Genomic DNA, 57671 nt, shown 5'->3' with positions numbered 1-57671 from the left:
TCTGGAGCGACTTGTCGACACGACCACGGCCTGTGCCGTACACCTCGACGAGACGGGCCGGCTCACGCCTCGGCACGTCAGGCAACTACGCGACGCGCTGGGCGAGTTGAGGATACAGGGCGTCGAGGTGCCCCTCCCCGCCGCCGCATAGCCGTACGGTGGGCGCATGCCCATCTCTCCCGCCGACCTCGTCGTCACCGGCTGCACCGTGCTCGTCCATGACGAGGACGAAGAGATCGGGTTCCGCGAGGACGCGGCGATCGTCGTACGCGACGGGGTCATCGAGTCGGTGACCACCGCCGCGGCCGTACGGGACCTGCCCGCCGGGGAGCGGATCGAGGCGCACGGGCAGGTCGCCGTGCCGGGGCTGATCAACTGCCACACGCACGCCCCGATGGTGGCCCTGCGCGGACTCGCCGAGGACCTGCCGACCGAGGAGTGGTTCAACGACGTCGTATGGCCCGTCGAGTCCAACCTCACCGCCGCCGACGTGGCGTTGGGCGCCCGGCTCGCCTGCGCCGAGATGATCCGGGGCGGGGTGACCTGCTTCGCCGACCACTACTTCCACATGGACACGGTCGCCGCCGTCGTCGCCGAGTGCGGTCTGCGCGCCCACCTCGGCGAGGCCTACTTCTCCAGCCAGGGCCCCGAAGGGCGGGAGCGCTCGGCCGAGTTCGCCCTCCGGCACCGGGGTGGCGCGGGCGGCCGCATCACCACCGCCCTCGCCCCGCACGCCCCCTACACCGTCACCGGCGCCGACCTCGCCGCCACCGCCGAGCTCGCCCGCCGGCACGGCCTGCCCGTCCACATCCACGCCGCCGAGAACCGCGACCAGACCGACACCAGCCTCGCCCGGCACGGCCTCACCCCCATCGAGGTCCTCGACCGCGCCGGACTCCTCGACACCGACCTGCTCATCGCCCATGGCACCGGCATCCTGGAGCGGGACCTTCCGCTGCTGGCCCGCACCGGTGGCCGTACGGCCGTGGCGACCGCGCCCCGCGGCTACCTCAAGTTCGCCTGGCCGACCACCACACCGGTGCGGGCCCTGCGCGCGGCCGGCGTCCCCGTCGGGCTCGCCACGGACGGCGCCGCCTCCAACAACTCCCTCGACGTCTGGGAGTCGATGGCGCTGACCTCCCTGATCCAGAAGTCCACCGAGGGCGATCCACGCTGGCTGACATCCCGGCAGGCCCTGCACCACGCCACCGTGCAGAGCGCCCGGGCGGTCGGCCTCGGGGACAGCGTCGGCACCCTCGCACCCGGCCGGCGCGCCGACATCGTCCTCGTCGACCTCACCGGCCCGCACACCCAGCCCGTCCACGACCTCGCCGCCACCCTCGTGCACAGCGCGCGCTCCTCGGACGTCCGAACCACCGTCGTCGACGGCAGAGTCCTGATGCGCGACCGGCGTCTTCTCACCGTCGATGTGCCGTCTGTCGCAAGGGAGTTGGCGGCTCGGCTGCCGGCGCTGACCGACCGGGGACACGGGCGGCGCATCCAGGAGTACGACACCTGAGGCCGCGTAGTCTGACCGGCATGGATCTCGCGCACGGCCTCATCGAGCAGCCCTACGACGTCTACCGGCTCCTGCGCGACACCGCGCCCGTGCAGCGCATCACCGGTCCCGACGGCACCCCCGCCTGGCTGGTCACGCGGTACGAGGACGTGCGGGCCGCGCTCGCCGACCCCTGTCTCTCGCTCGACAAGCGGCACGCCGCCCCCGGCACGTACCAGGGCTTCCCACTGCCGCCCGCCCTCGACGCCAACCTCCTCAACATGGACCCGCCGGACCACACCCGGATCCGGCGCCTGGTCGGCCGCGCCTTCACACCGCGCCGGATCCAGCAGCTCCGCGAGCCCATCCGCCGTACCGCCGACCGCCTCCTGGACGCGCTCGGTCCGCACGGCAGCACCGACCTCATCGCCTCGTACGCCGCCCCGCTGCCGATCACCGTCATCTGTGACCTGCTCGGCGTGCCGGAGGAACACCGGCTGGACTTCCGGGTCTGGACCGACGCCCTGGTCGCTCCCGATCCCTCGCGCCCCGGGGCCGGACGGGAAGCGATGGTGGCGATGCTGGGCTACTTCACACGCCTCCTCGCCGCCAAGCGCGAACAGCCCGCCGAGGACCTCCTCTCCGACCTCATCGCCGTGCGCGACGAGGGCGACCGGCTCAGCGAGGACGAGCTGATGTCGCTGGCGTTCCTCATCCTCTTCGCCGGGTACGAGAACACGGTCCAGCTCATCGGCAACGCCGTGCTCGCCCTGCTCCGGCATCCGGACCAGCTCGCCGCCCTGCGCAAGGATCCGGCGCAACTTCCGTTGGCCGTTGAGGAGTTGAGTCGTTACGAGGGACCGGCGCTGTTCGGGATCCGGCGCTTCGCGGTGCAGGAGGTGACGATCTCCGGTGTGACCGTCCCCGCCGGGGAGACGGTCTGGGTCTCCCTGTCCGCCGCGAACCGTGACCCTGCCCGGTTCCCCGACCCCGACCGCCTCGACCTCTCCCGCGACGCCTCCGGTCATCTCGCCCTCGGCCACGGCATCCACTACTGCCTGGGCGCCCCGCTGGCCCGTGCCGAGACGGAGATCGCGCTCGCGGCCCTGCTCGAACGGCTCCCCGATCTCGCCCTCGGCGCGGGGGAGTTGCGGTGGCGGCCGTCGATGCGGGCGCGGGGGCTGGTGGCGCTGCCGGTGACCTACTGAGCCACTGACCCCCTGACAGAAAATCTTCGCGCCCGCCGATGAGTTCCGCCCCCGGCGACGGTCACCACCCCGAACCGGCCGTCGGACAGGAGGGCTCATGTCGCTTCCCGACATCGTCTCGCGCGAGCAGTGGCGCGCGGCGCGCGAGGAGTTGCTGCGCAAGGAAGAGGCGGTCAGGCGGGCCCGCGAGGTGCTCGGTCAGGCGCGGCGGCGGCTGCCCATGGTCGAGGTCGACGCGGAGTACGTCTTCGAGGGCGGCGACGGCAAGGCCACCCTCCTGGACCTCTTCGAGGGCCGGGCCCAGCTCGTCGTCCATCACTTCGTGTTCGCCCCGGAGTCGGAGTCCGGCTGCCCGTGCTGCTCGGCCTTCCTGGACCAGGTCGGCCACCTGGCCCACCTGCGGGCCCGGAACACCTCGTTCGCGGCCGTCTCCCGCGCGCCGTTCACCCGGATCCTGCCGTTCAAGGCGCGGATGGGCTGGATGGTGCCCTGGTACTCCTCGTCGTATGCCGCCTCCCACGGCGGCCACGACTTCAATCTCGACTTCAACCTCGACTTCGAGGCCACCGTGGAGTCGGACCGGGGTCTGGTCGACCGACCGGGCGTCAGCTGCTTCCTGCGCGACCACGACCGGGTCTTCCACACCTATTCGGTGTACGACGACGGGCTGGACGGACTCGGCACGCTCGCCGGCCTGCTCGACCTCACCGCGCTCGGCCGCAGTCCCGCCGGCAGTGACCGGCTGCGCCTTCACGACGAGTACGACTACTGACACGGAAGGTGCGGTTACTGACACACAAGGTGCGGTTCGCCTCGCAAAGTGAACGGCTTGTCACGCTGCGCGCCGAACGAGTGTAGGTAATGTCTCAGTCCCGTCACCGAGCGAGGCGTTTCCCTTCTCCAGGGCGTTAACTCCTACACGTACGACGCTTTCTGGAGGTGCGAGATGGTGAACGGGCGAACGGTGCTCGAGCGCTTTCCCGCCGGTGGTCCGCGGGGATCCTGGCCCGCGGAGGAGTTCGCGCACGCGCGGCGTCTGGAAGGCCTGCCCGCCGAGGTCGTCATGGACCTCGCGACGGACACGTTCCTGGTGATCGTGCGGGGCACCGAGACGACCGAATGAGCGGACCGTCGCCGTCCGTCCTGCCTCAGGCCGGCTTCGGTGCTGACAGAACCAGGTTCCCCAGTGCGCTGGAACTCGGTCCCCCGTGCGCGTCACGCCCTGGGTGAGGCCAGTGACCAGTCCGGAGTCGTCCCGGTCACCCGGCACAGGGCCAGGTACAGCGGGATCGGCGGGGTGTACGGGACCGTACCCTCCGGGCGGTGGATGAGCCGGGCGGTGCCGGTCACCAGGGCGCCGGGGGCGTAGTGGGCCGGGGAGGGCCAGGGCAGGGCGTAGTCGGAATCCGACGGAACGATCCACCACCAGCGGGCGCCGTCGGTGTACACACAGCCCAGCCGGGGCAGCCGGGGTACGACCAGGGGGCCGAGGCGGTCGGGCACGGCCACGGCGTCGCAGCCGAGCGGTGCGGTCATGCCGTCCGGCACCGCGAGCCGGCGGGGTGGGTCGGGGATGGACCTGAGCCGCTGCAGCCGTACCAGCGTGTCCAGACCGAGGGACCCCTCGGGGCCCCGGCCGACGGCAGCGGCGGCACGGGTGGCATGGGCGGTATAGGCCGTATGGGCCGTATGGGTGGCACGGGCGGCTTCGAAGGCACGGGGCGGGAAGGGGCTTGTGACCTCGCGCCGGTTGCCGCCGGTGTCGTACCCCGCGGAGTCGTATCTGCCGGTGCCGTGGTCTCTGCCGGTGCCGGTGCCGGTGCCGGTGCCGTGGTCGCCGGAGCCGTACCGTGCGGTCACGGGTGCTCCCCGGCGCGGTGCTGCTCGGGGATTCGGTGCGAAGGCTGGTGCGGGGGTCTGTCCAGGGGGCGGTGTCGGTGGAGCTCCGGTGCCCCGTGGCGGTGCCGGTGCTCGGGGGCGAGATGGTGGGGGTACCCGGCGGCCCCCTGCCGGCCCTCCGGCGTCTCGCCCTCACCGGAGTCGTCCGGGCGGCCCGGCTTGGGGCGGGCGCCCCAGCCCAGGTCGCCCCGCGGAGCAGTCGTCTCGTGGGCCAGCTCGGCCCAGACCAGCAGCCCGGGTCCGTCTTCCTGGGTACCCCAGGCCCGGCACAGCGCGTCGACGAGGAGCAATCCCCTCCCATGCTCCTCGTCGGGCCGCTGCGGGGACGGGTGCGGCTCTCCCGGAGCGCAGCCCTCGTCGCGTACCGCTATGCGCACGGTGTCGTCCTGCGTCTGCAGCTCGCACACCACACGACCGCTCGCGGTGTGCACGATCGCGTTCGTGACCAGCTCGGATATGACCAGGGTCGCGCTGTCGCAGGTGTCCTCGCACACCGACCAGCCGGTCAGCCGGGCGCGCGCCAGGTGTCTCGCCTGGGCGACGGAACCCGGATGTGCGGCCAGCTCGAAGCGGAACCGGCGCCCGGCAGCGCCCCCGTCGGGGGCTGCTGCCGTGGCAGCGCCGAGACCGGGACGGTCTGCGGCGGCGTCTGTTCCTAAGGGCGCGGACGGAATCACGCTTGCCACTATCTCCCCGCCGTGAACACTTGGCAAGTGTCACTCTGAAAAATGCAGAGTGCTGTGTGACTCGGTCAGAGACCGTGGCACACTGCTCGCAACAGCACGTCGAGCGGCGCCAATTGGGGTCATCGAAGGGCCGGCCCGGTCTTCGAATGCATCTTCGAGTGGCGCCGCAGGGCTGTCGGGAATCAGGCAAACGCCGGTCGGGGAACACCTGTCGGCAGATGTTCGGCGGAGACGACCGGTGGAGGTGAGAGCGTGAGCGAACCGCGGTCCGCGCCGACGGTAGGTCAGGTGGTCCTCGGCCGACGCCTGTTGGACCTGCGGGAACGCGCCGGACTGAAGCGCGAGGAGGCCGCCCGCGTGCTGCGCGTCGCGCCCGCCACCGTGCGCCGCATGGAGATGGCCGAGGTCTCCCTCAAGATCCCGTACCTGCAACTGCTGCTGAAGGCCTACGGCGTACCCGACGACGAGGCCGAACTCTTCGTCCAGCTGGCCGAGGAGGCCAACAGGCCCGGCTGGTGGCAGCGCTTCCACGACATCCTGCCCGGCTGGTTCTCGATGCACGTCAGCCTGGAGGGTGCGGCCAGCCTGATCCGCTCGTACGAGCCGCACTTCGTCCCCGGCCTGCTCCAGACCGAGGACTACGCGCGCGGTGTGCTCAGGTCCGGTGCCATCGGCCAGACCAGCCCGGACGACATCGAGCGGCACGTCGCCCTGCGCATGCAACGCCAGCAGCTGCTCACCCGTCCCGACGCCCCCCGCTTCTGGGCGGTGATGGACGAGACCGCCCTGCGCCGCCCGGTCGGCCCGCCGGAGGTGATGCGCGCGCAGATCGACAAGTTGCTCGAGGCCACGAAGCTGCCCCATGTGACGCTCCAGGTCGCCCCGTTCGCGAGCGGCCCGCACCCGGGGACGTACGGGCCCTTCGTGCTGTTCCGATTCGCCGTGCCGGAGCTGCCGGACATGGTCTACAGCGAGTACCTGACCGGCGCCGTCTATCTGGACGCGCGCACGGAGGTGGCGACCCACCTCGAGGTCATGGACCGCATGGCGGCGCAGGCCGCTACGGCACAACGCACGAAGGAGATCCTCCGGGATCTCCGCAAGGAGCTGTGAATGGATCGCATCACGCCGCGCGGACACGTCTACAACGGCATGCCCGCGCGGGAGCTGGGCAGCGAGGGCTGGCACAAGCCCTGGAGCGGCGGCAACGGCGGGAACTGCCTGGAGGCGATGAAGCTGGCCGACGGCCGGATCGCCGTACGCCAGTCCACCGACCCGGACGGTCCGGCGCTGATCTACACCGCGGCCGAGATGACCGCGTTCATCGAGGGCGCCAAGGCGGGGGAGGCCGACTTCTTGCTGTCCTGACCGCGACCGTGTGCTGCTTCTCGCTCAACTTCCATGTCGTGGTGTTCATTGATCGTGGTGTTTTTGATCGCGGTATTCATTGATCGTGGTGTTCATTGGCTGCGCGGCCGCTCGCTCGGCGCCGCCGAAGCCGCGAGCCTCGGCCACCGGTAGGCGAAGGTTTACGCCACCGCCGCCGACCCCGATCTCTGAACCGCGCTCCTCACCCGGGAGGCAGCACCCCGCACAGCGCCTCCAACGCCGCACCGTAGGCCTGCTCGGCGGCGGCCGCATAGCCCACGACCAGTCCGTCACCCACCGTCGCCGCCGCCTCCGGATGCCGGAACGCGGCGAGTCCGTCCAGGGCGATCCCCTGCCACGCGGCGGCCTTCACCGCCGACCGCTCGGTGCCCGGCGGCAGCCGCAGCACCGCGTGCAGCCCGGCCGCGATCCCCGTCACCTGGACGTGCGGCGCGTGCTCGGCGAGCGCGGCGACGAGCCGGTCACGCCGGTGCCGGTAGCGCTGCCGCATGCGCCGCACATGACGGTCGTACGACCCGGAGACGATGAACTCCGCCAGGGCCAGCTGGTCCAGCACGCTCGCCCAGCCCTCCCGCTCGCCCTTCGCGGCAAGCACGGGACCGACATACCGCTCCGGCAGCACCATCCAGCCCAGCCGCAGCGCCGGTGACAGGCTCTTGCTGACCGACCCGAGGTGGATCACCCGCTCCGGATCGAGGCCCTGGAGCGCGCCGACCGGCTTGCGGTCGTAGCGGAACTCGCCGTCGTAGTCGTCCTCCAGTACGACCGTCCCACGCGCGCGTGCCCAGTCGATCACGGCCGCCCGGCGCTCCGGATGCAGCGGGCCGCCGGTCGGGAACTGATGGGCCGGCGTGAGCAGCACGGCCCGCTCCCGCCCCAGTGCGTCCACCCGCGCGCCGTCCTCGTCCAGCGGCAGCGGCACGGTCCGCACCCCGGCCGTCGTGAGCAGGCCCCGGTGGAAGTCCAGCCCGTACGCCTCCACGCCCAGCGGACCGCGCAGCACCCCGCCCGCGCCCTGGCCGAACAGCAACCGCAGCGCGTGCGCGAAGCCCGAGCAGACCACGATCCGGTCCGGCTCGGTCCGCACGCCACGCGCGCGTGCCAGATATTCGGTCAGCGCCTCCCGCAGCTCCCGGCGCCCGGCGGGATCCCCCGGCCCGAAGGCCTCGGCCGGCGCCGCCTGGAGCGCCCGCCGATAGCAGGCCGACCAGGCCGTCCGCGGGAACGCCGACGCGTCCGGAGCGCCCTGCCGCAGCTCGTGCCGCGGGCCACGCGCGCGTGGAGGTGCCTTCACCGGCGTCCGTACGGCATGTCGCAGCGGCTTGGCCCTCCCCGACTGCCCGAAAGGCGTGAGCGGCACCCCCATGGCGACCCTGGTGCCCGAACCCTGGCGGGCCGTCAGCCAGCCCTCCGCGACCAGTTCCGCATACGCGTCGGCCACCGTGTTGCGGGCCACGCCCAGATCGGCGGCGAGCGACCGGTACGGCGGCAGCCGGGTGCCCGGCGCCAGCCGCCCGCTGCGCACGGCCTCCCGCAGCGCGCGGGTCAGCGCCGCCCGCCGCCCACCCGGACCCGCCAGCTCCAGATGCAGATCGACGCCGATCCGCTCCGCGGAATTGACCCACGATTCTGTCATGGAAATGCACCCTACAACCGGTCTATCGGGCCCGTAGGTTGAAGCCATGACGACGAACACGGACACCACTGCAGCCGGCAACACGGACATCACCGCAGGCGGCATCACCACCGCGATCGCCGAGGCCGAGGCCTCCCGGACCCGGCTGGACTTCGCGAAGTCCGCCCCGAAGGTCTTCCGCGCCGTCATCGGCTTCGACGCCGCCGCCCGCGCGGGCCTGGACCCGGCCCTGGTCGAACTGATCCAGATCCGCGCCTCGCACCTCAACCGCTGCGCCTACTGCCTGCACATGCACACCGGCGACGCCCGCAAGGCCGGCGAGAGCGAGGACCGGCTGCACATGGTCGCCGTCTGGCGCGAGGCCCGGCACTTCTTCACCCCGAAGGAACAGGCCGCCCTCGCGCTCACGGAAGCCCTGACCCTCGTCGCCGACGCGGGCGTCCCCGACTCCGTCTACGCCGAGGCCGCGGCCCACTTCGAGGAGGAGGAACTGGCCCATGTCATCGCCATGATCTGCACCATCAACACGTGGAACCGAGTGGCCCTGTCCACGGGGAAGGTGGCGGGGACGGACGAGCGCACCGGCTGACCGGGCCGGGAGGCGCAGACGGAGGCGGGAGGCGCAGGCGGAGGCCGGGAGGCGCAGGCGGACGCCGGGAGGCGCAGGCGCCGATCGCCTCGTCTCCTCCCGCCGCGATGGCAGCCACCACAACAGCGCAACCCGGCGGTGCCGGACCGGCCAGTCACCGCGGCCGAGGACAACCAGCGGCCGCACCGAAGCCGCCCGCCGACGCCTACACCCTCATCGGCCGATCCCTCGGAGAGACCGGTGCCGGCAACCGTGAACTCCCGGTCAGATAGCGGTCGACGGCCGCCGCCACCGCCCGCCCCTCCGCGATCGCCCAGACGATGAGCGACTGCCCGCGCGCCGCGTCCCCGGCGGCGAACACCCCGGGGACGTTGGTCGCGAAGCCGTCGTCCCGGGCGATCGTGCCGCGCGGCTGGAGCGCCAGCCCCAACTGACCGATCAGCCCGTCCTCCTGGTCCGGACCGGAGAACCCGAGGGCGAGCAGCACGAGATCGGCGGGCAGCGTCCGCCCGGAGTCCGGCACCGGCTGCCGCCGCTCGTCCACCTCCACCAGGTGCAGCGAGCGCACCCGCCCGCTGCCGTCCCCGGCGAAGCGGAGCGTGGAGGCGGCGAACAGCCGCGCGTCCGCGTCCGCCGCCGGTGCCGTACGCAGGTCCCGCGCCTCCTCGTGTGCGGCCGACAGCCGGTAGATCTTCGGGTACGTCGGCCACGGCTCGGCGTCCTCGTCGCGCTCGGCGCCCGGCTGCGCGTAGATGTCCAGCTGGGTCACGGACGCGGCCCCCTCGCGCACCGCGGTCCCCAGACAGTCCGCCCCGGTGTCCCCACCGCCCACGATCACCACGTGCTTGCCGACCGCCGACAGCGGCGACACCTCCAGATCCCCCTCACACACCCGATTGGCCAGCGGCAGATACTCCATCGCCTGGTGTATCCCGCTCAACTCCCGGCCCGGCACCGGGAGTTCCCGCCACGCCGTGGCCCCCGTGGCGATGACGACGGCGTCGTACCGCCCCCGCAGCTCCGCCGCCCCGACATCCCGCCCGACCGCCGTCGACGTACGGAACTTCGTCCCCTCGGCCCGCATCTGCTCGATCCGCCGCTCCAGATGCCGCTTCTCCATCTTGAACTCGGGGATCCCGTACCGCATCAGCCCGCCGATCCGGTCGTCCTTCTCGTACACGGCGACCGTGTGTCCGGCGCGGGTCAGCTGCTGTGCCGCGGCGAGCCCGGTCGGCCCGGAGCCGATGACGGCGACCGTCTTTCCGGACAGCCGCTCGGGCGGCCGCGCCTGGGTGAAACCTTCCTCCCAGGCCCGATCGGCGATCGCGCACTCCACGTTCTTGATGGTGACGGCCGGCTGGTTGATCGCGAGCACGCAGCCTGCCTCACAGGGCGCCGGGCACAACCGCCCGGTGAACTCGGGGAAGTTGTTGGTGGCGTGCAACCGGTCGCTGGCCGCCCGCCAGTCCTCCCGCGAGACGAGGTCGTTCCACTCCGGGATCAGATTGCCCAGCGGACAGGCGTCGTGGCAGAACGGGATGCCGCAGTCCATGCACCGGTCGGCCTGCTTGCTGATGATGGGCAGCAGCGCTCCCGGGACGTACACCTCGTCCCAGTCCCGCACCCGCTCCTCGACGGGCCGCCGCGCCCACTCCTGGCGCGGCGTGGTCATGAACCCCTTGGGATCGGCCATGATCGTCTTCCTCGCGTACGGACACCGCGCGGGTATCGGGTGTACGACCGGCCGTACGCCGTCAGGCGGCATCCTTCGGCGCTCTTCCGGGACTCTTTCGGCCACGATACGTCTACGCCGACCGCCGCGCAGAGCGATGGACGGCGCTTTCTGACGTCGTGCCCCCAGGCCGGTACCGGACCCCTTCCGTCTCCCTCAGCGGGGCCCCTCCGGCTGCCTGCCGAGGGGCCTCCAGGGCCACGACCAGCACGAAGAACGGCCCGCGCCATCTCCACGCCTGTCTCGCGTCGTTCCGACCGGCACGCGCCCCGCATACACCATCACCCTCAGTGAATGCCCGGGAGCGATCCCAGAGTGTGGCCGAGACACGCCACGATCCACCCGCAAGTGTCCCCCCGCCCTGCCTCGCTCAGCCTGCTTCCGCCCCAGCCCCCGCCCCGGTGTCCTGCCAGGCCCGCAGCACGCTCTCCACGGCCGGGGTGATCCGGCGCCGTGCCTCGTACCGTGGCACCCCGTTCATCAGCAGCTGGTCGTACGGCGTGTCCACATGCCGTACGGCCGCCACGACCGCCGAGACTACCGCTCCCTCCGACAGCGCCCGCCCGGCCGCGCTGCGCCCGACCCGCCCGCTGCCACGCATGGACGCGTGCGCCGCGATGGCCCGTGCGCGACCGGCCGGGCAGCCGGGAAAGAGCCGCAGGATCTCGGCCGCGAACGCTGCCGCGAACCGATCGTCCTCCGCCGTCCGGCGCCGTGCGTCCCGCGCCCGCCGCCTGCGCCGCGCCTCCGCGTCCGCCAGGCAGCGGGCCTCGGCCCGGGCCAGCGCCGCCTCCTCCACAAGCACGCCCTGCCGCTCGTAACGGCTCTTGCGCCGGTTGAACCGCACCACGACGACCGACAGCCCGCTCTCCTCCCTCGACCTGCGGGTCAGCGCGGTGTCCCCGCGCGGCAGGAACACCAGGTGGCCGAGGTCCGCGCAGCCGAGGCAGCGCGGTGCCCCTTCCTCCAGCACGAGCAGCGACAGCGGCCCCCGCCGACAGGTGGCGCACCGCTTGGGCTTCTGCGCCTGGATGACGACAAGCCGACCGGGGGAGTGGGGAGTTGAGGGAAGCGCCATAAGCGGTACTTTCCCCGCCGCCGCCCGCGCCTCCCACGCCGTGCCTACCCCTTCTTCTCGCTCTGCGCTGCCTCCCCCTCCCCCTCCCCCTCCCCCTCCCCCTCTCCTTCTCGGTTGCTTCTCCCGGGTGTGCCTCTCCTTCCGACGACGACCGACGGGTCTGGACCGATGACCGATGCGTCCCTGATCACGGTCGGCGCTTGCAGGCCGACGGCCGGACGGGTCCCGACCGGGGGCCGACGGGTCCCGCGATCTATGACCGGCGGGTCCCGATCCATGACCGACCTCCGACGATGACCGACGCGCCCTGCCGTTCGGCGAACTGCGGATCCCGCTGAAGGCCGTCACACCGAAGGTCCTCAGCGAGGCGAGACCCTGCGCGCGATGGAGCGCTACGGCCTGGTCGACCGCACCGCACCGCACCGCCTACGACGAGAACCCACCCCGCGTCGAGTACGCCCTCACCGCGCTAGGCCGCACGCTGATCCCTCTCCTCGCTGCGGCGCGCACCTGCAGCGAGTCCGATCTGCGACCCTGCTGGCGGCCCGTCGAGCGTCCGAACGCCGCCACTGATTCGCTGCTCCGCCACCGGCCGGCCTCGTCCCCGGCCTCAGCGCACAGCTCGCCCTGACAGGTGCCATCACCTCGTTCCCTCCGTCCGCCGACCGGGACCGCGCCCGGCTACCGTGCACCGCACCACCGCTGCACCGCTGACAGGCGCTGCTCCCTCGCCTCCCGACGGCCGAGACAGCGCCCGCCTCCGCTGTACCGTCCGTCGCACTGGCAGGAGCCGTAGCCTCGCCCTCTCCGCCGGCCGGGCCCGCCCCGGCAGCCGTTGTCACCTCGCCTTCCGCACCCGGCATCATGGCCCTGTGCGACTCGAAGCGATCACCTGGGACCGGCTCGCCGAGCTGCTCGCCGATAGGCTGGCCGGGCTGGAGCCGGCCGATGGGAGCGCCTGGCTGCGTGTGGGCTTCGACGGGGCCCCTGCCGCCCGGCCCGGCGACCTTGCCGAACGGGTCGGGGAGGCGCTGCGGGTGCGCGGCCGCCCTTCACTCGTGGTCGGCGCCGGGGGCTTCCTGCGGCCCGCGTCGCTCCGCCTGGAACACGGGCGGCGCGACGCGGAGTCGTACTACGGCGGATGGTTCGACACCAGCGCCCTGTGGCGCGAGGTCTTCGGCCCGCTCGACCCCGGCGGCAGCGGGCGCGTCCTGCCCGATCTGTGGGACCCTGTCACCGACCGGGCCACGCGCAGCCCCTATGTCCAACTCCCGCCCGGCGGCGTCCTGTTGCTCCACGGCCCCCTCCTGCTGCGGCACTGGTTCCCGTTCGACCTGACCGTGCACCTCCTCCTCTCCCCGGGCGCCCTGCGCCGTCGTACTCCCGAGGCCGAGCAGTGGACGCTCCCCGCCTTCGAGCGCTACGAGTCCGAGACCGACCCCGTCGGCACGGCGGACGTCCTGGTACGCGCCGACGACCCGCGCCATCCTGCCTGGAGCGGCTGAACCGGGCGGCCGGCAGTGGGCCCCCGCGGTTCAGAGCCAGCCGTTGCGCCGGAAGCCCCGGTACAGCCCCAGACACGCCGCCCCCATGACGGCCATGACCAGCGGATACCCGAACCGCCAGTGCAGCTCCGGCATATGGTCGAAGTTCATGCCGTACACACCGCACACCATCGTCGGCACGGCGATCACCGCGGCCCAGGCCGTGATCTTCCGCATGTCCTCGTTCTGCGCGACGGTCACCTGTGCGAGGTGGGCCTGCAGAATCGAGTTGAGCAGTTCGTCGAAGGCGGCGATCTGTTCCTTGGCCCGTATCAGGTGGTCGAGCACGTCGCGGAAGTAGGCCTGTATCTCCGGGGCGACGACCCGGATGGGCCGGGTGGCAAGGTCCTCCACCGGGCGGCCGAGCGGCACCACCGCCCGCTTCAGCTCGAGCAGTTCACGCTTCATCTGGTAGATGCGGCCGGGGTCGAGCCGTGCGCCGTTCTCCGAGAACACCTCCGTCTCGACCTGGTCGATGTCGGCCTGCACCGCGTCCGTGACGTGCAGATAGTCGTCCACGACATAGTCGGCGATCGCGTGCAGCACCGCCGCCGGCCCCTTGGCGAGCTGATGCGAATGCGCCTCCAACTCCTCGCGCAGCGGGCCCAGCGAGCCGTGCCGGCCGTGTCGCACCGTGATGACGAAGTCCTCACCGACGAACACCATGATCTCGCCGGTGTTGACCACCTCGCTGGTGGCCGTCAGTTGTTCGTGCTCCACATAGCAGACGGTCTTGAACACCGCGAACAGCGTGTTGCCGTAGTGCTCCAGCTTCGGACGCTGATGAGCCTCGACCGCGTCCTCCACCGCCAGGGGATGCAGATCGAACAGCTCGGCGATGCCCGCGAACTCACCATCGGTCGGCTCGTGCAGCCCGAGCCAGACGAAGCCCTCGCCCGTCTTGCGCACCATCCGCACGGCATCCACCAGGTCCGTGCACTGCGGCACGCGCACGCCGTCCTGGTACGTCACACAGTTGACCACCGACGAGCCCAGCGGTGACCGGGCGGGATGACTCAGGTCCACGCGCGGCCGTCGCCGGGCCAGCTGCGCCACCTTGCGCAGGCCGCCGACCCTGCCCAGCCCTGTGACCTTCCGCAGATTCCCCGCCATGGACATCTGGATCTCCTCGGTTGGATCTCCTCCTGCAACGCTTTCGCGCCTTGCCCGGCAAGTCTGCCAGCCGAGGGCAAAGCGCGGGTAAGCCTGTGGGAACTGGACGTTCCGCTTGGTTCCCGGCTGTGGACGATGGGGACTGGGATGATCGTGGCATGACCTCATCCGACGGGTACCTCCTGAGCAACCGGCAGAACGAGGCCGCACAGCGCTTCGACGCCTTCGCCGCGCTCTTCGATCCCACCACCTTCCGGCACATCGAGGCGCTCGGTATCGGGCCCGGCTGGCGCTGCTGGGAAGTCGGGGCCGGCGGCACCTCGGTCGTGTCCTGGCTCGCCAGGAAGGTGGGCCCCGCCGGACAGGTCGTCGCCACCGACATCGACACCTCTCGGATCACCGCCGTGGCCCACCCGCCGGTGGAGGTCCGCGTCCACGACGTGGGTGCCGAGGAACCGCCGGGTGAGGGCTTCGACCTGGTCCACGCCCGGCTCGTCCTCGTCCATGTGCCGGACCGGGAAAGGGCGTTGTGGTCCATGATCCAGGCTCTGCGGCCCGGTGGGCGGCTGCTGATCGAGGATGCCGACCCGGCCCTCCAGCCCCTGATCTGCCCCGACGAGTACGGCCCCGAGCAGCGGCTCGCCAACCGCCTGCGTCAGGGCTTCCGCAAGCTGCTCGCCGAACGTGGCGCCGATCTGTCGTACGGCCGCAGACTCCCGCGTCTGCTGCGTGAGGCCGGACTGAGCGGGGTGGAGGCCGATGCGTTCTTCCCGGTGACGTCACCCGCCTGCACCGCTCTGGAGGCCGCGACGGTCCGTCAGATCCGGAACCGGCTCGTCACCGCGGGGCTCGCCACCGACGAGGACATCGACCAGCACCTGGCCAACGTCGAGGCCGGCGGCATGGATCTCGCCACCGCGCCGATGATCTCGGCGTGGGGAAGGAAGGACTAGGCGTCCCGGCCCGGTTCGGCGCGGATCGCGCCCGACTGCGTCAGGGCATGGGAAGCACGGGTCGAGCCTTTCCTGCCGGTGTCCTCAGTCGCCGGACGGTGGCCGGTCGTCGCTTCCCGGACGTGGCGGTCTGGCGCCCACCCGTTCGACCGCCTCCGCCCCCGCCCGGCAGCCGCGTGCCGCCGCCTCGTGCGGGTCCGCCCCCGCGAGCAGGGCGGCGAGGAACGCGCCGGTGAAGGCGTCACCGGCACCCGTGGTGTCCCGAGGGACCGCCGGCGTGGCCGGGACTCTGGCCGGTGGGCTGCCGGAACGGGCCACCAGCGCGCCGTCCGCACCCGCCTTGGCGACCACCAGCGGGACGAGACGGCTCAACTTGGCCGCCGCGTCCGCCGGATCCGGCAGCCCCGTCAGCAGGCATGCCTCGTCCCGGCTGGGCAGCAACACGTCCAGCCCTTCCGCGAAGGCCAGGAAGCGGTCAAGCCCCAGCCGCACCAGGAAGCCGGCCGACGCCGGATCGAGGCTGACCGGCACGCCACGCGCGCGTGCCGCCGTAAGCGCGATGCGTGCGAGCTCCCGGCTCGGCTCCGTGAACAGCAGATAGCCCGACAGATGCAGTCGGCCGACACCGTCGAGCAAATCGTCCGACCAGGCGGCGGGGTCGAGTCGCAAGGACGCCCCGCTGTCCGTGAGGAACGTACGCTCTGCCGCCGCACCGGCATCGACGAGGCAGATCACCGTCCCGGTCGCAGCCGTCGGATCGACCACCAGCCGGGGCCGGACCCCGGCCGCGACCAGCTCACGCTCGTGCCACGCGGCCGAGTCCGCGCCCACCCGCCCGAGCAGCCGTACGTCAGCACAGCCCGTGTGTGCGGCCCAGCAGGCCACGTTCGCGCCCGCGCCGCCCGGCAGTGTGCGGATCGCCGCGGCGGTGTCGGTGCCGGCCGCGAGCGGCCCCCGGTGCCGGGCGACCACATCCGTGACCACGTCACCGACGACCAGCAGGGCGCCGTCCCGGCCCGCGGTCACCCCCTGGTCCACGCCGTGGCGATCCGCGCCGCCAGCCGTACGTTGCCGCGCACGGCCGCCAGATTGGCGCTCAGGGAGGCCCCGTCGGTGTGCCGGACCAGGTAGTCCAGCAGGAAGGGGGTCACCGCCTGACCGGAGACGCCCTGGTCCGCACAGGCGCGCAGGCCGTCCGCCAGCACGCGCGCGTGCAGTTCGGGATCGAGTTGTTCCGCCTCGGGGACGGGCTGGGCGACGATCAGTGCCGACGACGGCCCGTCGAGCGCGTCCTGGGCGCGCATGACGTCCGCGACCTGCTCCGGGGTGTCCAGCCTCCAGTCGACCGGATGCCCCGAGTCGGACAGATAGAAGCCGGGGAACCGGTCCGTGCCGTACCCGGCGACGGCCACGCCCAGCGTCTCCAGCCGCTGCAGGGTCGCCGGCACGTCCAGGATCGACTTCACGCCCGCGCAGACCACCGTGATCCGGGTGCGGGCCAGCAGCCCCAGGTCGGCCGACTCGTCCTGGGTCACCGTCCACTCCCGGTGCACCCCGCCGAGCCCGCCGGTGGCGAAGACCCTGAGGCCCGCGACCGCGGCCAGCTGTGCCGTCGCCGACACCGTGGTCGCCCCGCTCGTGCCGCTCGCCACGGCGAGCGGCAGGTCGCGGTGGCCGAGTTTGCGGATGCCGTCCTCGTTGGCGACCCGCTCCAGCTGCTCCTTGTCCAGGCCGACACACGGACGACCGTCGAGTACGGCGATGGTCGCCGGTACGGCGCCCTCCCGCCGCACCGCGTCCTCCAGTTCCAGCGCCACCTGCAGATTGCGCGGGCGGGGCAGACCGTGCGCGATGATCGTGGATTCCAGGGCGACCACCGGCCGCCGTGCGTCGATCGCTTCCCGGACTTCTTCCGACACCACCAGCACCACGCGCACCGCCTCCTGTCTGTCGGCCTTTCCTCATCTCTGGCGGGCGCCGGCCGTCGTTAAACGCTTATGGCCGGTGCGCTTGCGGACTGCGGGGGACGCCACCAGCCTGGGGCGCATGACCAGGAACAGCACGCGTCTCGATCACGTCGTCCTGTGGGTGGCCGATCCCGTGGCCGCGGCCGGCTTCTACCGGGAGGCCGTCGGTCTGGAGCCGATCAAGGTCGCCGAGTTCGCCGAGGGAGAGGTGGCCTTCCCCTCCGTGCGCGTCAACGAGGAGACCATCCTCGACCTCGCCCCGTTCACCATGGCCCCACGCATGAAGATGCTGCCGGGTGCGGCCGAGAGCGCGGGCCACCCCGTCAACCACGTCTGCCTGTCTCTGCCGGCCGACGACTTCGATGCCCTGCGCGCCCGCCTGGAGGCACACGGCGTCGCCATGTCGGGCATCGACCGCGACCTCTCCGGCGCCCGCGGGGACGCCACGCGCAGCTTCTACTTCCGCGACCCCGACGGCAACGTCTTCGAGGCCCGGCATTACGACGAGTAGGACGAGCAGCCGGGCCCGGTCGGACACGAGCAGCCGGGCCGGTCAGAGACGAGTGGCCGGGTCGGTCAGAACAGCGGCTCGGGCAGCACCCCCTCCAGGGCGAGCAGCTTCCGCTTGGTCTCCAGCCCGCCCCCGAAGCCGCCGATCCCGCCGTCGCTCTCCACCACCCGGTGACACGGAACGACGACCGGCAGCGGATTGGCACCCATGGCCGCGCCGACCGCCTGGGCCCCGCCGGGCTGCCCCACCCGCCCGGCGAGATCGCCGTACCCCACCACCGTGCCGTACGGCACACCCGTGGCCAGCTCGCGCAGCACCTGCCGGTTGAAGCCGGAGATCAGCGACCAGTCCAGCGGCAGGTCGAAGTCGTGCCGCGTGCCCGCGAAGTAGTCCCGCAGCTGGCGTATCGCCTCCGTCAGCAGCGGCGCGCCGGGATCCTCCACGGGAGCGCTGCCCAGCCGGGCCGCCAGCCGCTCCAGGGTGCGCTCACGCACCGTGTCCGTGGCGTGGAAGACCACGTTGACCAGGCCGTCACGGGTCGCCGCCAGCATCAGGGGCCCGATGTCGGTGCCCACCACCGTCCACACGACCTGCTGCTCATCCTGCCCATGGCTGTCCATGCGCCCACGGTACGACCCGCCACTGACAATGCCCGCCGTGTTCAGTCCGAGCCGAGCGCCGCCCGCACCACGTCGGGCTTGTTGGTGATGATCCCGTCCACGTCGTAGCCCGCGACCTTCCGCGCGGTGGCCGCGTCGTTGACCGTCCAGGCGAACACCCCGAGCGGCTTGCCGTGCGGCCCGTCGAAGGTGTGGACGGCCCCGACGTACCCCTTGGAGAGCGACCCGTACGAGGGATTGATGAGATCGGCGAAGCGCGCGTACCGGGGCAGTTGCGACACCGTGGGCGACCCGAGGAGGGCGGTGGTGATCGCGGGCTTCAGATCGTGCACGGTCCGGATGCTGTCGGCGCTGAAACTCTGCACGATCAACCGGTGCAGGTGCTTGCGGTCCAGCCAGCCCTCGTTGCCGAGGAGCTTCAGGGTCTGCTGCTCGATGCCCGGATACAGCTCGGGGTTCTTGATCTCCAGGAGCAGCTTCTCGTGGTTGTGCTCGATCCGGCGCATGTACTGCTTCAGCGTCGGCACGCGCGTGCCCGCGTAAGCGGGGGAGTACCAGCTGCCCGCGTCCAGCCGGGCGATCTCGGCCGCGGTGAAGTCCTTCACCTTCCACGGCGCGCGGCCGGGGAAGACCTGCTCGACGTTCGTGGTGCGCTGCAGGCTGTCGTCGTGGATGACGACCAGCTCGCCGTCCTTGGTGCGCTGGACGTCGTTCTCGACCCAGCAGAAGCCCAGCTGCGCGGCCTTGTCGATCGAGGCCAGCGTGTTCTCGGGAGCGTAGGCGGAGGCACCCCGGTGGGCGATCACCGTGGGCACGGCGAATTCGCCGGCCCGGGCATCGGTGCCGGGGCTCAGCAGGGCCGCCGCCCCCAGGACCGCGGCGGCCGTGGCGGCAACTACGCGCGCGTGCATGCAGACTCCTCGCGTCGAGTGAACACGGACAGCAACCACACTGTCAGCAGACAGTCAACGACGCCGGGCGCACGACGGCCACAGACGCGATGGATATGTCCCAAGTCCGCACACCGGTGCCGCACAACTGAGGCAAGGCCGTGTTTCTTTGCCGGAAAATCGTTCGACCATTCCGGTGGGGGTCATACTCTCTGCGACAACCCTGACCGCCCCGGCGGTCCTGGGCCGGGGGAACATTTCAAGGATTCCGGGACGCACGAGGGCGGAAGGGCAGCCGCGGATGCAAGGCACGGTCGACGGATTCAGCTATGGGGCCGTCACTCCATTGGTGGCCTATCTGATGGCCTGCCTCGGCGGCGCCCTCGGCCTGCGCTGCACCACCCGGTCCCTGCTGGTCACGCATTCCCGGAGGCCCGCCTGGCTGGCCCTCGGCTCGGCCGCGATCGGCTCCGGCATCTGGACCATGCACTTCGTCGCCATGATGGGCTTCGCCATCAAGGAGACGCCGATCCACTACGACAAGCCGATCACCTACGCGAGCCTCGCCCTCGCCATCGTCATGGTCGGCGTCGGGATCTTCATCGTCGGCTACCGGGGCGCCACCGGCACCGCGCTGTTCACCGGCGGCACCATCACCGGTCTGGGCGTCGCCTCGATGCACTACCTCGGCATGGCCGGCGTGCACTTCCACGGGCGGTTCACGTACAACACGTACACCGTCGCCGCCTCCGTCGTCATAGCGGTCGTCGCCGCCACCGCCGCGCTGTGGGCCGCCGGACGCGTCCGGGGCTTCATGTGGAGCGTGGGGGCGAGCCTCGTCATGGGGCTCGCGGTCAGCGGTATGCACTACACGGGCATGGCCGCCCTCGGCGTCCACCTCGACGGCACTTCGCACACTGGCGGAGGCGCGCCGGAACCGTCCGTGCTCGCGCCCATGCTGATCGGCCCGCTCGCCTTCCTGATCCTCGCGGGCGTCGTGGTGATCTTCGACCCGCTGATGATCATGGGTCGGCCCGTCCCCAGGCCCGTCGAGCACAAACCGGGGGTCCCGGCCTCCGCTGTCGCCTCCCACCTGCACCGGCGTCCCGCCCTCCACCACGGGCACCAGCCCGGGCATCCCGTCTCCCGGACCCCGCAGAACCGCTGATCCGGACCCGTTGTCAGTGCGGGGTCGTACGGTGGATGACATGCGGCCCGTTTCCCACATCGAACGCACGGTGGCGCCCTTCGAGGTCGTCAGCCCCTACCAGCCCAGCGGCGACCAGCCGACGGCCATCGCCGACCTGGCCAAGCGGATCGAGGCCGGTGAGAGGGATGTCGTCCTGCTGGGCGCCACCGGCACCGGCAAGTCCGCCACCACGGCGTGGATGATCGAGAAGCTCCAGCGTCCCACGCTCGTCATGGCGCCGAACAAGACGCTGGCCGCCCAGCTGGCCAACGAGTTCCGCGAGCTCCTGCCGAACAACGCGGTCGAATACTTCGTCTCCTACTACGACTACTACCAGCCCGAGGCCTACGTCCCGCAGTCGGACACCTACATCGAGAAGGACTCCTCGATCAACGAGGAGGTCGAGCGGCTGCGCCACTCGGCGACGAACTCGCTGCTCACCCGCCGCGACGTCGTCGTGGTCGCCTCGGTGTCCTGCATCTACGGCCTCGGTACCCCGCAGGAGTACGTGGACCGGATGGTCCCCCTCAGGGTCGGCGACGAGATCGACCGGGACGAGCTGCTGCGCCGCTTCGTCGACATCCAGTACACGCGCAACGACATGGCCTTCACCCGTGGCACCTTCCGGGTCCGCGGCGACACCATCGAGATCTTCCCGGTCTACGAGGAGCTGGCCGTCCGCATCGAGATGTTCGGCGACGAGATCGAGGCGCTGTCCACGCTGCACCCGCTCACCGGCGAGATCATCAGCGACGACCAGCAGCTGTACATCTTCCCCGCCTCCCACTACGTGGCCGGCCCCGAGCGCATGGAGCGGGCCGTCAACGACATCGAGAAGGAGCTGGGGGAGCGCCTGGCCGAGCTGGAGAAGCAGGGCAAGCTCCTGGAGGCCCAGCGCCTGCGGATGCGCACCACGTACGACATCGAGATGCTCCGCCAGATCGGCACCTGCTCCGGTGTGGAGAACTACTCGATGCACTTCGACGGTCGCTCGCCCGGTTCCCCGCCCAACACCCTGCTGGACTACTTCCCGGACGACTTCCTGCTCGTCATCGACGAGTCGCATGTCACCGTCCCGCAGATCGGCGCGATGTACGAGGGCGACGCCTCGCGCAAGCGCACCCTCGTGGAGCACGGTTTCCGCCTGCCCTCCGCCCTGGACAACCGCCCCTTGAAGTGGGAGGAGTTCCAGGAGCGCATCGGCCAGACCGTGTACCTCTCGGCGACCCCGGGCACCTACGAGATGTCGCGCTCCGACGGCGTCGTGGAGCAGATCATCCGCCCGACCGGCCTGGTCGACCCGGAGGTCGTGGTCAAGCCCACCGAGGGCCAGATCGACGACCTGGTGCACGAGATCCGCAAGCGCACCGAGAAGGACGAGCGCGTCCTCGTCACCACGCTCACCAAGAAGATGGCCGAGGACCTCACCGACTACTTCCTGGAGCTCGGCATCCAGGTGCGCTATCTGCACAGCGACGTCGACACCCTGCGCCGCGTCGAGCTGCTGCGCGAGCTGCGCTCCGGTGAGTACGACGTCCTGGTCGGCATCAACCTCCTGCGAGAGGGCCTCGACCTGCCCGAGGTGTCCCTGGTGGCGATCCTGGACGCCGACAAGGAGGGCTTCCTGCGTTCGGGCACCTCGCTGATCCAGACCATCGGCCGCGCGGCGCGCAACGTCTCCGGTCAGGTCCACATGTACGCCGACAAGATCACCCCGGCGATGGAGAAGGCCATCGAGGAGACCAACCGGCGCCGGGAGAAGCAGGTCGCCTACAACAAGGCCAACGGCATCGACCCGCAGCCGCTGCGCAAGAAGATCAACGACATCGTCGCGCAGATCGCCCGCGAGCAGGTCGACACCGAGCAGCTGCTCGGCACCGGCTACCGCAAGTCCAAGGACGGCAACGGCGCCAAGGCACCCGTCCCGGCCCTGGGCGACAAGGCGGCCAAGGGCGCGAAGGCCGGTAAGGCCGCCAAGGGCAAGGCGGCGGCCGTGGTTCCCACGGACCGCCCGGCGGCCGAACTCGCCGAGCAGATCGAGGAGATGACCGAGCGTATGCGCGCCGCCGCCGCGGAGCTGCAGTTCGAGATCGCGGCCCGGCTGCGTGACGAGGTCTCGGAGATGAAGAAGGAGCTGCGCCAGATGCGGGAGGCCGGTCTCGCCTGAGCCCCACCACCCTGCCGGACCTCGGTATATGCGCCAAGTGTTGCAACACCGACACAAAGCGCGGGCCGGGGTTCGGCACTGTCGGTGCCCCTGCGTAGGGTTCTGGACAACCGCGCACTGCGCGGCAACAGGGGACCTTCGAGAGGGGATTCAGCGGTGTCCGTCAACTTGAGCAAGGGTCAGGCCATCAGCCTGGAGAAGAAGGACGGGGGCACGCTGACCGCGGTCCGTATGGGGCTCGGCTGGCAGGCGGCGAAGCGGCGCGGTCTGTTCGGCTCCCGCACGCGCGAGATCGACCTGGACGCGTCGGCCGTTCTCTTCGCCGAGACCCAGCCGGTCGATGTCGTCTTCTTCCGCCACCTCGTGAGCGACGACGGTTCCGTCCGCCACACCGGTGACAACCTCGTCGGCGGCGCCGGACAGGGCGGTGACGACGAGGCCATCCTCGTGGACCTGCAGCGCGTTCCGGTTCACATCGACCAGATCGTCTTCACCGTGAACTCCTTCACGGGCCAGACCTTCCAGGAGGTGCAGAACGCGTTCTGCCGTCTCGTGGACGAGACCAACGGGCAGGAACTGGCCCGCTACACGCTGGACGGCGGTGGCGACTACACCGCCCAGATCATGGCGAAGGTGCACCGCGCGGGCCCGGGCTGGACGATGACCGCGCTGGGCACCCCGGCTTACGGCCGTACGTTCCAGGACCTGATGCCGGCGATCCAGCAGCACCTGTAGGACCGCCTGCCCGACCGGCGGGACGCACGACAGAACGACAACGACACAGGGGGACGACGGCGATGAAGGCCGAGCTGGTGCGGGGGCAGAACCACCCGCTGTCCCAGGTCCGGCTGACGATCCGGATCTCGGCCGGGGTGCCGGTTCTCGCCGGAGCCACGCTCGGCGACGAGAGCGGCACGGTGCACGGTCCGCACTGGGTGGCCCACCCCGGCGCGCCCGTCGTACCCGGTGTCGAGGTGCCCCGGCAGGCGGCCACCGAGCACCGGCTCGCCGTCGACCTGGGCGCCCTGCCCGAGGCCGTCCACCGCGTCGACGTCTTCCTCGCCCTGCCCACCGGGCCCGGGGCACCGCTCCGGTTCGGTGCCGTCGCCTCCCCGCACACGACGGTCGAGAGCCTCGACGGCACCGAACTCGCCTGTTACACCCTCACCGGCCTGGACAGCGAGACCGCCGTGCTCGCCCTGGAGCTGTACCGCAGACAGGGCGTCTGGAAGGTGCGTGCGGTGGGCCAGGGTTACGCGGCCGGACTCCCCGCACTCCTGACCGACCAGGGCCTTCGCGAGGCCGCCGCCCTCGCGGCAACCGCCCATGAGGCGGCGGCCTCCGGTGAGTCGGCCGACTCCGGCGAGGCGGCCGCCCCCGGCCCGTCCCGCACGCTGCAGGCGCCGCCCTCCGCACCGTCTGCGCACGAGACGTCGGCCCGCACGCCGCAGGGCACCTCCACGGCCCCACCGCACGACACGTCCGCCTCCGCCGCGCGCGTCACACCGGTCGCCGGGCCGTACGGCACCGACGCGCCCGAGCCCCGGGACACCGCCGCGTCCGGGACTGCTGAGCCGACTCCGTCCGGTACCCCGAGGCACTCGGAGCCGGCACCGCCGTATGACGCGCGGAACCCCCACGACACACAGGGACCCGGCGCAGCCTCGCGCGACCCCGGCACCCGGGTCGACTACAAGCACCCAGGCCGTCGCCAGAACGGCACACCGCCCCCGGCGGCTCCGACTGCCGACGACGGCGGGCCCGCGCAACCCGTCGCGGGCGACGCCGTGGGCTGGTCGATGGAGGAGCGGCTGTACAACCAGGTCTGGGGGATGTTCGAGGACCTGGCCCGCACGACCGCCGCGTACCGCAGCGCCGTCGACTTCGCCGACTCCCGCCTGGAGAAGGAGCTCGACCAGGTCCTCACCGACCCCCGCGGCAGGCTCGGCACCGCGGGCGACGTCGCGCGCGAGGCGGCCCATGCCCGCCGGACACAGCTGGTGGACCAGGCGCGTGCGGTCCTCGACCGTGACATCGCCCAGCTCACCGCGGAGTCCGAGGTGGTCGAGCCCGCGCTGCCGCCGGCCTACGCCCGCTGGGACAACCCCGTCTGGCACGGCTACCGCGTGCCCGCCGAGCCGCCGATGGCCCTGCGCCTCGGCGACCTCCATCTGCCCGAGAGCGAGCCGCTGCGCATCCCTCTGCTGGTCAGGCTGCCGCTGGAACGCGGCCTGTGGCTCGACAGCGGCCCGGCGGCGCCCAGCGGCTTCCCGGACTCCGCCGAACTGCGGCACCTGGCCATGGAGACGGCTGCGGCACTCGCGGCGCGGCTGCTCGCCGTGCATCCGGCGGCGGACTTCGCCGTGCAGGTCATCGACCCGGCCGGCACCGGGGCGGCGGCATTCGCCCCGCTCACGCGGACCGGGGTGCTCGCCGCGCCTCCCGCGACCGGCGCGGCAGGTGTGACGGAGGTGCTGGAGCGGCTCACCCGGAGGGTCGATCTGGTGCAGATGGCGGTGCGCGGCGGCGCGCCCGAGTCGCTGCCGGCCGATGTCGACACCGCCCGTCAGCTCCTGATCGTCAACGACTTCCCGCACGGCTTCGACGACCGGGCGGTGACCCGGCTGCGCTATCTCGCCGACGAGGGGCCCGATGTCGGTGTCCACCTCCTGCTGGTGGCGGACCGCGAGGACGCCGCCGCCTATGGCCCCCTGCTCGATCCGCTGTGGCGTTCGCTGATGCGACTCACCCCTGTGCCCGACGATCACTTCGCCGACCCCTGGGTGGGCCACGCCTGGACCTACGAACCGTCGCTGGTGCCGGCTGGCAGCCAGGTCGTGCACCAGGTGCTCACCGAAGTGGCGAGAGCCCTGACCAAGGGCCGGTAAAGGCTTTCCATCAGCGCATTTGGTCTTTATTTTACTTTTCCCTTTACCTTTCCTTGGTGATTGAGGTACTGTCTTCCGTACGGAGGGGAGTACTCCTGGCCGCGGCGCGCCCGTCAGTACGGACCGGTTCCGGTCCCGGGGCGCCGGCCCGACGCGGGTGGAAGAGACCTCCGGCAGCGACGACGCTGACGTGTTTGCCGTTACGTAATGCCGGAGGTGCAGTGGAAGTCTCCGTGGCCCTGTGGGTCCTGACCATCGTGGGCCTTGCCGCCCTGATCGCGGTCGATTTCCTCATCGGGCGCAAGCCCCACGAGGTGTCGATCAAGGAAGCCGGGATCTGGACCGTCGTCTGGATCGCCCTGGCCGGGCTGTTCGGCTTCGGCCTTCTCGTCTTCGGCGGCGGACAACCGGCCGGCGAGTTCTTCGCGGGATTCATCACCGAGAAGTCGCTGAGCGTCGACAATCTCTTCGTCTTCGTCCTGATCATGGCGAAGTTCGCGGTGCCCGCGCGGTACCAGCAGCGCGTCCTGCTCGTCGGCGTGCTCATAGCGCTGGTCCTGCGGGCCGTCTTCATTGCCGCGGGAGCCGCGATCATCGTCGGCTTCTCCTGGGTCTTCTACCTCTTCGGCGCCTTCCTGATCTGGACCGCCTGGAAGCTCATCAAGGAGGCCCGCGCTGACCAGGAGGACGAGGAGTACGAGGAGAACAAGCTGCTGAAGGCCGCGGAGCGCAGGTTCGGTGTCGCCGACCGGTACCACGGCACCAAGCTGTGGATACGGCAGAACGGCAAGCGGGTCATGACCCCGATGCTGGTCGTGATGCTCGCCATCGGTACCACGGACGTCCTGTTCGCCCTGGACTCGATCCCGGCGATCTTCGGTCTGACCCAGGACCCCTACATCGTCTTCACCGCCAACGCCTTTGCCCTCATGGGCCTGCGACAGCTGTACTTCCTCATCGGCGGCCTGCTGAAGAAGCTGGTCCACCTGTCGTACGGCCTGTCGATCATCCTGGGCTTCATCGGCGTGAAGCTGGTTCTGCACGCCCTGCACGAGTCCGGCGTTCACGTCCCCGAGATCAGCATCCCGGTCTCGCTCGGCGTGATCTGCGCGGTCCTGGTCGTCACGACCGTCACCAGCCTGATGGCCACCAGAAAGCGGGCCACCGTCGAGGCGGCGTACACCGACGGCGAAACCGCTCGGAAGGACAGCGTCGACGCCTGACGAAGCCTGCGGCAGGTATGGCCAGGTACCCGGCCCCACGGCGGAAGGACAAGCGGAAAGGAAAAGAAGTATCCGAAAAGAGCGGAATGCGAATCCTGTACCTCTCTGCGAACATCGCCGCATGATCACTCGGCGCCGGGCGCTCACCCGGCACTGGACGATCCTCGTGCCCGTCCTCGCGGTCGTCCTCCTGGTCCTCACCTGGGGCCGCAACCTGCCTGGCGCGGTCGTGGCCCTCGTGACCCTGGTGCTCGCCGGTTCCGTCCTGGCGGCCGTCCACCACGCCGAGGTCGTCGCCCACCGCGTCGGTGAGCCCTTCGGCTCCCTGGTGCTCGCCATCGCCGTCACGATCATCGAGGTGGCTCTGATCGTCACCCTCATGGCGGACGGCGGCAGTAAAAGTTCCACCCTGGCCAGGGACACCGTCTTCGCCGCCGTGATGATCACCTGCAACGGCATCGTCGGGCTGTGTCTGCTCGCCGCCTCCCTGCGGCACGGCACCGCCGTCTTCAACCCCGAGGGCACCGGGGCCGCCCTGGCGACCGTGGCGACGCTGGCCACCCTCAGCCTGGTGCTGCCGACCTTCACCACCAGCAAGCCCGGACCCGAGTTCTCCTCGGTGCAGCTGACCTTCGCCGCGCTGTCCTCACTGATTCTGTACGGACTGTTCGTGGCCACCCAGACCGTGCGCCACCGCGACTACTTCCTGCCGATCACCCGGCAGGGCGAGGTCATCACGGCCGACCACCACGCCCGGCCTCCGTCCGGGCGCACCGCCTGGATCAGCCTCGGTCTGCTCGGCCTGGCCCTGATCGGCGTGGTTGGCCTGGCCAAGGGGGTCTCGCCCACCATCGAGTCGGGCGTGGAAGCGGCCGGCCTGAACCAAGCAGTCGTGGGCGTGATCATCGCCCTGCTCGTGCTGCTGCCGGAGACGATCGCCGCGCTGCGCGCCGCACGCCGCGACCGGGTGCAGACCAGTCTCAACCTCGCACTCGGCTCGGCCATGGCCAGCATCGGCCTCACCATCCCGGCCGTCGCCCTCGCCTCCGTCTGGCTGTCCGGGCCGCTCGTCCTCGGCCTCGGCTCCACACACATGCTGCTGCTCGCGCTGACCATCGTCGTCAGCTCCCTGACAGTGGTGCCGGGACGGGCCACACCCCTGCAGGGTGGTGTCCACCTGGTCCTCTTCGCGGCCTACCTGGAGTTGGCCGTCAATCCGTAGTGCCCGCCCGTCCGGTCCGGCTGAGGGACGCTTGCAGTCGTCGGGTCGTCCCGGTGCCGGGCCGGTCAGCCCGTCGCCGGCTCCACCGCCGGTACGGGCACCGGCCGCGTCTCCGGAAGCAGCGCGAAGCACACCAGACTGATCAGCCCGATGCCCGTCAGATACACACCCACGGCCCAGGGCACACGCCCGCTCTGCTCCGCGAGCGCCGTGGCCACGATCGGGGTGAGCGCGCCGCCGAGGACCCCGCCGAGGTTGTAGCCCACTGCGGCGCCCGTGCAGCGCACCCGCGCCTCGTACAGTTCCGGCAGGTAGGCGGCGATGACCGCGAACATGGTGACGAAGGAGATCAGAGCGCCCAGGATGCCCAGGAACATCAGCAGCGGTCGGCCGGTGGCCAGCAGTGCCACCATCGGGAGCATCCACAGGACGCAGGCTGCGCACCCTGTCAGACACATCGGCCGCCGCCCGTAGCGGTCGCCGAGAAGCGCGACCAGGGGCGTGAGGGCGCCCTTCACGACCACCGCGGCCATGACGCAGGTCAGCATCACCGTCCGGCTGACCCCGAGCCGTTCCGTCGCATACGCCAGCGACCAGGTCGTCACCGCGTAGAACACCGCGTACCCGATGGCCAGCGCGCCGGCCGTCAGTAGCACCAGCCGCCCGTGATGCCGTACGACCTCGACGAGCGGCACGCGCGCGTGGTCGTCGATTTCCAGGAACCGGGGGCTCTCGGCGAGCGACGAGCGCAGCCACAGCCCGGCGAGCGCCGGCGCACCCGCGACCCAGAACGGCACGCGCCAGCCCCACCGCGCGAAGTCCGCGTCGGACAGTGCCGCCGACAGCGCCAGCATCACCCCGTTGGCGAGCACGAAGCCCACCGCGGGCCCCACTTGAGGAAAGCTCGACCACAGCGCACGTCGTGCGGGCGGCGCATGCTCCGCGGTCAGCAGCACCGCTCCGCCCCATTCCCCGCCGAGCCCGAGACCCTGCAGGAAGCGCAGCACGAGCAGCAACAGGGGTGCGGCGACGCCGATCGTCCCGTACGACGGCACACAGCCAACCGCGACCGTCGAAGCGCCAGTGACCAGCAGTGAGAGGACGAGCACCGGCCTGCGTCCGTGCCGGTCGCCGAGGTGCCCGAACACCACCGAGCCCAGCGGCCGGGCCACGAACCCCGCCCCGAACGTCACGAACGCCGCCAGCGTCCCCGCGACCGGCGAGAACGTCGGGAAGAACAGCGGCCCCAGGACCAGGGCCGCCGCGGTCCCGTAGACGAAGAAGTCGTAGAACTCGATCGCGGTCCCCGCCAGGGACGCGGCGGCGAGTCTCGTCATCGAAGGGGCGCTCACGGCACGCACAGGCTGCATGCCGCGTCAACCACGCGCCGTGATCAACAGTTACGGGGCGCGCGGAGGCGATCGGGCGACAGTGATGTGCGCCGAGGCCCCCGGTGCAGGCGGCCCGTCATGCGCTCCGGTCGGCGTGATAGACCGGGTGCGAGCGGCGGTCGTCGGCGTACCGCCCCGAACGGACCGGAGGAAACGTGCCCCGCACCCTGGCCAACGCCCCGATCATGATCCTCAACGGGCCCAATCTGAACCTGCTCGGTCAGCGCCAGCCCGAGATCTATGGCAGGGACACCCTGGCCGACGTCGAGGCGCTGTGTGCCAAGGCCGCGGCCGCGCACGGTGGCACGGTGGACTTCCGGCAGTCCAACCACGAGGGTGAGTTGGTCGACTGGATCCACGAGGCGCGCCTGAACCACTGCGGCATCGTCATCAACCCCGGCGCCTACTCCCACACGTCGGTCGCGATTCTGGACGCACTCAACACCTGCGACGGCATGCCGGTGCTGGAGGTGCACATCTCCAACATCCACCAGCGCGAATCGTTCCGGCACCACTCCTATGTCTCGCTGCGAGCCGACGGCGTGATCGCCGGATGCGGTGTGCAGGGCTACGTGTTCGGTGTGGAGCGGGTCGCCGCCCTGGTGGGCGCGGCCCAGGCCGAGGCGTAGACCGGGGGCTTCACAGCCTGCCCGCCTCCACGATCCGCCGCAGGAAGCGTCGCGTGCGCTCCTGCTGCGGGTCGCCGAAGACCTGCTCGGCGGTGCCGCGCTCCAACACGACTCCACCGTCCAGAAAACAAACCTGGTCGGCGACGTCCCGCGCGAAGCCCATCTCGTGCGTCGCCAGCACCATGGTCATGCCGTCGGCCTTCAGGTCCCGGACCACCTCCAGCACCTCACCCACGAGTTCGGGGTCGAGCGCCGCCGTGATCTCGTCCAGCAGCAACAGCCGCGGCCGTACGGCAAGCGCCCGTACGATCGCCACACGCTGCTGCTGACCGCCGCTGAGCCGGTCCGGATAGGCATCCGCCTTGGCGCTCAGTGCGAGGCGCTCCAGCAGCTCCCTGGCCCGTTCCTCGGCCTCGGCGCGGGGGACGCCGTGCACCCGGCGGGGCGCCAGCGTGATGTTGTCCAGCACCGTCATGTGCGGGAAGAGGTTGTACGCCTGGAACACCACGCCGATCCGGCGCCGGACCGCGTCCTGGTCGGCGCGTGGATCGGTGATCTCCTCGCCGTCCAGCCAGATCGCGCCGTCGTCGATCTCCTCCAGGAGGTTGGCGCAGCGCAGCAGCGTGGACTTGCCCGAACCGGAGGCGCCGATCAGCGCGGTCACCGTGTGCGGGGTGACCTCCAGACCGACGTCCCGCAGCACCACGGAGCCGCCGAAGGTCTTGCGGACGGACTCCATGCGCAGCACGGGCGTGACTGTGTCGCTCATAGCGATCCTCCCTGGGCCCGCTGCCGGTCCATGCGGGCCGTCACCCAGTCCGTGAAGCGGGTCATCGGAATGGTCAGGGCGACGAAGACCAGGCCCGCGACGATGTACGGGGTGTAGTTGAGGCTGCGCTGGGCGATGATGTCGGCCGCCCGAACGGCGTCGACCGCGCCGCCGATCGACACGAGCCCGGTGTCCTTCTGCAGGGACACGAGGTCGTTCAGCAGGGGAGGCACCTGACGGCGTACGGCCTGGGGGAGCACGACGAACCGCAGCGCCTGACGGTTGGTCAGACCCAGCGAACGGGCCGCGGCGCGCTGCGAGGGGTGCACGGACTCGATGCCGGCGCGGAACACCTCGGCGACGTAAGCCGAGTACGTCAGTGTCAGTGCCGTACCGCCGAGCAGCACAGGGTCGACGGTCACGCCCTGGAGGCGCAGCGCGGGCACCCCGAAGACGACGATCATCAGGTTGATGATCAGTGGCAGGCCGCGGAAGAAATCCGTGTACGCGGCCGCCAGCACACGCAGGGGAAAGAACACGGGCCCGGGCAGGGTGCGCGCGATGGCGATCAGCATGCCCAGAACGAGCACCAGCACGCCGCAGATCAGCAGCAGCCGGACGTTGAGCCACAGCCCTTCGAGGACCTTGGGAAAGGCCTCGCGCGCGTACTGCCCGTCGAAGAAGGTCTCCTTGGTGCGCGGCCAGCCGGGCGCGCTGACCACGACCAGGTAGAGGACGACGCCGGTGACCAGGGTCGACAGGGCGGCGATCGCCGTCGCGCGACGGGCACGCGCGCGTTTGTGACGCTCGCGCTCCAGCCGCCGCTCGGACGGGACGTACTCGTCGCGCAGGACGTCCTTGCCAAAGTCCTCCCCGGACTCCTCCTCCATGACCGTCACTTGAGCACCGGAGCGTCGACGGCGTCCGACAGCCACTGCTTCTCCAGCTTCGCCAGCGTGCCGTCCTTGCGCAGGGCGTCCACGGCCTGCGTCACGCACGACGAGAGGCCGCTGCCCTTGTCGAGGACGAGCCCGAACTGCTCCGGCGTGCCACCCTGGTTCTCGAACTGGCCGACGATCCTGGCGTCGGTCACCTGGGCCGAGGTGACGTAGAAGGCGGTCGGCAGATCGGTGACGATCGCGTCCACCTGGCCGTTCTTGAGCGCCGAGATGGCCTGGTCGTTCTTGGAGTACGCGGCCGCCTCCTGCGACGGCTTCACCACGTCACTGATGTAGTTGAGGCTCGTGGTGCCCACCTGGGCGCCCAGCTTGAGGCTCTTCAGGTCCGCGATGCTCCTCGCCTTGGCGGCCTTGCTGCTCTTCAGCGCGATGACGGCCTGGCGCACGTCGTAGTAGCCGGAGGAGAAGTCGACGGCCTTCCTGCGCTCGGTGCTGATCGACACCTGGTTGATGTCGAAGTCGAAGGTCTTCTCGCCGGGCGCGAACGCCTTGTTGAACGGCACGCTCTGCCAGACCACGGCGCTGTTGTCGTAGCCGAGCTGCTTCGCCACGGCGTACGCGACGGCCGATTCGAAGCCCTTGCCGTTGGCGGGCTTGTCGTCCTTGAACCAGGGCTCGTACGCCGGTTCGTCCGTCGCGATCGTCAGCTTTCCGGACGTCTTGGTGGCCAGCCTGCCCTTGGCGCAGCTCTTCGCTGCCGAGTCGGAGGAGGCGGCCGACGCCTTGTCGTCGGGCTGCGGGGCGCAGCCTACGGCTGTGGTGAGCAGGGCTACGGTGGCGGCGGCTGCCGCACGGCGCAGGACGCGAGGGGCTGGGTACATGGCGGGAGATTGGCAGCGAACCCCGCGTTTGTCCAGGTCACGACCATAACTGTCCGCATACTGGGAACGGGTGTTGCGGTCGTGTGAACACTCCTCACGGCGTGGGCCGTTGGCCTGGGCCGCCGGTCGAGGGCGTGGTTGGAGACCGGCGGCCCTGCCGCAGAGGAGCCGTCATCCTCTGCGGGGTTACCACCAGTCGACCGCGTGACAGCGCATACGGGGAGCGCGTACGCACCCCCGGCGCGTGCGAAACGTTCACACGGGGCGCGCGGCGAGAACGGGTGCGCAGCGCTCAGAAGAGGAAAGCGCCCGGCGCTCACCACCCGCGCGCGTGCCACTCCGGCAGATGCGGCCGCTCCGCGCCCAGGGTCGTGTCGTTGCCGTGCCCGGGATAGACCCAGGTCTCATCGGGCAGCACGTCGAAGATCTTCGTCTCCACGTCGTGGATCAGGCTGGCGAAGGCCTTCGGATCCTTGCGCGTGTTGCCGACGCCTCCCGGGAAGAGGCAGTCGCCGGTGAAGATGTGCGGATGGCCGTGCGGGTCGTCGTAGACCAGCGCGATCGAACCCGGGGTGTGCCCGACGAGGTGCCGTGCGGTGAGCTCCACCTGCCCCACCCTGATGACGTCGCCGTCGTTGACGAGGACATCGGTGGGCACGGGGATGCCGGGGGCGTCCTCGCGGCCGGCGTACGTACGCGCGCCCGTGGCCGCGACGACCTCGGCCAGCGCCTGCCAGTGGTCGCCGTGCTGGTGCGTGGTGACGACGGACGCGATGCCGTCGTCACCGATCATGCCGAGAAGTGTCTGCGCCTCGTTGGCGGCGTCGATCAGGAGCTGCTCGTCGGTGGCCCGGCAACGCAGCAGATAGGCGTTGTTGTCCATCGGGCCGACCGCGATCTTCGTGATCATCAGGTCTTTCAGCTCGTGCACATCCGCCGGTCCGCCGACCCTGACCTCTCCGGTGTACGTCATGGTGATCAGCCTATAGCGGGGACGGGCCCGCGGACCGTGCGCGACCTACAGCGGAGGCAGCTTCGGCAGCGCGCCGTCCGTGGTCAGCCCGGAGCCGTCACGCCGCCCGGCGAGCCAGCCCAGCAGGTCGGCGCCGGTGCCCTTCACCGCGACCGCTCCGCCCTCCGCGCCACCGCCCGTGGTCCAGATCCGGCCGTCGCTCGCAACCAGGCCGGTCGAGGGCACCTCCTTGTGCCCGGCGAAGCGCTCCGCGAGGAAGTCGATCTCCCGGTCCGTGAACTCGGCCGGAAGATCCTCCAGCTCGTACCCGATGCCGAGATCCACGTGGTGCAGCTCGACCTCGGCCCACCGCCGGAACGGCACCCGGGACGCGGAGTCGGTGACCCCGTTGCGCAGCTCCACCGTGCGCGACCAGTCCGCCGGGGCGTCCCCTGTCGCCTGGAAGCGGGCCGCGCTCTCGCGCAGGTCCGCGAGCTGGGCGTCGAGGGGACGCGGGGCGTCACGCTCGATGTCGGCGTCCCGCACCTCGGCGCTCGCGTACATGGGCCGGCCTTCGAGAACGTTCACGAGCGCGTCCGCGTTGCGGGCGAGGTGGGCGAGGACGTGCCCGCGGGTCCAGCCCGGAAGCCGTGACGGCTCGGCGAGCGACGCGTTGTCCAGTTCGGCGACCGCGCTGAGGAGCCGTTCGGTCGCGTCACGTACACATGCCAGGTCATGAGCGTGATCAATCATGGGCCTGACATTAGCCCCCACCACACCTTTGGGTGAAGGTGGTGAAGCTCGTCCGCAAATCGAAAGCACGTGCTATATCGTCGGAGGCGGCGTCGGGCATGCTGGATGGCCGGGGGTTGTTATGCAACCGGAGAATCCGACCGGCGTTGTCAGTGGCTCCCCCTAGTCTGAAGAAGCACGGGGGCCCCGCCCCTGTCACTTCTCTCAAGAAAGGTGCGGACCGGCGTGGCCGACCGTCTCATCGTCCGTGGCGCGCGCGAGCACAACCTGAAGAATGTCTCGCTCGACCTGCCGCGTGACTCGCTCATCGTCTTCACCGGCCTGTCCGGGTCGGGCAAGTCCTCCCTGGCCTTCGACACGATCTTCGCGGAGGGCCAGCGGCGCTACGTGGAGTCGCTGTCCTCGTACGCCCGCCAGTTCCTCGGCCAGATGGACAAGCCGGACGTCGACTTCATCGAGGGCCTGTCCCCGGCGGTCTCCATCGACCAGAAGTCGACCTCGCGCAACCCGCGCTCGACGGTCGGCACCATCACCGAGGTCTACGACTATCTGCGGCTGCTCTTCGCGCGCATCGGCAAGCCGCACTGCCCCGAGTGCGGCCGCCCCATCTCGCGCCAGTCGCCGCAGGCCATCGTCGACAAGGTCCTGGAGCTGCCGGAGGGGAGCCGCTTCCAGGTGCTGTCGCCGCTGGTGCGCGAGCGCAAGGGCGAGTTCGTCGACCTCTTCGCCGACCTGCAGACCAAGGGCTACTCCCGCGCGCGTGTGGACGGACAGACCATCCAGCTGTCCGACCCGCCGGCGCTGAAAAAGCAGGAGAAACACACCATCGAGGTGGTCGTCGACCGCCTCACGGTGAAGGAGTCCGCCAAGCGCCGCCTCACCGACTCCGTCGAGACCGCCCTCGGCCTGTCCGGCGGCATGGTCGTACTCGACTTCGTCGACCTCCCCGAGGACGACCCCGAGCGCGAGCGCATGTACTCCGAGCACCTGTACTGCCCGTACGACGACCTGTCCTTCGAGGAACTGGAGCCCCGCTCCTTCTCCTTCAACTCGCCCTTCGGCGCCTGCCCCGACTGCACGGGCATCGGCACGCGCATGGAGGTCGACCCCGAGCTGATCGTCCCGGACGAGGAAAAGACCCTGGACGAGGGCGCCATCCACCCGTGGTCGCACGGGCACACCAAGGACTACTTCGGCCGCCTGATCGGCGCCCTCGCCGACGCGCTCGGCTTCCGCACCGACATCCCGTTCGCGGGCCTGCCGCAGCGCGCGAAGAAGGCCCTGCTCCACGGCCACAAGACCCAGATCGAGGTCCGGTACCGCAACCGGTATGGCCGCGAGCGCGTGTACACCACGCCCTTCGAGGGCGCGGTGCCGTTCGTCAAGCGCCGGCACAGCGAGGCCGAGAGCGACGCCAGCCGCGAGCGCTTCGAGGGCTACATGCGCGAGGTGCCCTGCCCCTCCTGCGAGGGCACGCGCCTGAAGCCGATCGTCCTCGCGGTCACGATCATGGAGAAGTCGATCGCCGAGGTCTCCGCGATGTCGATCAGCGACTGCGCGGACTTCCTGGGCCGGCTGACGCTGAGCGCCCGTGACAAGAAGATCGCCGAGCGCGTGCTGAAGGAGGTCAACGAGCGACTGCGCTTCCTGGTCGACGTCGGTCTGGACTACCTCTCGCTCAACCGCGCGGCCGGCACGCTCTCCGGCGGCGAGGCCCAGCGCATCCGTCTGGCCACCCAGATCGGCTCCGGCCTGGTCGGCGTCCTGTACGTCCTGGACGAGCCGTCCATCGGCCTGCACCAGCGCGACAACCACCGGCTGATCGAGACCCTGGTCCGGTTGCGCGACATGGGCAACACGCTCATCGTCGTGGAGCACGACGAGGACACCATCAAGGTCGCCGACTGGGTCGTGGACATCGGCCCCGGCGCAGGCGAGCACGGCGGCAAGGTCGTGCACAGCGGCTCGCTGAAGGAGCTGCTCGCCAACACCGAGTCGCAGACCGGCGCGTACCTCTCCGGCCGCAAGGCGATCCCGGTGCCGGACATCCGGCGGCCGCGCGACCCGTCCCGGCAGCTCACCGTGCACGGTGCCCGTGAGAACAACCTGCAGGACATCGACGTGTCCTTCCCGCTGGGCGTGTTCACGGCCGTCACCGGCGTCTCCGGATCGGGCAAGTCGACGCTGGTCAACGACATCCTGTACACGCACCTGGCGCGCGAGCTGAACGGCGCGAGGAACGTCCCCGGACGGCACACGCGCGTGGACGGCGACGACCTGGTCGACAAGGTCGTGCACGTCGACCAGTCACCGATCGGCCGCACCCCGCGGTCCAACCCGGCGACGTACACCGGCGTCTTCGACCACATCCGCAAGCTGTTCGCCGAGACCACCGAGGCGAAGGTCCGCGGTTACCTGCCCGGTCGCTTCTCCTTCAACGTCAAGGGCGGCCGCTGCGAGAACTGCGCGGGCGACGGCACCATCAAGATCGAGATGAACTTCCTCCCGGACGTCTACGTCCCGTGCGAGGTCTGCCACGGTGCCCGGTACAACCGGGAGACCCTGGAGGTCCACTACAAGGGCAAGTCCATCGCCGACGTGCTGAACATGCCGATCGAGGAGGCCACCGACTTCTTCGAGGCCGTCCCGGCCATCTCCCGGCACCTGAGGACGCTGAAGGACGTCGGCCTCGGCTACGTCCGCCTCGGCCAGTCCGCCACCACCCTCTCCGGCGGTGAGGCCCAGCGCGTGAAGCTGGCCAGCGAGCTGCAGAAGCGATCCACCGGACGCACGGTCTACGTCCTGGACGAGCCCACCACCGGTCTGCACTTCGAGGACATCAGCAAGTTGCTGAAGGTTCTCGGCGGCCTGGTCGACAAGGGCAACACGGTCATCGTCATCGAGCACAACCTCGACGTGATCAAGACTGCCGACTGGATCGTCGACATGGGCCCGGAGGGCGGTGCCGGCGGTGGCCTCGTGGTCGCCGAGGGCACGCCCGAGGAGGTCGCCGGGGTCCCGGCCAGCCACACCGGCAAGTTCCTGCGGGAGATCCTCGGCGCCGATCGCATCAGCGACGCGGAACCGGTGAAGGCGCCGCGGTCGGGCACGGCCAAGAGGACGGCCGCCGCGAAGACGGCGGCGAAGAAGACGGTGACGGCCAAGGCCAACAACACGGCGACCAAGAAGGCCGATGCGGCCACGAAGAAGGTGGCGACCGCGAAGAAGACGACGCGCAAGGCCTGACAAACCATCAGAAAAAGCGGCGCCCCGCGGGAACTTCCCGCGGGGCGCCGCTCGTTCCACCATCAGCCACCCCGGCTCCGGGGTCCGAGGGGTCCCCGCATCACGGATCCGGCAGCACCTTGACAACAGCAGAGAGGAAAATAGCGGAGAGAAAACGGGGCGTTCACAGATCACCGAGCTCCGTCGCGAACGGCGGCTCAGCCCCCGCTCGCGAGCAGGTGATCGCAGCCGCGCGTGCCGCGAAGCGCAGCAGCCGCGTCCAGCCCTCTGTCCCGAGGGCGGCGAGCGCTTCCTCCGACAGCGCGTCCAGGGCGGAAAGCCCGTGCAGCAAGGCCGCGTTCACCGTGTCACCGGCGCCGATGGTGTCCACCACGGCGACCTTCTCACCCGGCACGACGTGCTCCGCACCGTCCCGGGTGAACGCAGTCAGACCCTCCCCGCCCCGGGTCACCACGACGGCCGCCGGTCCCGCGGCCAGCCACTCCCGCGGGGTGCCGCCCAGCCACTCGGCGTCCTCCGCGGACAGCTTCAGCAGCGTCACCGAGGGCAGCCAGCTCTTGAAACGCGCCCGGTAGGCGTCCGCGTCCGGAATCAGCCCCGCCCGGATGTTGGGGTCGAGCGCGGTGAACAGCCCCTGCCCGGCCGCCGTGCGCATCAGCTCCTCATAGGCGCTCGCCCCCGGCTCCAGGACGAGCGAGCAGGTGCCGAAGGACACCGCGCGCGTGTCGGCGGGCAGCACGGCGGGGGCGGTGAACAGGCGGTCGGCGGTGCCGTCCACATAGAAGGAATAGGCGGCAGAGCCGCTGCCGTCGATCGTGGCCACCGCGAGCGTCGTCGGCTCCGCCCCGCGCTGCACGCCCGACACGTCCACCCCCGCCCGCCGCAGCCCGTCCAGCAGGGCCTCGCCGAAGGCGTCGCGTGAGGTCCGGGAGCAGAACGCGGTGCGTGACCCGAGCCGGCCAAGGGCCAGCGCGGTGTTGTACGGGCCGCCGCCGAGCGCCGGCTTCAGGCCTGCAAGGGCGCCGGAGCCCTGCGGTACCAGGTCTATCAGTGCCTCACCGGCGACGACGATCACGAGGCGGTTCCCTTCTCCGACGGCGTGGATGACGCGATGTGCCCGGGCTTCTCGGAGCTGCCCGGCTCCTCCGGGCACCCGCAGGACGTGCGATGGACGAACGCGCACGGCAGCCGCACTGTCCGGCTCGCCCGGCGCGGCTCGGCGAGACGGTCCAGGAGCACCTGGACGGCCAGCGTGCCCAACTCCCTGCTGGGCTGCGCGATGGCGGTGAGCCGGGGGGAGAAGAGGTCGGCCCAGGCGAAGTCGTCGAAGCAGCACAGGGCGATGTCGTCCGGGACGGACAGGCCGTGCCGGCGCAGGGCGCGCAGGGCGCCGATGGTCATGGCGTTGTTGGCGGTGACGAGTGCCGTGGGTGGTTCGGGGAGGGCGAGCAGGGCGGCCGTGGCCTGCTCGGCACCCGAGGACTCGGAGTTGCCGGACACGAGGAGCCGTTCGTCGAAGTCCAGCCCGGCGGCGCTGAGGCCGTCCCGGTAGCCGGAGACACGCTCACTGGTGGTGCTGAGCCCGGGCAGGCCCGCGACCAGGCCGATTCTGTGATGGCCTCGCCCGGCGAGATGGGTGACCAGACGGGCGGTCGGCTCGGCGCTGTCGGCGCAGACCTGGTCGTACCAGGGCGCGTCCTCGTCGCAGGCCGCGCCGGCTCCAGCACCTGTCGCAAGGCCCTCCATCGCGCCCGCATCGACCCCTGGTCCGGGAACGCCCGCATCGATCACCCGGTCCAGGAACACGGTCGGCACGGAGTGCCGGCGGAGATAGCCGACCAGTTCGTCAGGACGCGCGGAGGGAGCGACGATCACGCCGTCCACCCGGCGTTCATGGAGGAGCTGCACGACCTTGCGTTCGTGCCCGGGGTCGTCGTGCGGGTCCGTGATGAGCAGGCTGTAGCCCGCCGCCAGGGCGGCGGTCTCGACGCCCTGGAGGATCTCCGTGAAGTACGGGTTGCTGATCGCCGACACCGCCAGCCCGATGGAGCGGGTGCGGGAGGTCACCAGGGACCGCGCCAGGGTGTTCGGGGTGTAGCCGAGGGCGTCGATCGCGTCGAGCACGGCCTGGCGGGTGTGGGGCAGCACGGGGCGGGTGCCGTTCAGCACGTGCGAGACGGTCGCGACGGAGACTCCGGCGTTCCGCGCGACGTCCGCCATCGTGGGCATCGTGTCTCCTTGCCGACCGACCGAGCGCAGTCCTTCCGGCTGGGACCGTATCCCATCGACCGCCTCCGCGTAAACGCTTGCGCAAGCGATTACGCCCTTCCCTCCTTGTGCGCGCATGCGCCGCAACCCCGCTCCGGGCGCCGCTTCCCGCAGGCACCGCCCCCGCCCCGAGGCCGGCCCCTGCGCCCGGGTATCGTCGCCCTGCACACCCCTTGAGCAGTGGAGTCCCAGATGCCCGCCCGACCGTCCGCGAGCCGTCGTACCGTCCTCCGAGGGGCCGCCGTGGCCCCCGTCGCCGGGCTCGGCCTGGCAGCGTGCTCGGTTCCGGGTGAGAGTGGCTCGGTCACGGCCACTCCGACCGCGCCGGTGGACCTCGGCGCCGAGAACGAGGTCTCGAAGGGTGGCGCCAAGCTCTACCGGGACCACAACGTGGTCGTCAGCCGGGACGGGAACGGCGCGCTGAAGGCCTACAGCACGATCTGCACGCACGCCGGGTGCCCCATCAACAAGCTCCAGGGGACGACCCTGATCTGCCCCTGTCACGGCAGCCAGTTCGACGCCGTGACCGGCAAGGTGGTCCAGTCACCGGCCACCGAGCCCCTGACCGAGCTGCCCGTGAAAGCGACGAACGGCAGGATCATCGCCGGCCCGGCCGCCTGACCGGGGCGTACGGCCGCACAACACCGCCGGCGCAGTCGCGTGCGCCGTCATGCCCGGGTGCAGCAGTGCCGCCACGCCGCTGCGCCGGGCGCCGCGTCACCGCCGCTGCCGCCCCGCGTCCCACCCGCCGCCACGGCGCCGTCACGCTCGGAGACCCGTACGCCGCGCACCCGCACCCGCCACCCCGCGAGCCCTGGCTCATCGCTCGAGCGGCCGGTCCGAAACGCCCCAACACCCTTACACCCGAGGCGACTTCACTCGACGAATTCACCCGGCTCTTTCAATCCCATTCCCACGCGATGCCGACGATGCCGGGTCGGATCCGTGGTTCGACCACGTGGACGCAGTGGTGGGGGCCGGTGAGCGGCAGTTCGTGGCGGGCGCTGCGGGGGGCCGCCGCCGAGTGCTGGGTGAAGCGATGACAGCGGACCGGCAGCGCGGCCGCGTCGAACCGTACCTGGAGGGCGTACTGCCCGCCGGGGAAGCCGAAGCGGTGGAGGTACTCGCGGCAGGGTCCGGCCGTGCCGTCCTCGATGCCGTACCGGAACAGGAAGGTGTCGCCGGCGCGCAGCCGGATGTCGAAGAGCAGCTCCGCGGCCAGCACGCCGGTGTCCTGGTCCCAGCGGACACGTCCGGTGCGGCAGTTCTCCAGCGCTCGCACTCTGGTGTCGTGCGGGCGGCAGCCGGGGTCGCCATGGTGCACGGCGACGAAACGGTCGACGCCGTCGCGGTGGGCGCGCACGATGTGGTGAGCCTCGCGGCCGGCCAGCTCGCGCCGGGCGCCGATGCGGACGCATTCGTGGTGGCCCAGGGTGTGCAGCCCGCCGTCGAGGGACCAGCCGAGCTCGGCCCGGAGCCGGTCCAGGACGTCCGAGGCCTCGAGCAGGGAGCGGTAGGAGCGCCCCGCCGGCCGTCCGCCCGCTGTGCGCGCGTCGGCCTCGGCGAGCAGCCGGATCAGTGACTCGTCCGGCAGCTGGAGGATCTCCTCCAGCGCCCGTACGGCCCGTAGCGACTCCGGGCGCTGCGGGCGGCGGGCACCCTGCTGCCAGTAACTGAGGCTGGTGACCCCGACCTTGACCCCGTGGCGGGACAGATGGTGCTGGACGCGCTGGAGCGGCAGCCCGCGTGCGGCGATCGCGGCGCGCAGCGCCACATGGAAGGGGCCGCCCCGCAGGGCCGTGTCCAGTTCCGCGGTGGGGAGGTGCGCGTGCTCTGTGGCATGCCGCATGCCGGGGCGCCTTTCTGTGAGGTGTCGCTACGGCTGGTCAGGCCGCCTGCGCTGGTGTGCGGGGCCACCCCCGTGGGCGCGGTGGACGCCCCTGGCTGCGCACGCCGCACCTGTTCGAGCGCGTGCACGGCCCCGAGTTCCCCCGCATTGAAGCGTGTTGACCAGACCCCGACAACACCTCGAACCCGCCACGGCCGCCCCTGGCCGGGCCGCGGCTCCGCGCCGGGGCTTTCTGCCACGAGGGTCACGCCCGCCCCAGTCGCCCGATGGGAAGATCGACACGTGACCGGAACCTGGACCTTCGACGGCGATGCCGTGACCGGCGATCGCACGGCCCGTGACCGGTGATGGCACGCCGTGACGGAGGCGGAGGCGGTCACCGTGCCGCGGCGGCGGATCGCCGAGGGCCGGCTCGAAACCTGGCTGACCGGCCCCGTAGGGCGCCTACTGTCCGCGGTGTGCAACACCGGCAGCGTGAGACGTACCCCGACGAGGCCTCCGTGCCGCTCGACGAGGCGTTCCGGATCGTCCGGCACGTGATCGACACGGGCCTGCCGCACGGCGGACACGGGATGGGCTGTGGACAGGTGAACGGCACGGGCGTGGGCGTTGTCCACAGGCCCGACGCGGTGTCGGTGCTCGCCAGTAGGGTGTGAGACATGGCCGATCCCTCCAGCTACCGCCCCAGGCCGGGTGAGATCCCGGACTCCCCCGGGGTGTACAGGTTCCGTGACGAGCACCGCCGGGTGATCTACGTCGGAAAGGCGAAAAGCCTGCGCCAGCGCCTGGCGAACTACTTCCAGGACCTGGCGAACCTGCACCCGCGCACCCGGACGATGGTGACCACCGCCGCGTCCGTGGAATGGACCGTGGTGTCCACGGAGGTGGAGGCCCTCCAGCTGGAGTACTCCTGGATCAAGGAGTTCGACCCCCGGTTCAACGTCAAGTACCGCGACGACAAGAGCTACCCGTACCTCGCGGTGACGATGAACGAGGAGTTCCCGCGCGTGCAGGTGATGCGTGGTCACAAGAAGAAGGGCGTTCGGTACTTCGGGCCGTACGCGCACGCGTGGGCCATCCGGGACACCGTCGACCTGCTGCTGCGCGTGTTCCCGGTGCGCACCTGCTCGGCCGGCGTGTTCAAGAACGCCGCCCGCACCGGCCGCCCGTGCCTGCTCGGGTACATCGGCAAGTGCTCCGCCCCCTGCGTCGGCCGGATCAGCCCCGAGGACCACCGGGACCTGGCCGAGGAGTTCTGCGACTTCATGGCCGGCCGCACCGGCACCTACCTCCGCCGTCTGGAGAAGCAGATGACGGAGGCGGCCGAGGAGATGGAGTACGAGCGGGCGGCGCGGCTGCGCGACGACATCGAGGCCCTTCGAAAGGCCATGGAGAAGAACGCCGTCGTACTCGCCGACGCGACGGACGCCGATCTCATCGCCGTCGCCGAGGACGAGCTGGAGGCGGCCGTCCAGATCTTCCATGTGCGCGGCGGCCGGGTGCGCGGCCAGCGCGGCTGGGTGACCGACAAGGTCGAGGAGATCACCACCGGCGCCCTGGTCGAGCACGCCCTGCAGCAGCTCTACGGCGAGGAGACCGGGGACTCCGTCCCCAAGGAGGTCCTGGTCCCGGCGCTGCCCGAGCCCGTCGAACCGGTCCAGGAGTGGCTGACCGGGCGCCGCGGAGCGAACGTCTCGCTGCGCATCCCGCAGCGCGGTGACAAGAAGGCGCTCATGGAGACCGTGCAGCGCAACGCCCAGCAAGCGCTCGCGCTGCACAAGACCAAGCGCGCCTCCGACCTGACCACGCGCTCACGCGCCCTGGAGGAGATCGCCGAGGCCCTCGACCTGGACAGCGCCCCGCTGCGCATGGAGTGCTACGACATCTCCCACCTCCAGGGCGACGACGTGGTCGCCTCCATGGTGGTCTTCGAGGACGGCCTGCAGCGCAAGAGCGAGTACCGCCGCTTCCAGATCAAGGGCTTCGCGGGCCAGGACGACGTCCGCTCCATGCACGAGGTGATCACCCGCCGCTTCAGGCGGTACCTCGCCGAGAAGGAGAAGACGGGGGAGTGGGCCGACGGCTCCTGCACCGAGGACGCCCTCAGCGACGGCGACGGCACCCTCACCGGCCCGGACGAGATCACCAACTTCCTCAAGGACGACGACGGCCGTCCGAAGAAGTTCGCCTATCCGCCCCAGCTCGTCGTGGTCGACGGCGGGCAGCCCCAGGTCGCCGCGGCCCGGCGCGCCCTGGACGAGCTGGGCATCGACGACATCGCCGTCTGCGGCCTCGCCAAGCGCCTGGAGGAGGTCTGGCTGCCCGGCGACGACGACCCGGTGGTCCTGCCCCGCACCAGCGAGGGCCTCTATCTGCTCCAGCGCGTTCGTGACGAGGCCCACCGGTTCGCGATCACATACCAGCGCACCAAGCGCGCCAAGCGCTTCCGGGCCGGTCCCCTGGACGACGTCCCCGGCCTCGGCGAGACCCGCAAACAGGCGCTCATCAAGCATTTCGGCTCGGTGAAGAAGCTGCGGTCCGCCACAATCGAGGAGATCCAGGAGGTGCCCGGGATAGGCCGGAAGACGGCCGAGACCATCGCCGCGGCCCTCGCCCAGGCGGCTCCGGCCGCACCCGCCGTGAACACGGCGACCGGAGAGATCATGGATGACGGGGAACCCGATACGACGGCGGGTTCCCCGGGGGAGCCCGTAACCGCGGGCCTCCCGGACGAACGACGGGGGCAGGAGAGATGACCGAGCACGACGAACAGCCCACAGCAGAGCGAGATCGGGCCCACACGGAAGCGGGGCAGGATCAGCCGCACCCCGCGGCCGGCGAGCAGCCCGCGGCCCAGGAAAACGGAGCACAGGTGAGCACGGACGGTACGCCGGCCGCAGGCCCGGAGGCGGCCATCCCCGAGCTGGTGATCATCTCCGGCATGTCCGGAGCCGGACGGTCGACGGCGGCGAAGTGTCTGGAGGACCTCGGCTGGTTCGTCGTGGACAACCTCCCGCCCGCCCTCATCCCCACCATGGTGGAGCTGGGCGCCCGCTCACAGGGCAATGTGGCGCGGATCGCGGTCGTGGTGGATGTACGCGGCCGGCGCTTCTTCGACAACCTGCGCGAATCCCTCGCCGACCTCGACACCCGGGGCGTCACCCGGCGGATCGTCTTCCTCGAGTCCTCCGACGAGGCCTTGGTGCGCCGCTTCGAGTCGGTGCGCCGCCCGCACCCGCTGCAGGGCGACGGCCGCATCGTGGACGGCATCGCCGCCGAACGCGAGCTGCTGCGCGAGCTGCGCGGCGACGCCGACCTGGTGATCGACACCTCCAGCCTGAACGTGCACGAGCTGCGCGCCAAGATGGACGCCCAGTTCGCCGGCGAGGAGGAGCCCGAGCTGCGGGCCACCGTGATGTCCTTCGGCTTCAAGTACGGCCTCCCGGTCGACGCCGACCTGGTCGCGGACATGCGGTTCCTGCCCAACCCGCACTGGGTCCCGGAGCTGCGCCCCTTCACCGGTCTCAACGAGGAGGTCGCCGCCTATGTCTTCAACCAGCCGGGCGCGAAGGACTTCCTCGACCGGTACGCGGAACTGCTGCGCCTGATCGCGGCGGGCTACCGGCGCGAGGGCAAGCGGTATGTGACGATCGCCATCGGCTGTACCGGCGGCAAGCACCGCTCGGTCGCGATGTCGGAGAAGCTCGCCGCGCGTCTCGCGGCCGAGGGCGTGGAGACGGTGGTCGTACACCGGGACATGGGACGGGAATGACGGAACGTACACGGCGGCTCGGCAGGCTGCGCCGGATGGTGCCGGAGGGGCGCGCCAGCCGTGCCACGACCGAGGGAGCGGCCCGCCCCGCCGAAGCCCGCGGCGGCCGGCCCCGCCGCCGGGGCGCCCAGCCGAAGGTGGTCGCGCTCGGCGGCGGCATGGGTCTGTCCGCCTCGCTCGCCGCGCTGCGCCGGATCACCGGTGATCTCACCGCCGTCGTCACCGTGGCCGACGACGGTGGCTCCAGCGGCCGGCTGCGCGACGAGCTGGGCGTGCTGCCGCCCGGCGACCTGCGCAAGGCGCTGGCCGCACTGTGCGGCGACGACGAGTGGGGCCAGACCTGGGCCCGGGTCATCCAGCACCGCTTCCAGTCCCAGGGCGATCTGCACGAGCACGCGGTCGGCAACCTGCTGATCGTCGCCCTGTGGGAGCAGCTCGGCGACCATGTGCAGGCCCTGGACCTGGTCGGCAAACTGCTCGGCGCGCACGGCCGGGTGCTGCCCATGTCCGCCGTACCGCTGGAGCTGCAGGCCCTGGTCAAGGGGCACGACCCCAAGCGCCCGGACGAGGTGGACACCGTGCGCGGGCAGGCGAATGTCGCCCTCACGACCGGCGAGGTCCAGTCGGTGCACCTGGTGCCGCACGACCCGCCGGCCGTGCCCGAGGCCGTTGCGGCGGTCCTGGACGCCGACTGGGTGGTGCTCGGCCCCGGCTCCTGGTTCTCCTCGGTGATCCCGCACCTGCTCGTCCCCGAGCTGCTGGACGCCCTCACCGAGACCAAGGCACGCAAGGTGCTGTCGTTGAACCTCGCCCCGCAGCCGGGAGAAACCGAGGGCTTCTCCCCGCAGCGTCATTTGGAGGTTTTGGGCCGACACGCCCCTAAACTCGCCCTGGACGTGGTGCTGGCCGACGAGGCCGCCGTGCCCGATCGCGACTCGCTCACCGAGGCCGCCAAGCGGCTGGGAGCCGCGGTCGAGCTGGCGCCGGTGGCCCGGACCGACGGAACACCCCGGCACGACCCGGAGCTGTTGGCCGCCGCGTACGACCGTATTTTTCGGATGCATGGAAGGATCGGCCCATGGCGATGACGGCAGCGGTGAAGGACGAGATCTCCCGGCTACCCGTCACCCGGACCTGCTGCAGGAAGGCGGAGGTCTCCGCCATCCTGCGGTTCGCCGGCGGCCTTCACCTGGTGAGCGGGCGCATCGTGATCGAGGCGGAGCTGGACACCGCGATGGCGGCCCGCCGTCTCAAGCGGGACATCCTGGAGATCTTCGGCCACAGCTCCGAGCTGATCGTGATGGCGCCCGGCGGGCTGCGCCGCGGCTCGCGCTATGTCGTACGTGTCGTCGCGGGCGGCGACCAGCTGGCCCGTCAGACGGGGCTGGTGGACGGCCGGGGCCGTCCGATCCGCGGCCTGCCCCCGCAGGTGGTCTCCGGGGCCACCTGTGACGCGGAGGCGGCCTGGCGCGGCGCCTTCCTGGCGCACGGCTCGCTGACCGAGCCCGGTCGTTCCTCCTCCCTGGAGGTGACCTGCCCGGGCCCGGAGGCCGCGCTCGCGCTGGTCGGCGCCGCCCGCCGGCTGTCGATCGCCGCGAAGGCCCGTGAGGTGCGGGGCGTGGACCGGGTGGTCGTCCGCGACGGCGACGCGATCGGCGCGCTGCTGACCCGGCTCGGCGCGCACGAGTCGGTGCTGGCCTGGGAGGAGCGCCGGATGCGCCGCGAGGTGCGGGCGACGGCCAACCGGCTCGCCAACTTCGACGACGCCAACCTGCGCCGTTCGGCCCGGGCCGCCGTGGCCGCCGGTGCGCGGGTGCAGCGGGCGCTGGAGATCCTGGGCGAGGAGGTCCCCGAGCACCTCGCCGCCGCCGGACGCCTGCGCATGGAGCACAAGCAGGCCTCGCTGGAGGAGCTGGGCGCGCTCGCCGACCCGCCGCTGACGAAGGACGCGGTCGCGGGCCGTATCCGCCGCCTGCTGGCCATGGCCGACAAGCGCGCCGCCGACCTGGGCATCCCGGGCACGGAGGCGAACCTCAGTGAGGAGCTGGCGGACAACCTGGCCGGCTGAGCCGGCGGGGCCAACGGGCCGGTGCCGAGGGCCAGTTGAGGCCTGGGCACCGGCCTTCGCGTACCCGGCGAACCGTCAGGTGCGTGGCCGTTAGGCGCTCTTGACTCGATCTTTGACTGACATGAGCCTGGCAACCTGTTCGCCGCTGTGGCGGACCACCGCTAGGGGGGTTCATGAGACACAGAGCGAGATCGATCCTCGCTGTCGGCGCGCTCCTGATCGGCGGAGCGAGCCTCGCACCCGTAGCCCAGGCACGGAGCGGAAGCCCGGCGCGGTCCGACCCGGACGCGGTCAAGGTCTTCCGTGCCGAGGTCACCAAGCAGCAGATACCCCTGCTTCTCAAGGCCGGTCAGGACGGTGACGAACTCGCCGAGCAGGCCGCCGGGGGCGGAAAGGCCGGGAAATCCGAGGTCGAGGTCTACCTCACCGACCAGCAGGCCGCGAAACTCCGCGAACAGGGCGTCGACCTCACCGAGCACACCGTGCCGGCCAAGGCACGGGCGCTCATCGAGAAGGCCTCCCAGGGCGTGTTCCGCCCCTACGGCGGAAGCGGCGGACTCAAGCAGGAGATCCTCCGCACCGCCCAGGCCAACCCGGGTCTGACCAAGGTCGAGTCCATCGGAAAGACGGTCGACGGCCAGGACATCCTCGCCCTCAAATTGACCAGGGGAGCCAGGAAGACGAAGGACGGCTCCAAGCCGTCCGTGCTGTATCTGTCCAACCAGCACGCCCGTGAGTGGATCACTCCGGAGATGACCCGGCGCCTGATGCACTACTACCTGGACCGCTACAGGACCGACCAGCGCATCCGGAGGATCGTCGACTCCACCGAGCTGTGGTTCGTCATCTCGGCCAACCCCGACGGCTACGACTACACGTTCAAGAACTCCACGACCCGCCTGTGGCGCAAGAACCTGCGGGACGTCAACGGCGACGGTGTCATCGGCACGGGTGACGGCGTCGACCTCAACCGCAACTTCCCCTACAAGTGGGACTACGACGACGAGGGTTCGTCCCCCGACCCCACCAGCGAGACCTACCGCGGCGCGAGCCCCGAGTCCGAGCCCGAGACGAAGGCGCTGGACGGCTTCGAGAAACGCGTCGGGTTCCGGTACGCCGTCAACTACCACTCCGCCGCCGAACTCCTCCTCTACGGCGTCGGCTGGCAGGTCGCCACCCCCACCCCGGACGACGTCCTCTACAAGGCACTCGCCGGCACCCCGGACAACCCGGCCATCCCCGGCTACCGTTCGCAGGTCTCCTCGGAGCTGTACACCACCAACGGCGAGGCGGACGGGCACGCGTCGAACGTCAACGGCATCGCCATGTTCACCCCCGAGATGTCGACCTGCCAGACCGCGTCGGCCATCGACCCGAACGACGCCTGGAAGCCCGAGGACTGCCAGTCGGTCTTCAACTTCCCCGACGACGAGAAGCTGATCCAGCAGGAGTTCGCCAAGAACATCCCGTTCGCGCTCTCCGTCGCCGAGACCGCCGTGCACCCGGACAGCCCCGTCTCCTCGGTCGGGCTGAGCGCCGCCGACTTCACCCCGGCCACGTTCCCCACGTCGTACGCGCGGGGTGCGGACCAGGAGGTCTCCGTCGTCGTCCGCAAGGCGATCCGCGACAAGGAGCTGAAGTACCGCGTCAACGGTGGCCGTACCCACGACCGGGCCCTGCGGCGCTGGAAGGGCGGCCGGACCTACGGCGGCCACGACGACCTGTACTTCGACGAGTACCGGGCCAGGGTGCAGGGCGGCAAGCCGGGCGACACGGTGGAGGTCTGGTTCACCGGCGAGACGAAGGACGGCAGGAAGGTCGCCGGCTCGCACTTCACGTACACCGTCGCCGAGCGGCCGAAGGCCGACACGCTCGTCGTCGCCGAGGAGGGCGCGGCCGCGACCCAGGCGCAGAAGTACGTGGACGCCGTCAGGGCGGCCGGACACACGGCGATGGTGTGGGACGTCGCCACCCAGGGAGCCCCCCACGCGCTCGGCGTACTGAAGCACTTCAAGACGGTCGTGCACTACTCGGGCGCCGCCGGCCCCGGCAACGCCACCCAGCTCCAGCTGCGCGCCTACCTCAACGAGGGCGGCCGGCTGATCGAGGCCGGTGAACAGGCCGGCGGCAGCGTCGACCTCGGCGACGGCACCCTCTCGGACGACTTCAGCCAGTACTACTTGGGCGCCTACAGCCGTACGACGACCAAGGGAGCCACCGGCTTCACCGGCACCGGCGCCCTGGACGGCTACTCCGGTGCCCTCGGCGACGCACCGGGCAACCCGCTGGAGGCGGCCGGCACCTACGGCGTCACCTCGGACGAGCTTCCGGTGTCCGCGTACCCGCAGTTCAAGAGCGCGGGCGCGGGCCGGTTCGCCGGGACGGCCGACCCCTACGGGCCGTATGCCGGGTCGTACATGGCCGCCGCCGTGCACACCGACAACGCCTACAAGCGCCTCACCCGCACCTTCGACCTCACCGGTGTCAGCGCCGCCGACAAGCCGGCCCTGCGCACCCGGCTGCTGTGGGACACCGAGCCGGGCTACGACCACGCGGTGATCGAGGCGCACACCGTCGGCGCCGACGACTGGACCACGCTGCCGGAGAGCGGGGGCGCCACGAGGACGGCCGTGCCGGCGGACTGCGGGCAGGGGTTCCTGATCGCCGAGCATCCGTGGCTGAAGCACTACCTGACACTGGCGAACAACGCCTGCACCGCGAGTGGTACGACCGGCTCCTGGAACAGCCTCACCGGCAGCTCCGGCGGCTGGCAGCAGGTCAGCTTCGACCTGAGCGCCTACGCCGGGAAGTCCGTCGAGGTCTCGATCAGCTACATCACCGACTCGGGCACCGGCGGACACGGCGTGCTCGCGGACGACGCCTCGCTCGTCGTCGGCGGAACGGTGAAGGAGACCGAGGGATTCGAGTCGTCCCTGGGCGCCTGGCACGTGGCCGGACCGCCCGCGGGCAGCCCGCCGGCGGTGAAGGACTGGGTGCGCTCCGGGGCGCTGTTCCAGACCTACGGAGCGGTCACCACGGACCACACCGTGCTGCTCGGTTTCGGCCTGGAACGGGTGTCGTCGGCGGCCGACCGGGCAGCCCTGGTGAGGAAGGCGATGGCGGCGCTCAGCGAGTGAGGGGCGCCACGTCCGACGAGTGAGGGGCGCCACGTTGACAGATCCCGCTCGCCTTGTTCCAACAGGTGAGCGGGAGCCCTCTCAACGGTGCGCGGAAGGGGTCCTGATCAAGTGAGCCGACCCGCTCACGAACGAGTGAAGAGGGCGCAAAAACCGCCCGGCATTCCGTACTAAATACGAGTGAATCCACTGCCGATCCGGGGCGGTCCGTACCTCTACTGGCGGGTACGGAATGCCTGCCCGTGTATGGGCCATCTCGATGTCACTCCGGGGCCCTCCGGGAGGTAGGGTCGGTGGTGGTCGGGGACATCCCAAACAGAGCTCGCCGGCACCGCATGGCCGGCGTACCAACGAGGAGATCGGTTCGTGACGATCCGCGTAGGCATCAACGGCTTCGGCCGCATCGGGCGTAACTACTTCCGCGCGCTGCTGGAGCAGGGGGCGGACATCGAGGTTGTGGCTGTCAACGACCTGGGTGACACCGCGACCACCGCTCACCTGCTCAAGTACGACACGATCCTGGGTCGCCTCAAGCAGGAGGTCTCCCACACGGCCGACACCATCACCGTGGACGGCCACACCATCAAGGTGCTCTCCGAGCGCAACCCGGCCGACATCCCCTGGGGCGAGCTGGGCGTCGACATCGTCATCGAGTCGACCGGCATCTTCACCAAGAAGGAAGACGCCGCCAAGCACATCGCCGGCGGCGCGAAGAAGGTCCTCATCTCGGCCCCGGCCAAGGACGAGGACATCACCATCGTGATGGGCGTCAACCAGGACAAGTACGACCCGGCGAACCATCACGTCATCTCCAACGCCTCCTGCACCACCAACTGTGTGGCCCCGATGGCGAAGGTCCTCGACGAGAACTTCGGCATCGTCAAGGGTCTGATGACCACGGTGCACGCGTACACGAACGACCAGCGCATCCTGGACTTCCCGCACAAGGACCTGCGCCGCGCCCGCGCCGCCGCCGAGAACATCATCCCGACCACCACCGGTGCCGCGAAGGCCACCGCCCTGGTCCTGCCGCAGCTCAAGGGCAAGCTGGACGGCATCGCCATGCGCGTCCCGGTCCCGACCGGCTCGGTCACCGACCTGGTCGTGGAGCTCGGCCGCGAGGTCACCAAGGAAGAGGTCAACGCCGCCTTCCAGAAGGCCGCCGAGGGCGAGCTCAAGGGCCTCCTCGACTACACCGAGGACCCGATCGTCTCCTCCGACATCGTCAACGCCCCGGCCTCCTGCACCTTCGACTCCTCCCTGACCATGGTCCAGGAGGGCAAGAACGTGAAGGTCATCGGCTGGTACGACAACGAGTGGGGCTACTCCAACCGCCTCGTGGACCTCACGGTCTTCGTCGGCAACCAGCTCTGATCGCCGCAGATCGCAGCAGCAGGACCGTGAAGTGAGAGCAGGGCTCGGGCAGCGCACCGCCGCGCTGTCCGGGCCCTGTCTCGCGTACGGACCACGTCCTTTTACGATCAGGTGCACCACGAGCCCTCCTTTGGAGTCCACTCAATGAAGACGATCGACGAACTTCTCGCCGCCGGCGTGAGCGGCAAGCGGGTCTTCGTCCGCGCCGACCTCAACGTGCCGCTGGAAAACGGCACCATCACCGACGACGGCCGGATCCGCGCCGTGCTGCCCACCGTCAAGGCCCTCGCGGACGCGGGCGCCAAGGTGGTCGTCGCCTCGCACCTGGGCCGTCCCAAGGGCGCCCCGGACCCCGCTTTCTCCCTCGCTCCGGCCGCCTCCCGCCTGGGTGAACTCCTCGGCTCCGCCGTGGCCTTCGCGACCGACACCGTCGGCCCCTCCGCCCAGGACACGGTCGCGGGCCTCGCCGACGGCCAGGTGGCCGTCCTGGAGAACCTGCGCTTCAACCCCGGCGAGACCTCCAAGGACGACGCCGAGCGCGCCGCCTTCGCCGACCAGCTCGCCGCTCTCGCCGACGTCTACGTCGGTGACGGCTTCGGTGCCGTGCACCGGGGGCACGCCTCGGTCTACGACCTGGCGAAGAAGCTGCCGCACTACGCCGGCTACCTCATCGCCACCGAGGTCGGCGTCCTGAAGCAGCTCACCGAGGACGTCAAGCGCCCCTACGTCGTCGCGCTCGGCGGCGCCAAGGTCTCCGACAAGCTCGCCGTCATCGACCAGCTGCTCGGCAAGGCCGACCGTCTGCTCATCGGCGGCGGTATGGCCTACACCTTCCTCAAAGCCAAGGGCTACGAGGTCGGGATCTCCCTCCTGCAGGAGGACCAGATCCCGGCCGTCACGGAGTACATGGAGCGTGCCGAGAAGCAGGGCGTCGAGCTGGTGCTCCCCGTCGACGTCCTGGTCTCCCGGGAGTTCCCGGACCTGAAGACCAAGGCGCCGTCCGAGTACACCGTGGTCGACGCGGACAAGATCCCCGCCGACCAGGAGGGCCTGGACATCGGCCCGAAGACCCGGGAGCTGTACGCCTCGAAGCTCGCCGACGCCGCGACCGTCTTCTGGAACGGTCCCATGGGCGTCTTCGAGCACCCCGACTACGCCCAGGGCACCTCCGCGGTCGCCCGGGCCCTCGTCGACTCGGACGGCTTCACCGTCGTCGGCGGCGGTGACTCCGCCGCGGCCGTGCGTACGCTCGGCTTCGACGAGAACGCATTCGGCCACATCTCGACCGGCGGCGGCGCGTCCCTCGAATACCTCGAGGGCAAGACGCTCCCCGGCCTCGCCGCACTGGAGGACTGACCCCGCATGACCACCCGCACGCCGCTGATGGCGGGCAACTGGAAGATGAACCTCAACCACCTCGAGGCCATCGCACACGTCCAGAAGCTCGCCTTCGCCCTGTCCGACAAGGACTACGAGGCCGTCGAGGTCGCCGTCCTGCCGCCCTTCACCGACCTGCGCACGGTGCAGACCCTGGTCGAGGGCGACAAGCTCAGGCTGAAGTACGGCGCCCAGGACATCTCCCAGCACGAGGTCGGCGCCTACACCGGCGAGATCTCCGGCCCGATGCTGGCCAAGCTGAGGTGCACCTACGTGGTCGTCGGCCACTCCGAGCGCCGGCAGTACCACAACGAGACCGACGAGCTGGTCAACGCCAAGGTCAAGGCCGCCTACAAGCACGGCCTCACCCCGATCCTGTGCGTCGGCGAGGAGCTGGACGTCCGCGAGGCGGGCAACCACGTCACCCACACCCTCGCCCAGGTCGAGGGCGGTCTGAAGGACCTCCCGGCCGAGCAGGCCGAGACCGTCGTGATCGCCTACGAGCCCGTGTGGGCCATCGGCACCGGCAAGGTCTGCGGCGCCGACGACGCCCAGGAGGTCTGCGCGGCCATCCGCGCCAAGATCGCCGAGCTGTACTCCCAGGACGTGGCCGACAAGGTCCGCATCCAGTACGGCGGCTCCGTGAAGGCCGGCAACGTCGCCGAGATCATGGCCAAGGCCGACATCGACGGCGCCCTGGTCGGCGGCGCCTCGCTGGACGCCGACGAGTTCGTCAAGATCGTGCGTTTCCGCGATCAGTGACGCACGCTGTGAGTAGGCGCTAGCGGCGATACGTCGTACTCTTGCGGGGGCACCGCCGACGTGCTGTGCCCCCGTCGTCCATCCGAATCCGAGGAAGTTGGTCCAGCCGTGGTTTTGGGGTTCTCGATCGCCCTGATCGTCTTCAGCCTGCTGCTGATGCTGCTGGTGCTGATGCACAAGGGGAAGGGCGGCGGCCTCTCCGACATGTTCGGTGGTGGCATGGCGTCGTCCGTCGGCGGCTCCTCGGTCGCCGAGCGCAACCTCGACCGGATCACCATCGTGGTCGGCCTGCTGTGGTTCGCGTGCATCATTGTCCTCGGCATCCTCATGAAGACGAACAGCTGAGGACGAACAGCCGGCGACACCCGCGCAGCACACACATCACGCATATTCGGTACGTAAGGCCCCATGTTCGGTACGCGCTCCTGGGCGCGGCCTATCATGGGGCTTGCGTCTGGGAGCGGGGCCCTTGTAACTCCAATCACTGGACGCGCGTTGGGCCTTACGTAGACTGAGGCGCTCGCAGCGAAGCGAAACGCCGACTCGCTTCGCGGCACCATCACGCAGGGAGTTACACCGTGGCAAGTGGCAACGCGATCCGAGGAAGCCGGGTCGGGGCGGGGCCGATGGGCGAGGCCGAGCGCGGCGAGTCCGCGCCGCGTCTGCGCATCTCCTTCTGGTGCTCCAACGGGCACGAGACGCAGCCCAGCTTCGCCAGCGACGCGCAGGTGCCCGAGACCTGGGACTGCCCGCGCTGCGGCTTCCCGGCCGGACAGGACCGGGACAACCCGCCGGACCCGCCGCGCACCGAGCCGTACAAGACGCACCTTGCGTACGTACGGGAGCGGCGCAGCGACGCGGACGGCGAGGCGATCCTCGCCGAGGCGCTCGCCAAACTGCGCGGCGAGATCTAGCACTTGACACCGGCCGGGCGCCTTGAGGTGCCTGGCCGGAGCCGTATCCGCCCCCATCGGCCGGTCGATTGTCAGTGGCTCCCTCTACCTTGTGTCCATGGGCGCCTTGTGTCCATGGGCGCCATGTGTCCATGGGCGCTTTGTGAGGGGGGAGCTGTGGCGACGGTCGAGGAAGGGCGCATGCGGGCGCCCGTGTGGCGCGGGGGATTCGGGCGGCTGTGGACGGCTGCCGTGGTCTCCCGGTTCGGGGACGCGTTACGGACCTCCGCGCTGCCCCTGCTCGCGGTGCGGCTCAGCGACGAACCCCTGGTCATCGCCTCGGTGACGGCCTGTGGGTATGTGCCGTGGCTGCTGTTCGGGCTGCTCGGCGGGGCCATGGCCGACCGGGTCGACGGGCGGCGGGCGATGTGGGCCGTGGACACGGTCCGCGGCCTGCTGGTGGCCGCATTCGCCGTGGCCGTGGGACTGGGCCATGCCTCGATCCCTCTGCTGCTCGCCCTCGCCTTCGTGTTGACCACGCTCCAGACCCTCTTCGACAACGCCGCCACGGCCCTGCTGCCCGCGCTCGTGGACCGCGCGGCCCTGGGCGGTGCCAACGCCCGGCTGATGACCGGCCAGCAGATCGCCGGCGGCCTGCTCGCCGCCCCGCTGGTGCCGCTGCTGCTGGCGGCGGGCGCGTTCATGCCCTTCGCGGCCGACGCGAGCACCTTCCTGGCGGCCGCCGCGCTGGTGGCGTCCCTGCGGATACGTCCGCCGGAGCGCGCGCCGCGCCCCGCGGGCAGCACCCTGCGGACGGAGATCGGTGCGGGCCTGCGCGCCCTGTGGGGCGACCGGGCACTGCGCGCGACCTGTGTGGCCACGCTGCTGTGCAACATCGGCATGGGCGCCCTGATCGCCACCCTGGCACTGCACGTGACGCGCTGGCTGGACGCGGGCAACGCCGGATACGCGGCCGCGATGACGGCGTTCTCGGTGGGCAGCATCACGGGCGGATTCGTCGCGCAGCGCATCGCGCGCCGCACCGGCCGAGTGCGGGCGCTGCTCGTCGCCGGCACGGTTCAGACGGCGTCGTTGCTGCTCATCGGATCCGTCCGGTACCTGGCCGCGCTCGTCACCGGCATGCTGCTGCTCGGCGCCATGAACATGGTGTGGAACGTCAACCAGGTCACCCTGATGCAGCAGCGCAGCCCCGAGGAGATGGTGGGCCGTATCGCCTCCGCCTTCCGCACGTCCTCGACCTCCGGCGCCCCGCTCGGCGCCCTCCTCGGCGGAGTGGCGGCCCGGACGTACGGGCTGAACGGACCGGCCCTGCTGGCCGCCGCCCTCTTCGCCCTCGCCGTCACCTCGCTGATACCGGCCCGCAAGCCGGACGTACCTGTTGTTGCGCCGCAGGACGGCGTCACGACGGCTCGTAGCGCGCAGTGATCAACTAGGTTGGAACAGCTGGGACAGGCACGAAAGAAGGCGGAAGTCGGAAATGAACGCAGACGGCCGTACCAGGCTCAACCAGACGCCCGAGTGGACCGCTCTCGCCAAGCACCGGGAGGAGCTGGCCGACACCCATCTCAGGGAGCTGTTCGCCGGCGACCCCGGGCGCGGCGAGGGGTACACGCTCCAGGTCGGCGATCTGTACGTCGACTACTCCAAGCACCTGGTCACCGACGAGACGCTGCGGCTGCTGCGCGAGCTGGCCGCCGCGACGGACGTGTTCGGCCTGCGGGACGCCATGTTCCGCGGCGAGAAGATCAACGTCACCGAGAACCGTGCGGTGCTGCACACCGCGCTGCGCGCCCCGCGCGACGCGGTGATCGAGGTCGACGGGGAGAACGTGGTCCCGAAGGTCCACGCCGTCCTCGACAAGATGAGCGACTTCGCCGACCGCGTCCGCTCCGGTGACTGGACCGGCCACACCGGCAAGCGCATCAAGAACGTGGTCAACGTCGGCATCGGCGGCTCCGACCTGGGCCCCGCGATGGCCTACGAGGTGCTGCGCAGCTTCACCGACCGCGGCCTGACGGTCCGCTTCGTCTCCAACGTGGACGGCGCCGACCTGCACGAGGCCACCCGTGACCTGGACCCGGCCGAGACGCTGTTCATCATCGCCTCCAAGACCTTCACCACCATCGAGACCATCACCAACGCCACCTCCGCCCGAAAGTGGCTGGTGGACGCGCTCGGTGACGAGAAGGCCGTCGCCCGGCACTTCGTGGCGCTGTCCACGAACGCCGAGAAGGTCACCGGGTTCGGCATCGACCCGGCCAACATGTTCGAGTTCTGGGACTGGGTCGGCGGCCGGTACTCGTACGACTCCGCGATCGGCCTGTCCCTGATGATCGCGATCGGACCCGACCGGTTCCGGGAGATGCTCGACGGCTTCCGCCTGGTCGACGACCACTTCCGCACCGCTCCCGCCGAGGCCAACGCGCCCCTGCTGCTGGGCCTGCTGGGCATCTGGTACGGCAACTTCCACGACGCCCAGTCGCACGCGGTGCTGCCGTACAGCCACTACCTGTCGAAGTTCACCGCCTACCTCCAGCAGCTGGACATGGAGTCCAACGGCAAGTACGTGGCGCGGGACGGCCGGCCGGTGGAGTGGCAGACGGGGCCGGTGGTGTGGGGCACGCCGGG

General features: G+C 70.7%; 53 protein-coding genes (1 of these 53 running past the window's edge). 34 read left to right on the top strand and 19 right to left on the bottom strand.

The genetic code is table 11. From position 1 onward, the window contains the following. The 5 genes from ACWC2T_RS14240 to ACWC2T_RS14220 form a co-directional block, all read left to right on the top strand. On the top strand, positions 1–151 hold the final stretch of the coding sequence (locus tag ACWC2T_RS14240) for an FUSC family protein (protein ID WP_450670651.1). 1700 nt of this gene lie to the left of the window's left edge; the window shows 151 of its 1851 coding nt (coding positions 1701–1851); its start codon lies off the left edge, out of view; its stop codon occupies positions 149–151. A 15-nt stretch (positions 152–166) separates the two neighbouring features. Continuing rightward, a complete protein-coding gene (locus ACWC2T_RS14235; protein WP_450670650.1) occupies positions 167–1519 on the top strand; it encodes an amidohydrolase in 1353 nt (450 codons plus the stop codon). 20 nt (positions 1520–1539) lie between these two features. Next, entirely contained in the window at positions 1540–2706 is a 1167-nt protein-coding gene (locus tag ACWC2T_RS14230) for a cytochrome P450 family protein (protein ID WP_450670649.1), read from the top strand. Between the two features lie 97 nt (positions 2707–2803). Next, positions 2804–3478 (top strand): DUF899 domain-containing protein, encoded by a 675-nt coding sequence (locus ACWC2T_RS14225; RefSeq protein WP_450670648.1) that lies wholly within the window; start codon positions 2804–2806, stop codon positions 3476–3478. A gap of 174 nt (positions 3479–3652) precedes the next feature. Continuing rightward, positions 3653–3829, top strand: coding sequence for a hypothetical protein (locus ACWC2T_RS14220; RefSeq protein WP_450670647.1), 177 nt, complete (start codon positions 3653–3655; stop codon positions 3827–3829). A 92-nt stretch (positions 3830–3921) separates the two neighbouring features. Here the strand turns inward: ACWC2T_RS14220 and ACWC2T_RS14215 are convergent, their stop codons facing one another. Together ACWC2T_RS14215 and ACWC2T_RS14210 are read right to left on the bottom strand one after the other, a co-directional pair. Continuing rightward, positions 3922–4317, bottom strand: coding sequence for a hypothetical protein (locus tag ACWC2T_RS14215; protein WP_450670759.1), 396 nt, complete (start codon positions 4315–4317; stop codon positions 3922–3924). A 245-nt stretch (positions 4318–4562) separates the two neighbouring features. After that, a complete protein-coding gene (locus tag ACWC2T_RS14210; protein ID WP_450670646.1) occupies positions 4563–5291 on the bottom strand; it encodes an ATP-binding protein in 729 nt (242 codons plus the stop codon). Positions 5292–5543: 252 nt separating this feature from the next. On the opposite strand from ACWC2T_RS14210, the gene ACWC2T_RS14205 reads away from it, so the two are divergent. Next, positions 5544–6404, top strand: a complete 861-nt coding sequence (locus ACWC2T_RS14205) for a helix-turn-helix domain-containing protein (protein WP_450670645.1) — start codon at positions 5544–5546, stop codon at positions 6402–6404. Continuing rightward, entirely contained in the window at positions 6405–6659 is a 255-nt protein-coding gene (locus ACWC2T_RS14200) for a DUF397 domain-containing protein (protein ID WP_450670644.1), read from the top strand. Between the two features lie 202 nt (positions 6660–6861). Here ACWC2T_RS14200 and pdxR read toward each other — a convergent pair whose 3' ends face one another. Continuing rightward, positions 6862–8316: a MocR-like pyridoxine biosynthesis transcription factor PdxR gene (gene pdxR / locus ACWC2T_RS14195; protein ID WP_450670643.1), complete on the bottom strand. Its 1455-nt coding sequence runs from the start codon at positions 8314–8316 to the stop codon at positions 6862–6864. A 46-nt stretch (positions 8317–8362) separates the two neighbouring features. On the opposite strand from pdxR, the gene ACWC2T_RS14190 reads away from it, so the two are divergent. Further along, complete coding sequence (locus ACWC2T_RS14190) at positions 8363–8905, top strand: carboxymuconolactone decarboxylase family protein (RefSeq protein ID WP_450670642.1); 543 nt, start codon at positions 8363–8365, stop codon at positions 8903–8905. Between the two features lie 205 nt (positions 8906–9110). Here ACWC2T_RS14190 and ACWC2T_RS14185 read toward each other — a convergent pair whose 3' ends face one another. Both ACWC2T_RS14185 and ACWC2T_RS14180 read right to left on the bottom strand, forming a co-directional pair. Next, complete coding sequence (locus ACWC2T_RS14185; protein WP_450670641.1) at positions 9111–10598, bottom strand: glutamate synthase subunit beta; 1488 nt, start codon at positions 10596–10598, stop codon at positions 9111–9113. Positions 10599–11007: 409 nt separating this feature from the next. Next, positions 11008–11715 carry a DUF2293 domain-containing protein gene (locus ACWC2T_RS14180; protein WP_450670640.1) on the bottom strand — a complete coding sequence of 236 codons (708 nt, stop codon included), beginning with the start codon at positions 11713–11715 and terminating at the stop codon, positions 11008–11010. Positions 11716–12022: 307 nt separating this feature from the next. Here ACWC2T_RS14180 and ACWC2T_RS14175 point away from each other — a divergent pair, with 307 nt between their 5' ends. Then, the gene (locus ACWC2T_RS14175; RefSeq protein ID WP_450670758.1) at positions 12023–12346 is read left to right on the top strand and encodes a winged helix-turn-helix transcriptional regulator; all 324 of its coding nucleotides are present in this window, start codon (positions 12023–12025) and stop codon (positions 12344–12346) included. A 241-nt stretch (positions 12347–12587) separates the two neighbouring features. Next, the gene (locus ACWC2T_RS14170; protein WP_450670639.1) at positions 12588–13220 is read left to right on the top strand and encodes a uridine kinase; all 633 of its coding nucleotides are present in this window, start codon (positions 12588–12590) and stop codon (positions 13218–13220) included. Between the two features lie 30 nt (positions 13221–13250). Here the strand turns inward: ACWC2T_RS14170 and ACWC2T_RS14165 are convergent, their stop codons facing one another. Beyond that, the gene (locus ACWC2T_RS14165) at positions 13251–14378 is read right to left on the bottom strand and encodes a magnesium and cobalt transport protein CorA (protein WP_450670638.1); all 1128 of its coding nucleotides are present in this window, start codon (positions 14376–14378) and stop codon (positions 13251–13253) included. 152 nt (positions 14379–14530) lie between these two features. Between ACWC2T_RS14165 and ACWC2T_RS14160 the strand changes: the two genes are divergently transcribed. Next, positions 14531–15325: a methyltransferase domain-containing protein gene (locus ACWC2T_RS14160; protein WP_450670637.1), complete on the top strand. Its 795-nt coding sequence runs from the start codon at positions 14531–14533 to the stop codon at positions 15323–15325. An 84-nt stretch (positions 15326–15409) separates the two neighbouring features. Here the strand turns inward: ACWC2T_RS14160 and ACWC2T_RS14155 are convergent, their stop codons facing one another. Together ACWC2T_RS14155 and ACWC2T_RS14150 are read right to left on the bottom strand one after the other, a co-directional pair. Beyond that, on the bottom strand, positions 15410–16363 hold the full coding sequence (locus tag ACWC2T_RS14155) for a carbohydrate kinase family protein (RefSeq protein WP_450670636.1): 954 nt from the start codon (positions 16361–16363) through the stop codon (positions 15410–15412). Then, positions 16348–17256, bottom strand: a complete 909-nt coding sequence (locus tag ACWC2T_RS14150; RefSeq protein ID WP_450670635.1) for a pseudouridine-5'-phosphate glycosidase — start codon at positions 17254–17256, stop codon at positions 16348–16350. Before ACWC2T_RS14150 ends, ACWC2T_RS14155 begins: the two co-directional genes overlap by 16 nt. Positions 17257–17371: 115 nt before the next feature. On the opposite strand from ACWC2T_RS14150, the gene ACWC2T_RS14145 reads away from it, so the two are divergent. Beyond that, positions 17372–17803: a VOC family protein gene (locus ACWC2T_RS14145; RefSeq protein ID WP_450670634.1), complete on the top strand. Its 432-nt coding sequence runs from the start codon at positions 17372–17374 to the stop codon at positions 17801–17803. Positions 17804–17868: 65 nt separating this feature from the next. Here ACWC2T_RS14145 and ACWC2T_RS14140 read toward each other — a convergent pair whose 3' ends face one another. Together ACWC2T_RS14140 and ACWC2T_RS14135 are read right to left on the bottom strand one after the other, a co-directional pair. Next, the gene (locus ACWC2T_RS14140; RefSeq protein ID WP_450670633.1) at positions 17869–18423 is read right to left on the bottom strand and encodes a methylated-DNA--[protein]-cysteine S-methyltransferase; all 555 of its coding nucleotides are present in this window, start codon (positions 18421–18423) and stop codon (positions 17869–17871) included. 41 nt (positions 18424–18464) lie between these two features. Then, complete coding sequence (locus tag ACWC2T_RS14135; RefSeq protein ID WP_450670632.1) at positions 18465–19334, bottom strand: glycerophosphodiester phosphodiesterase; 870 nt, start codon at positions 19332–19334, stop codon at positions 18465–18467. Between the two features lie 280 nt (positions 19335–19614). Between ACWC2T_RS14135 and ACWC2T_RS14130 the strand changes: the two genes are divergently transcribed. From ACWC2T_RS14130 to ACWC2T_RS14105, 6 genes are all read left to right on the top strand, one after another. Further along, entirely contained in the window at positions 19615–20481 is an 867-nt protein-coding gene (locus tag ACWC2T_RS14130) for an MHYT domain-containing protein (RefSeq protein ID WP_450670631.1), read from the top strand. Between the two features lie 40 nt (positions 20482–20521). Next, positions 20522–22669, top strand: a complete 2148-nt coding sequence (gene uvrB / locus ACWC2T_RS14125) for an excinuclease ABC subunit UvrB (RefSeq protein ID WP_450670630.1) — start codon at positions 20522–20524, stop codon at positions 22667–22669. 156 nt (positions 22670–22825) lie between these two features. Continuing rightward, positions 22826–23404, top strand: a complete 579-nt coding sequence (locus ACWC2T_RS14120) for a TerD family protein (protein ID WP_450670629.1) — start codon at positions 22826–22828, stop codon at positions 23402–23404. 62 nt (positions 23405–23466) lie between these two features. Further along, positions 23467–25557, top strand: coding sequence for a TerD family protein (locus ACWC2T_RS14115; protein WP_450670628.1), 2091 nt, complete (start codon positions 23467–23469; stop codon positions 25555–25557). A gap of 221 nt (positions 25558–25778) precedes the next feature. Further along, on the top strand, positions 25779–26780 hold the full coding sequence (locus ACWC2T_RS14110; protein ID WP_450670627.1) for a TerC family protein: 1002 nt from the start codon (positions 25779–25781) through the stop codon (positions 26778–26780). A 121-nt stretch (positions 26781–26901) separates the two neighbouring features. Beyond that, positions 26902–28002: a calcium:proton antiporter gene (locus ACWC2T_RS14105; RefSeq protein WP_450670626.1), complete on the top strand. Its 1101-nt coding sequence runs from the start codon at positions 26902–26904 to the stop codon at positions 28000–28002. 65 nt (positions 28003–28067) lie between these two features. Here ACWC2T_RS14105 and ACWC2T_RS14100 read toward each other — a convergent pair whose 3' ends face one another. After that, the gene (locus ACWC2T_RS14100) at positions 28068–29339 is read right to left on the bottom strand and encodes an MFS transporter (RefSeq protein ID WP_450670625.1); all 1272 of its coding nucleotides are present in this window, start codon (positions 29337–29339) and stop codon (positions 28068–28070) included. Positions 29340–29548: 209 nt separating this feature from the next. Here ACWC2T_RS14100 and aroQ point away from each other — a divergent pair, with 209 nt between their 5' ends. Further along, a complete protein-coding gene (gene aroQ, locus ACWC2T_RS14095; protein WP_450670624.1) occupies positions 29549–30022 on the top strand; it encodes a type II 3-dehydroquinate dehydratase in 474 nt (157 codons plus the stop codon). A 10-nt stretch (positions 30023–30032) separates the two neighbouring features. Here aroQ and ACWC2T_RS14090 read toward each other — a convergent pair whose 3' ends face one another. The 5 genes from ACWC2T_RS14090 to ACWC2T_RS14070 all read right to left on the bottom strand — a co-directional run bounded on the left by ACWC2T_RS14090 (position 30033) and on the right by ACWC2T_RS14070 (position 34276). Beyond that, a complete protein-coding gene (locus tag ACWC2T_RS14090) occupies positions 30033–30791 on the bottom strand; it encodes an amino acid ABC transporter ATP-binding protein (protein WP_450670623.1) in 759 nt (252 codons plus the stop codon). Continuing rightward, the gene (locus ACWC2T_RS14085) at positions 30788–31690 is read right to left on the bottom strand and encodes an amino acid ABC transporter permease (protein ID WP_450670622.1); all 903 of its coding nucleotides are present in this window, start codon (positions 31688–31690) and stop codon (positions 30788–30790) included. Before ACWC2T_RS14085 ends, ACWC2T_RS14090 begins: the two co-directional genes overlap by 4 nt. Further along, on the bottom strand, positions 31687–32571 hold the full coding sequence (locus tag ACWC2T_RS14080; protein ID WP_450670621.1) for an ABC transporter substrate-binding protein: 885 nt from the start codon (positions 32569–32571) through the stop codon (positions 31687–31689). Before ACWC2T_RS14080 ends, ACWC2T_RS14085 begins: the two co-directional genes overlap by 4 nt. A gap of 316 nt (positions 32572–32887) precedes the next feature. Beyond that, the gene (locus ACWC2T_RS14075) at positions 32888–33544 is read right to left on the bottom strand and encodes an MBL fold metallo-hydrolase (RefSeq protein ID WP_450670620.1); all 657 of its coding nucleotides are present in this window, start codon (positions 33542–33544) and stop codon (positions 32888–32890) included. Positions 33545–33589: 45 nt separating this feature from the next. Continuing rightward, a complete protein-coding gene (locus ACWC2T_RS14070) occupies positions 33590–34276 on the bottom strand; it encodes a maleylpyruvate isomerase family mycothiol-dependent enzyme (protein ID WP_450670619.1) in 687 nt (228 codons plus the stop codon). A gap of 225 nt (positions 34277–34501) precedes the next feature. On the opposite strand from ACWC2T_RS14070, the gene uvrA reads away from it, so the two are divergent. Further along, positions 34502–37522, top strand: coding sequence for an excinuclease ABC subunit UvrA (gene uvrA, locus ACWC2T_RS14065; RefSeq protein ID WP_450670618.1), 3021 nt, complete (start codon positions 34502–34504; stop codon positions 37520–37522). A 163-nt stretch (positions 37523–37685) separates the two neighbouring features. Here the strand turns inward: uvrA and ACWC2T_RS14060 are convergent, their stop codons facing one another. After that, positions 37686–38597, bottom strand: coding sequence for a carbohydrate kinase family protein (locus ACWC2T_RS14060; protein ID WP_450670617.1), 912 nt, complete (start codon positions 38595–38597; stop codon positions 37686–37688). After that, entirely contained in the window at positions 38594–39751 is a 1158-nt protein-coding gene (locus tag ACWC2T_RS14055) for a LacI family DNA-binding transcriptional regulator (RefSeq protein ID WP_450670616.1), read from the bottom strand. Before ACWC2T_RS14055 ends, ACWC2T_RS14060 begins: the two co-directional genes overlap by 4 nt. Before the next feature lie 231 nt (positions 39752–39982). Between ACWC2T_RS14055 and ACWC2T_RS14050 the strand changes: the two genes are divergently transcribed. After that, entirely contained in the window at positions 39983–40411 is a 429-nt protein-coding gene (locus tag ACWC2T_RS14050; RefSeq protein WP_450670615.1) for a Rieske (2Fe-2S) protein, read from the top strand. A 280-nt stretch (positions 40412–40691) separates the two neighbouring features. Here the strand turns inward: ACWC2T_RS14050 and ACWC2T_RS14045 are convergent, their stop codons facing one another. Next, positions 40692–41639, bottom strand: coding sequence for a hypothetical protein (locus ACWC2T_RS14045; RefSeq protein ID WP_450670614.1), 948 nt, complete (start codon positions 41637–41639; stop codon positions 40692–40694). Positions 41640–42097: 458 nt separating this feature from the next. Between ACWC2T_RS14045 and ACWC2T_RS14040 the strand changes: the two genes are divergently transcribed. From ACWC2T_RS14040 to pgi, 13 genes are all read left to right on the top strand, one after another. Next, on the top strand, positions 42098–42295 hold the full coding sequence (locus tag ACWC2T_RS14040; RefSeq protein WP_450670613.1) for a hypothetical protein: 198 nt from the start codon (positions 42098–42100) through the stop codon (positions 42293–42295). Between the two features lie 3 nt (positions 42296–42298). Continuing rightward, a complete protein-coding gene (gene uvrC / locus ACWC2T_RS14035; RefSeq protein ID WP_450670612.1) occupies positions 42299–44395 on the top strand; it encodes an excinuclease ABC subunit UvrC in 2097 nt (698 codons plus the stop codon). Beyond that, positions 44392–45411 carry an RNase adapter RapZ gene (gene rapZ, locus ACWC2T_RS14030; RefSeq protein ID WP_450670611.1) on the top strand — a complete coding sequence of 340 codons (1020 nt, stop codon included), beginning with the start codon at positions 44392–44394 and terminating at the stop codon, positions 45409–45411. The genes uvrC and rapZ overlap by 4 nt, the downstream gene beginning before the upstream one ends. Further along, positions 45408–46499, top strand: a complete 1092-nt coding sequence (locus ACWC2T_RS14025; protein ID WP_450670610.1) for a gluconeogenesis factor YvcK family protein — start codon at positions 45408–45410, stop codon at positions 46497–46499. The genes rapZ and ACWC2T_RS14025 overlap by 4 nt, the downstream gene beginning before the upstream one ends. Further along, on the top strand, positions 46490–47479 hold the full coding sequence (whiA, locus tag ACWC2T_RS14020; RefSeq protein ID WP_067125808.1) for a DNA-binding protein WhiA: 990 nt from the start codon (positions 46490–46492) through the stop codon (positions 47477–47479). The genes ACWC2T_RS14025 and whiA overlap by 10 nt, the downstream gene beginning before the upstream one ends. 173 nt (positions 47480–47652) lie before the next feature. After that, positions 47653–50616: a M14 family zinc carboxypeptidase gene (locus ACWC2T_RS14015; RefSeq protein WP_450670609.1), complete on the top strand. Its 2964-nt coding sequence runs from the start codon at positions 47653–47655 to the stop codon at positions 50614–50616. A 366-nt stretch (positions 50617–50982) separates the two neighbouring features. Next, a complete protein-coding gene (gene gap, locus ACWC2T_RS14010; RefSeq protein ID WP_069781521.1) occupies positions 50983–51990 on the top strand; it encodes a type I glyceraldehyde-3-phosphate dehydrogenase in 1008 nt (335 codons plus the stop codon). A 144-nt stretch (positions 51991–52134) separates the two neighbouring features. Next, complete coding sequence (locus ACWC2T_RS14005; RefSeq protein WP_450670608.1) at positions 52135–53346, top strand: phosphoglycerate kinase; 1212 nt, start codon at positions 52135–52137, stop codon at positions 53344–53346. Positions 53347–53352: 6 nt separating this feature from the next. Beyond that, positions 53353–54129, top strand: a complete 777-nt coding sequence (gene tpiA, locus ACWC2T_RS14000; RefSeq protein WP_450670607.1) for a triose-phosphate isomerase — start codon at positions 53353–53355, stop codon at positions 54127–54129. A 114-nt stretch (positions 54130–54243) separates the two neighbouring features. After that, positions 54244–54474, top strand: coding sequence for a preprotein translocase subunit SecG (secG, locus tag ACWC2T_RS13995; protein WP_388754572.1), 231 nt, complete (start codon positions 54244–54246; stop codon positions 54472–54474). Positions 54475–54755: 281 nt separating this feature from the next. Continuing rightward, entirely contained in the window at positions 54756–55043 is a 288-nt protein-coding gene (locus ACWC2T_RS13990) for an RNA polymerase-binding protein RbpA (RefSeq protein WP_007448238.1), read from the top strand. A gap of 180 nt (positions 55044–55223) precedes the next feature. Then, positions 55224–56468, top strand: coding sequence for an MFS transporter (locus ACWC2T_RS13985; RefSeq protein ID WP_450670606.1), 1245 nt, complete (start codon positions 55224–55226; stop codon positions 56466–56468). Between the two features lie 52 nt (positions 56469–56520). Further along, on the top strand, positions 56521–57671 hold a 1151-nt coding region (pgi, locus tag ACWC2T_RS13980), incomplete at its 3' end, for a glucose-6-phosphate isomerase (protein ID WP_450670605.1).

The organism is Streptomyces sp. NPDC001393 (genome assembly GCF_053597455.1).
Note: the sequence above shows the minus strand (reverse complement) of the source record. Positions and strands in the feature narration are given on the sequence as shown.

Excerpts from the sequence above, each read along its gene's own strand:
- ACWC2T_RS14005 (WP_450670608.1), top strand. The coding sequence starts at position 52,135 with ATGAAGACGATCGACGAACTTCTCGCCGCCGGCGTGAGCGGCAAGCGG.
- ACWC2T_RS14025 (WP_450670610.1), top strand. The coding sequence starts at position 45,408 with ATGACGGAACGTACACGGCGGCTCGGCAGGCTGCGCCGGATGGTGCCG.
- ACWC2T_RS14220 (WP_450670647.1), top strand. The coding sequence starts at position 3,653 with ATGGTGAACGGGCGAACGGTGCTCGAGCGCTTTCCCGCCGGTGGTCCG.
- ACWC2T_RS14070 (WP_450670619.1), bottom strand. The coding sequence starts at position 34,276 with ATGATTGATCACGCTCATGACCTGGCATGTGTACGTGACGCGACCGAA.
- ACWC2T_RS14100 (WP_450670625.1), bottom strand. The coding sequence starts at position 29,339 with ATGACGAGACTCGCCGCCGCGTCCCTGGCGGGGACCGCGATCGAGTTC.
- ACWC2T_RS14180 (WP_450670640.1), bottom strand. The coding sequence starts at position 11,715 with ATGGCGCTTCCCTCAACTCCCCACTCCCCCGGTCGGCTTGTCGTCATC.
- ACWC2T_RS14115 (WP_450670628.1), top strand. The coding sequence starts at position 23,467 with ATGAAGGCCGAGCTGGTGCGGGGGCAGAACCACCCGCTGTCCCAGGTC.
- ACWC2T_RS14015 (WP_450670609.1), top strand. The coding sequence starts at position 47,653 with ATGAGACACAGAGCGAGATCGATCCTCGCTGTCGGCGCGCTCCTGATC.
- ACWC2T_RS13990 (WP_007448238.1), top strand. The coding sequence starts at position 54,756 with ATGGGCGAGGCCGAGCGCGGCGAGTCCGCGCCGCGTCTGCGCATCTCC.
- ACWC2T_RS14090 (WP_450670623.1), bottom strand. The coding sequence starts at position 30,791 with ATGAGCGACACAGTCACGCCCGTGCTGCGCATGGAGTCCGTCCGCAAG.
- ACWC2T_RS14200 (WP_450670644.1), top strand. The coding sequence starts at position 6,405 with ATGGATCGCATCACGCCGCGCGGACACGTCTACAACGGCATGCCCGCG.
- ACWC2T_RS14050 (WP_450670615.1), top strand. The coding sequence starts at position 39,983 with ATGCCCGCCCGACCGTCCGCGAGCCGTCGTACCGTCCTCCGAGGGGCC.
- ACWC2T_RS14230 (WP_450670649.1), top strand. The coding sequence starts at position 1,540 with ATGGATCTCGCGCACGGCCTCATCGAGCAGCCCTACGACGTCTACCGG.
- ACWC2T_RS14160 (WP_450670637.1), top strand. The coding sequence starts at position 14,531 with ATGACCTCATCCGACGGGTACCTCCTGAGCAACCGGCAGAACGAGGCC.
- ACWC2T_RS14075 (WP_450670620.1), bottom strand. The coding sequence starts at position 33,544 with ATGACGTACACCGGAGAGGTCAGGGTCGGCGGACCGGCGGATGTGCAC.
- ACWC2T_RS14190 (WP_450670642.1), top strand. The coding sequence starts at position 8,363 with ATGACGACGAACACGGACACCACTGCAGCCGGCAACACGGACATCACC.
- ACWC2T_RS14225 (WP_450670648.1), top strand. The coding sequence starts at position 2,804 with ATGTCGCTTCCCGACATCGTCTCGCGCGAGCAGTGGCGCGCGGCGCGC.
- pdxR (WP_450670643.1), bottom strand. The coding sequence starts at position 8,316 with ATGACAGAATCGTGGGTCAATTCCGCGGAGCGGATCGGCGTCGATCTG.
- ACWC2T_RS14130 (WP_450670631.1), top strand. The coding sequence starts at position 19,615 with ATGCAAGGCACGGTCGACGGATTCAGCTATGGGGCCGTCACTCCATTG.
- ACWC2T_RS13985 (WP_450670606.1), top strand. The coding sequence starts at position 55,224 with ATGCGGGCGCCCGTGTGGCGCGGGGGATTCGGGCGGCTGTGGACGGCT.
- ACWC2T_RS14235 (WP_450670650.1), top strand. The coding sequence starts at position 167 with ATGCCCATCTCTCCCGCCGACCTCGTCGTCACCGGCTGCACCGTGCTC.
- ACWC2T_RS14185 (WP_450670641.1), bottom strand. The coding sequence starts at position 10,598 with ATGGCCGATCCCAAGGGGTTCATGACCACGCCGCGCCAGGAGTGGGCG.
- rapZ (WP_450670611.1), top strand. The coding sequence starts at position 44,392 with ATGACCGAGCACGACGAACAGCCCACAGCAGAGCGAGATCGGGCCCAC.
- ACWC2T_RS14165 (WP_450670638.1), bottom strand. The coding sequence starts at position 14,378 with ATGTCCATGGCGGGGAATCTGCGGAAGGTCACAGGGCTGGGCAGGGTC.
- ACWC2T_RS14080 (WP_450670621.1), bottom strand. The coding sequence starts at position 32,571 with ATGTACCCAGCCCCTCGCGTCCTGCGCCGTGCGGCAGCCGCCGCCACC.
- ACWC2T_RS14105 (WP_450670626.1), top strand. The coding sequence starts at position 26,902 with ATGATCACTCGGCGCCGGGCGCTCACCCGGCACTGGACGATCCTCGTG.
- ACWC2T_RS14045 (WP_450670614.1), bottom strand. The coding sequence starts at position 41,639 with ATGCGGCATGCCACAGAGCACGCGCACCTCCCCACCGCGGAACTGGAC.
- ACWC2T_RS14055 (WP_450670616.1), bottom strand. The coding sequence starts at position 39,751 with ATGCCCACGATGGCGGACGTCGCGCGGAACGCCGGAGTCTCCGTCGCG.
- ACWC2T_RS14135 (WP_450670632.1), bottom strand. The coding sequence starts at position 19,334 with ATGCACGCGCGCGTAGTTGCCGCCACGGCCGCCGCGGTCCTGGGGGCG.
- whiA (WP_067125808.1), top strand. The coding sequence starts at position 46,490 with ATGGCGATGACGGCAGCGGTGAAGGACGAGATCTCCCGGCTACCCGTC.
- ACWC2T_RS14140 (WP_450670633.1), bottom strand. The coding sequence starts at position 18,423 with ATGGACAGCCATGGGCAGGATGAGCAGCAGGTCGTGTGGACGGTGGTG.
- uvrB (WP_450670630.1), top strand. The coding sequence starts at position 20,522 with ATGCGGCCCGTTTCCCACATCGAACGCACGGTGGCGCCCTTCGAGGTC.
- tpiA (WP_450670607.1), top strand. The coding sequence starts at position 53,353 with ATGACCACCCGCACGCCGCTGATGGCGGGCAACTGGAAGATGAACCTC.
- ACWC2T_RS14145 (WP_450670634.1), top strand. The coding sequence starts at position 17,372 with ATGACCAGGAACAGCACGCGTCTCGATCACGTCGTCCTGTGGGTGGCC.
- uvrC (WP_450670612.1), top strand. The coding sequence starts at position 42,299 with ATGGCCGATCCCTCCAGCTACCGCCCCAGGCCGGGTGAGATCCCGGAC.